The sequence below is a fragment of the Priestia sp. P5_B4 genome, assembly GCF_056400385.1.
Genome location: NZ_JBFULJ010000008.1, coordinates 1 through 42117 on the forward strand (window position 1 = coordinate 1; position 42117 = coordinate 42117).

The following is a 42117-nucleotide window of genomic DNA, read 5'->3' on the forward strand; positions in this document are numbered from 1 at the left end:
TCACAGTACAGCGCATTTAATGGCTCAAGCAATCAAACGTTTATACAAAGATACAAAAGTACAGCTAGGTGTAGGGCCGGTTATCGAAAACGGTTTTTACTATGACATCGATATGGAAGAATCAATTACTCCTGAAGATTTAGGTAAAATTGAAAAAGAAATGAAAAAAATCGTTAATTCAAATATTGAAATTGAACGAAAAGAAGTTTCTCGTGAAGAAGCCATTCAACTTTTTAAAGAAGTTGGCGATGAACTGAAGCTTGAATTGATCGATGCGATTCCAGCAGGTGAAAAGGTTACGATTTACCAACAAGGCGAATTCTTTGACCTTTGCAGAGGCGTGCACGTGCCGTCAACAGGCAAAATTAAAGAATTTAAACTATTAAGCGTGGCGGGTGCTTATTGGCGCGGAGACAGCGATAATCAAATGCTGCAGCGTATTTACGGTACAGCATTCTTTACAAAAGCAGATTTAGACGAGCATCTTCGTCTTCTTGAAGAAGCAAAAGAACGTGATCACCGTAAACTTGGTAAAGAGCTAAACTTATTTACAAATTCTCAAAAAGTAGGACAAGGTCTGCCTTTATGGCTTCCAAAAGGTGCGACGATCCGCCGTATTATCGAGCGTTATATCGTAGATAAAGAAGTAAGCCTTGGTTATCAGCACGTTTACACTCCAGTGCTCGGAAGTGTAGAACTTTACAAAACGTCTGGTCACTGGGAGCACTACCAAGATGACATGTTCCCTGCAATGGAAATGGATAACGAAGACCTGGTTCTTCGTCCGATGAACTGTCCTCATCACATGATGGTTTACAAACAAGGTATTCACAGCTATCGTGAGCTTCCAATCCGTATTGCTGAGCTTGGAACGATGCACCGCTACGAAATGTCAGGAGCATTATCAGGACTTCAGCGTGTTCGAGGCATGACGCTAAATGATGCGCATATCTTCGTACGTCCCGACCAAATCAAAGAAGAATTTATTCGTGTAGTTCGCTTAGTTGAAGCGGTTTATAAAGATTTTGGATTTGAAAATTATTCATTCCGTCTATCTTACCGTGACCCTGCAGATACAGAAAAATACTTTGATGATGATGCAATGTGGGAAAAAGCACAAAGCATGTTAAARGACGCAATGGATGAGCTTGACCTTGATTATTATGAAGCTGAAGGCGAAGCCGCATTCTACGGTCCAAAACTAGACGTTCAAGTTAAAACAGCTCTTGGTAAAGAAGAGACGCTATCTACGGTTCAATTGGATTTCTTACTTCCTGAACGATTTGATTTAACGTATGTAGGAGAAGACGGAAAACAACATCGACCGGTTGTTATTCACCGCGGCGTGGTGTCAACAATGGAACGTTTTGTAGCTTTCTTAATCGAAGAATACAAAGGAGCTTTCCCAACGTGGTTAGCACCTGTACAAGTTCAAGTGATTCCGGTATCACCTACCGTTCACCTTGAGTATGCAAAAGAAGTGCAAGAACAGCTGCAGCTGGCGGGTATTCGTGTGGAACTTGATTCTCGCGATGAGAAAATCGGTTATAAAATCCGTGAGGCTCAAATGCAAAAAATTCCTTATATGCTTGTTGTAGGGGATAAAGAAGTAGAAGATAAAGCAGTAAACGTACGTAAATACGGTGAGCAGAATTCAGAAACAGTGGACTTCCAAGCCTTTTTACAAAATGTAAAAGCAGAAGCATCTCGCTAATGAAAAAAGCAGAGAATTGAAATTCTCTGCTTTTTTATCTAACATTTATAAAAAACTGTTGCATAAATGTTTTTCCTTTGATACAATAATTTTTGTTGTGAAAAAAGAACGAAATCATTGACTTTTGTCTTTGTTGATACTATAATAGCTTAAGTAATTGAATACTTGTTTATACAGAAGAAGAAGCACCCGCTTCTCACCTGAGTGACGCATAAAGCAGTTAGCAGGTACATCGTATCTTAATTAAAACGATAGAAGTGTGGGTGCAGTATGTACTCACACTTTTTTGTGTGAGTTAATAATCGGTCTAAGCAAGCGTATTCGCTCATTAAACCTTGGAGGTGGCTACTTATTAGCAAGGACATGATGGTAAACGAGGGCATTCGAGCTCGCGAAGTTCGTCTAATTGATCAAAACGGTGAACAATTAGGAATTAAATCAAAAAATGAAGCATTAGAAATTGCTTCACGAGTAAATCTTGACTTAGTAATGGTTGCTGCAAATGCGAAACCGCCGGTATGTCGTATTATGGACTACGGTAAATTCCGCTATGAGCAACAACGTAAAGAAAGAGAAGCTCGTAAAAACCAAAAAGTTGTAAACTTAAAAGAAGTTCGTTTAAGTCCAACAATTGATGAACATGATTTTAACACTAAACTTCGTAACGCACGCAAGTTCCTTGAAAAAGGTGACAAAGTGAAAGCGTCTATTCGCTTTAAAGGTCGTGCCATTACTCATAAAGGGATTGGCCAAAAAGTACTTGAACGTTTTTCACAAGCTTGCGAAGATGTAAGTTCAGTTGAATCGGCTCCTAAAATGGAAGGCCGCAGCATGTTCTTAGTCTTGGCACCTAAAAACGAAAAGTAATAGAACGAGGAGGAACACCCCATGCCAAAAATGAAAACACATCGTGGCGCTGCAAAGCGTTTCAAAAAGACTGGAAGCGGTAAATTAAAACGTGCTCGTGCTTACACAAGCCATTTATTCGCTAACAAATCTACAAAACAAAAGCGTAAATTACGTAAAGGTTCTTTAGTAAGCAAAGGTGACTTCAAACGTATCCGTCACTTATTAGATAACATTAAGTAATTTGGGTTGAGATAGAAACAATACAGGAGGTAAACAATTATGCCACGCGTAAAAGGCGGTACAGTAACACGCAAACGTCGTAAAAAAGTTTTAAAATTAGCTAAAGGTTTCTTCGGTTCGAAGCATAGATTATATAAAGTTGCTAATCAGCAAGTTATGAAATCTCACATGTATGCTTATCGTGACCGTCGTCAGAAAAAACGTGACTTCCGTAAATTATGGATCACACGTATTAATGCAGCTGCTCGTATGAACGGTCTTTCTTACAGCCGTTTAATGCACGGTTTAAAATTAGCAGGTATTGAAGTTAACCGCAAAATGCTTGCTGACTTAGCTGTAGCTGATGAAAAAGCATTTGCTGAATTAGCAACTGCTGCTAAAAAAGGCTTAGATAAGTAATGAATATAAAGTCTCGTCATCTTTAGATGATGAGGCTTTTTTGCTATCGGAGGACATATCATGAATGAACTGCTGCTTACCTATTTTATTGTTATTAATATAGTAGGGGTAGGAATGATGTATAGAGATAAACAAAAAGCGAAAAGACATGAGTGGAGAATTGCCGAAAGCACACTGTGGACGGTAGCTGCTATCGGAGGAGCTCTTGGAGGACTAATTGGTATGTATTGCTATCGTCATAAAACGAAGCACACATCGTTTACAGTAGGTTTTCCTATTCTTGCTGCTCTTGATTTACTTTTCTTTTTTGTTATCAGCTGAGCACAAATGATGTTGTGCTCAGTGTAAAAATTCTCGAACGGGGCTTTTCCAGCGAATAGGAGCATTTGGATACATGTCGTGTACGTGGCTTTCCAGCAGCTTGAAATCTTGCTTTTGCAGTTCATGTAATCGAGATGGATCTGTTAACACCATTGTAATTGACAAAGATTCTGGTTCATTGGGATTGCTGTATTTTTCTCCTTCAAATAAAATACCTTTATACGTTAGTAGAAAATTTTTGCGGATATTCGTTTTTTCGTCAACCACAAAAAATTGCTGATGTTCCTGAGCTGCTACAAGCTTCCGCTTTGGACTGCGAAAATGCTGAACCAGCTTTAATAGTGTGTAAGCAACAAGCGCGAAAATGAACACGCGAACGATAACAATAACAAACATAACGCTCCCTCCTTTACAAGGCACAGTTTTCTTACTTTACGTTCGAGTTTCTAAAAAGTTTCATGATTTTTGATATAATTTCTTTATTGGTTGAAAAAGAAGAAGATATACATAATTACAGGAGTGATTACATTGAATTTACAACAGCTATTTACCATGCAGCGCCAGCTGGATCAGCATATAGAGGATAAGCATGAGCTTCATAAGGAAGATTTGATTCCGAGAAAGCTTTTAGCACTGCTTGTCGAAATGGGAGAGCTGGCAAACGAAACGCGCTGCTTCAAATTTTGGAGCGTCAAACCTCCGGCTGAAGACGCTGTTATTTTAGAAGAATTTGTGGACGGTGTACATTTTATCCTTTCTTTAGGGATTGAAAAAGGATACGATGATTTAACTGAGTTACCAGATGCAAAAGCAAGTGATTCAAAAACAGCACAATTTTTACAGGTATTTGCACAAGTTGCTGCTTTCGAACAGGATCAGTCGAAAGAAAACTATGTGGACATGTTTGTATCTTACATGACGCTTGGCGATATGTTTGGTTTTTCCGCTGAACATATTGAAAAGGCGTACATCTCAAAAAATGAAGTGAATTTTAAACGCCAAGAACAAGGATACTAGAAATAAAGGGATGGGAAATTTTACTTCAACCTCTTTTTAGCTATAATAGAGGTATACATATGAAAGGGGTAATCCATATGACAAAGTTAGATGAAACATTGACGATGCTTAAAGCACTAACAGATGCAAAAGGAATTCCTGGCAATGAGCGTGAACCGCGTGAGGTTATGAAGAAATATATTGCACCTTATGCAGATGAAGTAACGACGGATGGGCTAGGCAGTTTGATTGCAAAAAAAGTGGGCAACGAACAAGGGCCTAAAATTATGGTAGCCGGTCACTTAGATGAAGTAGGCTTTATGGTGACTCAAATTGATGAACGCGGCTTTATTCGTTTTCAAACGGTAGGCGGATGGTGGTCTCAAGTGATGCTTGCTCAACGCGTAACCATCGTTACATCTAAAGGAGAGGTAACGGGGATTATTGGCTCAAAGCCTCCTCATATCCTGCCTCCAGAAGTGCGTAAAAAGCCAGTTGACATTAAAGATATGTTCATCGATATTGGTGCCTCTAGCAGAGAAGAAGTAGCGGAGTGGGGAGTGAAACCTGGTGATCAGGTTGTGCCTTATTTCGAATTTACGGTTATGAACAACGAAAAGATGCTGCTAGCGAAAGCCTGGGATAACCGTATCGGCTGTGCAATCGCTATCGATGTATTAAAAGCTTTAAAAAATGAAACACATGAAAATGTTGTGTATGGTGTAGGAACGGTGCAAGAAGAAGTTGGACTTCGAGGTGCAAAAACATCCGCTAACTTTATTGAACCGGATATTGCATTTGCTGTTGATGTCGGCATCGCTGGAGATACACCTGGTGTTTCTGATAAAGAAGCATCTTCTAAAATGGGAGAGGGTCCGCAAATCATTTTATATGATGCTTCCATGGTTTCTCATAAAGGACTTCGAGATACAGTGGTAGATGTGGCAGATGAATTAAATATTCCATATCAATTTGATGCAATCGCTGGAGGCGGTACGGACTCAGGTTCTATCCATATTTCAGCTAACGGGGTGCCAGCACTTTCAATTACGATCGCAACTCGTTATATCCATTCTCATGCAGCGATGCTTCATCGTGATGATTATGAAAATGCAGTTAAATTAATTGCGGAAGTAATTAAACGCTTAGACCGAAATACGGTAAACGCAATTACGTATAATTAAAAAAAGCTCATTCTCCTAGGAGAATGAGCTTTTTGCTGTACATAGGACAAGGCTATTTATTTTAAACCGTTTTCAAGCGTTGTCAGAATTTCTTCTTTTTCTGATTCTGGAGACTTTTCCCAAAGCACCTCAAATAAAACACCAAGTCCAGGGAGCATTTTTTCCTCGCCGCTTTGAATAGCGTCAGAAATTGTAGCTTCAAGCTCTTCTTTTGAGTTTCCTGAAACGTTTGCAATAACAGCATTTCGTAAATTAAGATCCATCATTTTCACCTCAGCTATCGTAAAGTTACCAATAGTTTTTGTTTTCTTTGCGATTTCTATGTACAATAAAGTGAAACTTATCTAATGATTATTGAGCAAAATGTAATCGAACTATTTATTTTTATATAGATAAAGGAGTTATGTTTGTGAAACAAATTGATTCAGTTAAAAATCCGCAGGTAAAAGCGTGGAAAAAGCTGCATAATAAAAAAGACCGTGATAAGCAGGGCCTTTTTATGGTAGAAGGCTTTCATTTAGTCGAAGAAGCTATCAAAAATAAGGATTGCGTAAAGGAACTAATTATACGCGAATTGATCGAAGTGCCAGCACAGTGGAACATAGACGGTATTGAAATAACCGTTGTCAACGAAGCAATAATCAAATTATTATCTGACACCGAAACACCTCAAGGAATTATCGCTGTGTGTTTTCAAACGAAGCATGCAGAAATCATTCATACAGCACAGAAAGTATTGCTTTTAGATGCGGTGCAAGATCCAGGTAACCTAGGTACGATTATTCGAACCGCTGATGCTGCCGGAGTGGACGCTATTATCGTTGGAGAGGGCAGCGTGGATGTGTACAACCCAAAAGTCGTTCGTTCAACGCAAGGAGCTATTTTTCATCTTCCAATTGTAAAAGGCGATTTACTCGAAATGATTTCACTGTTAAAAGAAAGAGGAATAGCAGTTTACGGCACATCTCTACAAAATGGAAAGGTCTACTCATGCGTAAAACCTTCAAACGAATTTGCGCTGATTGTGGGAAATGAAGGAAACGGCGTAAGCGAGAAAGTGCTGGAACAAACCGATCAGAATCTGTACATTCCCATCTATGGAAAGAGCGAGTCGCTAAATGTTGCCATCGCTTCTGGAATCTTACTTTATTATTTGCGCGGAATGTAGTTGCATCGAGAACGTGTTTTCACTATAATAATACAATAGTTACATATGTAAAAAACGATGAAAGAGAGCAGTAGCTTATGTCCGTTTATGCAGGGAGAAAATGCCGCGACTGAAAGCATTTTTATAAATGTAATAAGTGAATTCACCTCTTGAGTTGACACTTAGACCATCTTACATAGATGTAAAGGTGTTCCGGAGATTCCGTTAACTTGAATGAAGTGAACTGTATACGTCTGTGTATATAGTTAACAAGGGTGGTAACGCGACTAATCCTCGTCCCTTTTTTGGGAGGAGGTTTTTTTATTTGTCATTTTTTACGTTAAAAGGAGGAATAAGTGATGAAAGAACGTTTACAAGAACTTCAACAAGAAGCAATTGCAAAAGTCGAAGCAGCAAGTGCTTTAAAAGAATTAAACGACGTACGCGTAGCTTATTTAGGAAAGAAAGGCCCTATCACAGAAGTGCTTCGCGGTATGGGAAAACTTTCAGCTGAAGAGCGTCCTGTAATGGGAGCACTTGCAAATGAAGTGCGTGAAGCTATTGCATCTAAAATTGAAGAAAAACAAACGGCGTTAGAAGCAGCGGAGGTAGAGCGTAAACTTGCTTCAGAAACAATCGACGTAACGCTGCCAGGACGCCCTGTTAAAGCAGGTACGCATCACCCGCTAACAAGCGTGGTTGAAGAAGTAGAAGATTTATTCTTAGGAATGGGCTATGAAGTAGCAGAAGGACCGGAAGTAGAGCAGGACTACTATAATTTCGAAGCGCTGAACTTGCCAAAAGGTCACCCAGCACGTGATATGCAAGATACGTTTTATATTACGGAAGAAACGCTTCTTCGCACGCATACATCAACTGTTCAAGCTCGTGTTATGAACAAGAATGAAGGCAAAGGACCTGTTAAAATTATTTGCCCGGGTAAAGTGTACCGCCGCGATGACGATGATGCTACGCATTCTCATCAATTCATGCAAATTGAAGGTCTTGTAGTAGACGAAAACATTCGTATGAGCGATTTAAAAGGCACGCTTGAAGTATTTGTGAAAAAGATGTTCGGTGCAGACCGTGAAATTCGTCTTCGTCCAAGTTTCTTCCCATTCACTGAGCCGTCTGTAGAAGTAGACGTATCGTGTGCAAAATGTGGAGGTAAAGGCTGTAATGTATGTAAACAAACAGGCTGGATTGAAATTTTAGGAGCTGGCATGGTTCATCCAAATGTCCTTGAAATGGCTGGGTACGATTCAACTAAATATCGTGGTTTTGCTTTTGGAATCGGTGTAGAGCGTATTGCTATGTTAAAACACGGCGTGGATGATATTCGTCATTTCTATACAAATGATGTTCGTTTCTTAGATCAATTTAAACAAGTATAAAGGAGGGGCTACGATGTTTGTATCTTATCGTTGGTTACAAGAGTATGTTGACTTATCAGGCGTAACGGCAGAAGAGTTAGCAGATAAAATCACAAAAAGTGGAATTGAAGTTGAAGGTGTAGAAAACTTAAATAAAGGCATCAGCGGAGTGGTAATTGGTCACGTTGTAGAACGTGAACAGCATCCGAATGCTGATAAATTAAGCCGCTGTCAAGTAGATCTTGGCGGAGGAGAAATCGTTCAAATCGTGTGCGGAGCACCAAACGTGGCACAAGGTCAAAAAGTAGCGGTTGCAAAAGTGGGAGCTGTACTTCCAGGTAACTTTAAAATCAAGCGTGCTAAGCTTCGCGGTGAAGAATCGAACGGTATGATTTGTTCTCTTCAAGAGCTTGGCATTGAAAGCAAGCTTGTGGCAAAAGATTATCAAGAAGGCATCTTCGTGTTCCCAAGCGATGCTGAAGTAGGAGCGGATGCACTAGATGCATTAAACTTAAACGATGAAGTATTAGAACTAGGGCTAACACCAAACCGTTCAGACTGCTTAAGTATGTTAGGCGTAGCACATGAAGTGGCTGCTATTTTACGTCGTGAAGTGAAGTATCCGTCAGTAAACGTGCAAACGTCTGATGAGCAAGCAGCTGATTATATTTCCGTTAAAGTAGAGGCAAAAGAAGACAATCCGCTTTACGTAGCGCGCGTTGTGAAAAACGTAAAAATTGCTCCGTCACCATTATGGATGCAAACGCGTTTAATGGCAGCTGGTATTCGACCTCATAACAACGTTGTTGATATTACTAACTATATTTTGCTTGAATACGGCCAGCCGCTGCATGCTTTTGACTATGATCGTCTTGGTTCAAAAGAAATTGTTGTACGTCACGCGTCAGAAGGCGAAAAGTTTGTAACTCTTGATGATCAAGAGCGCGTATTAAAAGGCAATCAGCTTGTCATTACAAACGGCAGTGAGCCGGTAGCTCTTGCAGGTGTAATGGGCGGAGCGAACTCCGAAGTAAAAGACGATACGGTAAATGTTCTCATTGAATCAGCTTACTTCAAAGGCTTAACGGTTCGCCAAGCTTCAAAAGACCACGGTCTTCGCAGTGAGGCAAGCGCTCGTTTTGAAAAAGGAATTGATCCTAACCGTACGCGTGTAGCTGCTGACCGCGCAGCAGAATTAATGGCTGAATACGCTTCAGGTGAAGTGGTAAGCGGTACTGTAGAAGTAGATACACTAACTGTGGAACCTGCTGTTGTAGCTGTGTCGCTTGGCCGTATTAACGATGTGCTTGGTACAGAGCTATCAATGGAAGAAGTACAAGACATTATGAACCGTCTTCAATTTGAAAACAAAGTGGAAGACGAAACCATTGTTGTAACAGTGCCAACTCGTAGAGGCGATATTACAATTGAAGAAGATATCGTCGAGGAAGTAGCACGTATGTATGGCTATGACAACCTTCCTACAACGCTTCCTGTAACAGTGGCAACTCCAGGAAAACTAACAGAGTATCAGCTTGGACGCCGTAAAGTTCGCCGTTTCTTAGAAGGTGCGGGACTAGCACAAACAACAACATATTCGCTAACGAGCGCTGAAAAAGCTACTCAGTTTGCACTAAATGCAACAAGTACGATTGGTCTAGCAATGCCGATGAGTGAAGATCGCAGTATCCTTCGTCAAAGCTTAGTGCCTCATTTGCTAGAAGCAGTGAAGCATAATAATGCTCGCCAGTCGGATTCTATTGCGCTATACGAAACAGGCTCAGTGTTCTTATCTAAAGGTGAAGGAGAATTACCGGATGAGCAGGAGCGCGTAGCTGGTGCAATCACGGGTCTATGGCATGCTCACGGCTGGCAAGGTGAAAAGAAAGTCGTTGATTTCTATGTGATTAAAGGTGTACTAGAAGGGTTATTTGCACAGCTTGGTTTGGAGAAACGAATCTCATATGCTCCTGTTAAAAAAGACGGTATGCACCCTGGACGTACAGCGGCTGTATGGTTAGATGAAAAAGAAATTGGATACGTAGGTCAAGTTCATCCTGTTGCTCAGAAACAGTATGGTCTTCGTGAAACATACGTATTTGAATTACACCTTCAAGAGCTATTAGCTGCAGATGTCGAAGAAGTTCGTTATTCAGCTATTCCAAGATTCCCATCTATTACACGTGATATTGCACTTGTGGTAGATAAAAACGTTCTTGCAGGAGAAGTTCAGCGCGTCATCTATACGGCGGGCGGAGAACTTTTAAAAGACGTGACGGTATTTGATCTATATGAAGGCGAGCGTATGGAAGAAGGCAAGAAATCTGTAGCTTTCTCTTTACGATACTTAGATCCTGAACGTACATTAACTGATGAAGAAGTAGCAAAAGCGCATGGTGCAGTGTTAGAGGCTGTAGAAAAAGAATTTGGTGCAACGCTTCGTTCATAAGAATAAGAAAAGAGATGTGGATTTCCACATCTCTTATTTTTTAGCTAATTTTAAAGCTTTTTCCGTATTAGCAAAATGAATTTTAGCTAAAGAGTTCAGCGCATTCACGCCATGTTTCTTAATGATTTTAGCAGCGGCAATATCAACTTGTGCGCCAGCTCCACGAGGAATAACCATCCCGGTCTTTTCCGTCAGCAAATCTATTTGTTTTAAAAATGCGTATCTGGCAATAATGGAAGCAGCAGCTACAGATAAATGAACGCTTTCTCCTTTTGTGCTGAAAAAGACATTTTCTTTGATAATTTCTTTTTCCTTTACCAGGTGTTTATAATAGGTGTTTTTTTCGACAAACTGGTCAATTAAAATGGCATCGGGTTTTTCAGGATCCAATTTTTTTAACACGTTGGATAAAGCTTTGTTGTGCAACAGAGCTTTCATTTTACCTTGTGACATGCCTTTTTCTTGAAATGCATTATACTTTTCGTTATGTAAAACAAGCAAACTATAGGGAATAAAAGAAACAAGCTGCTTGGCAATTTCAATAATTTTAGCATCTGTTAACTCTTTTGAATCTCGTACTCCTAATTCTTTTAACAAAGGAAGCTGCTCTTTTTGAACATAGGCAGCAACTACGGTCATAGGACCAAAATAATCTCCTGTCCCTACTTCGTCAGAACCGATGACTGATAGTGAGCTGAAGTTTGATGGGAGGTGTGAGACAGGAGCCTTTTTCGCAGCATCTAAAGAGCCTCCCCACTTAGCCGCTTCTGTTTCAGCTTCTTTTCCTTGAAAAAGTACTTTTCCAGAGCGGTACGCAGTGATAGAACAGCCGGGAGTTTTAGCCGAAAAAATACTTCCCTGCGGCAGTTTGGGCTGCAGATAGGATGTGTAATGAAGCTTCATTTTAGCTATTCTATCAGCAGATACCTTAATAACAGCATGTGACATAATGCTTCACTCCTTTCGGGGTATTTTAGTTTACTTTATAAGCACTATCCCTTATGATAGCTTAAATATAGATATGTTTCCATTGAAGTCTTCTTCGTGGTATGATAGGGATTAGGATTTTTCGTGGAACGGAGGATTTTCTCGTGTCAAGACAAGATAAAACACGTGCGACAGTTGACATCTTTGGTCAGCAGTACAGCATCGTCGGTAGCGAAAGTACAAGCCATATTCGACTTGTCGCCTCTATAGTGGATGAAAAAATGCGTGAAATCAGTACTAAAAACCCTTCTTTAGATATCAATAAATTAGCAGTATTAACAGCTGTGAATGCTGTACACGAATATATAAAACTGAAAGAAGACTATGAGAGACTTGAACAAAAACTTTATGGAAAAGAGGAATGACTGAGTCAATGCTTAATATCATTTTAATTATATTGCTTCTTCTAGGCTTTGTAACAGGTCTTAAAAGAGGATTTATTTTGCAGCTCATTCATATTGTCAGTTTTGCGGTTTCGTTTATCGTCGCTTATATGTTTAGTGGAGATTTGGCAAGCCGACTTCGCTTGCTGATTCCGTTTCCGGACAATATTCAGCAGCAAAGTGTCGCATCGTTTGTATTTGATTCTGGAACGATAGAAGACGCTTTTTATCGAATGATTGCATTTGCGATTTTATTTTTTGCTACTCACATTGTACTTCGCCTTGCAGGCTCTGTTTTAACGGCTTTAACCGAATTGCCAATTCTGCGCCAGTTAAATAAATGGGGCGGAGGTGCACTTGGATTCGTTGAAGTGTATATCATCGTTTTTATTTTGTTATACATTGGAGCCGTGATTCCTGTAAGTGAAATTCAAACGCCAATTCAACAGTCTTCAATTGCAATCAATATCGTACAAAATACTCCATACTTATCGTCTGCGATTCAAGATTTGTGGACTCAGTATGGTGTAATGTAATGAAATTACAATAGCTTGTTGAGAGGGTGTGTCGAAAGTGTCATAATACTTTTGAGATACCCTCTTTTTTTATCGCAGTCTGATCTGCGGTTTTCATGAGGATAAAAGTATGTCTAGATGAAAACTTGAGAGAGTAAATATGTCACTCATCATGTTTTTGAAAGTTTCGTTATTATGATAATAGGCTGGTGAAAAGAGATGAATAAAAAGGATATTATTAAATTGTTAGAAACAATTGCTACATATATGGAATTAAAGGGAGATAACCCTTTTAAAATTTCCGCTTTTCGAAAAGCAGCTGCAGCGCTAGAAACGGACGAAAGAACGCTGACAGAGATTGAGGATTTTACCAAGCTCCAAGGGATTGGAAAAGGAACGGCTGCAGTCATTACAGAGTATATGGAAACAAATGAGTCAAGCGTATTAGAAGAACTAAAGCAAGAAGTTCCTGAAGGACTTATTCCTTTGCTTAAGCTGCCCGGGCTTGGAGGTAAAAAAATCGCTAAATTATATAAAGAGCTAGATATTCGAGATATGGAATCACTGCATCAGGCCTGTATGGAAAATCGAGTGCAGGGACTAAGCGGTTTTGGTAAAAAGACAGAAGAAAAAATTATCGCTGCCATTGAAGAGTTTGGGAAGCGTCCTGATCGTTTGCCTCTTGCTTTTATGCTTCCAATAGCGGAAGAAATTTTAGAAGCCCTTAAACAGATGCATAGCATTGAGCGTTTTTCTCAAGCAGGGAGCATTCGCCGCATGAGGGAAACCGTAAAAGATCTTGATTTTATTATTTCAACAGCTGAGCCTCATGCTGTCCGTGAACAGCTAGTATCGCTGCCAAATGTGAAGGATATCATTGCCAATGGAGATACAAAAGTATCGGTAACGTTAGCCTATGAGTACGATGTGTCTGTGGATTTTCGTCTTGTAGAAGATAAAGCGTTTGCCACAACGCTTCACCATTTTACAGGATCAAAAGATCATAATGTGCGTATGCGTCAATTAGCAAAAGAACGCGGTGAAAAAATTAGCGAGTATGGCGTTGAAAATGCGGAGACAGGCGAAGTTATGACTTTTGAGTCTGAACAAGCATTCTATGAACATTTTGGGCTGTCTTTTATTCCGCCGGAACTTCGTGAAGATGGAACGGAAGTAGATGCATTTGTAAAGCCTCAAACGCTTGTGACCTACGGTGCCGTAAAAGGTGATTTGCATATGCACTCCACGTGGAGCGACGGGGCGTATTCGATTGAAGAAATGGCAGAAGCATGTCGCGCACGAGGCTATGAGTACATGGCGATTACAGACCATTCTCAGTATTTAAAAGTAGCTAACGKTCTAACGCCTGAACGCATTCGTAAACAGCGTGAAGAAATTAATCGTTTAAACGCACAGTTTGATGATTTTACAATACTAGCAGGAATTGAAATGGATATTTTGCCTGATGCAACACTTGATTATGATGATGAACTGCTAGCTGAGCTAGATTTTGTTATTGCGTCCATTCACTCTAGTTTTTCGCAATCACGCGAAGAAATTATGAATCGCTTAAAGCAAGCGTTAAACAATGTTCATGTAGATTTAATCGCTCATCCGACCGGTCGTTTGATTGGTCGCCGCAACGGATATGATGTAGATATTGATATGTTGATTGAATTAGCTAAAGAAACAAAAACGGCTCTTGAACTAAACGCGAATCCAAACCGTTTAGATTTAGCCGCTGAACACATAAAAAAGGCCCAAGAGGCAGGAGTTAAAATTGCTATTAATACAGATGCTCACAATCTAGACATGCTAGAGCATATGGAAATTGGAATATCTACTGGAATTAAAGGCTGGCTTAAACCAGAAACGGTATTAAATACGTATAGTCTCAAAGAATTAACCGCCTTTTTAAATCGACATAAATAAGCAACAGGAGGAATCAGTTTTGCAATCACGTATTTTTCATGTACTAGAGTTTAATAAAGTTAAGGAACAGCTTCAGAAAAAAGTAGCTTCTTCTTTAGGTCGAGAAAAAGTAGCGAATTTGATTCCCTCGACTCAGTATGAAGAAGTAGTCAAATGGCAGGAAGCAACAGATGAAGCTACAACCGTGCTGCGATTGCGTGGCAACGTACCGCTAGGGGGCATTTTTGACGTTCGACCTAGCGTGAAGCGCGCTGAAATTGGGGGAACGCTAAGCTCTAATGAACTTCTTGATGTAGCAAGCACTATTTATGCTGCAAGACAAGTCAAGCAATTTATCGAGCAAGTAGTGGAAGACGAAGATTTACAGCTTCCAATTATAACTGAACATATCGAAAAACTAATGCCTCTTCCTGAGGTAGAACAAACAATTAAAATGAGTATTGATGAGAATGGTACAGTGCTAGACGGTGCAAGCGACCAGCTAAGAGGCATTCGTCAAAAACTTCGCTCAACGGAGTCTCGTATTCGAGAAAAGCTAGAGAGCCTTATTCGCTCCTCGTCTGCTCAAAAAATGTTGTCAGATGCAATTGTTACCATTCGAAACGAACGTTTTGTTATTCCTGTTAAGCAAGAATATCGCAGTGCGTATGGAGGCATTGTGCACGATCAGTCTTCATCCGGAGCAACTTTATTTATTGAGCCTCAGGCGATTGTGACGTTAAACAATGAGCTTCAAGAAGCAAAAGTAAAAGAAAAACAAGAAATTGAGCGTATTCTCATTGCTTTAACCGTTCAGGTAGCGGAAGTGGCAAATGAACTCCGTCAAAACGTTTATCTGTTAGGTGAGCTGGACTTCATGTTTGCTAAAGGGCGCTATAGCCATGAGCTAAAAGCTTCAAAACCTAAAATGAACGATCGAGGCTATATTAAGTTAGTGAAGGCAAAACATCCTCTTATTGCACAGGAAGATGTCGTTGCCAATGATATTGAGCTAGGTGATCAATATACGTCTATCGTTATTACAGGGCCAAATACCGGCGGTAAAACCGTAACGTTAAAAACACTTGGATTATTTACGTTAATGGCTCAAGCAGGTTTGCAGATTCCGGCGCTGGATGGATCGGAAATGGCTGTGTTTAAACACGTATTTGCTGATATTGGAGATGAGCAGTCGATTGAACAAAGTTTGAGTACCTTTTCATCTCATATGGTCAACATTGTAGATATTTTACAAAAAGTAGATCACGAAAGTCTGGTCTTGTTCGATGAATTGGGAGCAGGAACGGATCCTCAAGAAGGTGCAGCGCTTGCGATTTCCATTTTAGATCAAGTATATGAAAGAGGCGCTCGCGTAGTTGCGACTACTCACTATCCTGAATTAAAAGCGTACGGCTATAACCGTGAAGGAGTGGTCAATGCTAGCGTAGAGTTCGATATTGAAACATTGAGCCCTACTTACAAGCTGCTGATTGGTGTACCGGGCCGAAGCAATGCTTTTGAGATTTCAAAACGTTTAGGTTTAAGTGCTGAAGTAATTGAACGTGCCAAAGGCTATATTGGCTCAGAAACAAATAAAGTAGAAAATATGATTGCCTCTCTTGAAGATAGCCGCCGTCAATCTGAACACGAGCTAGAAGAAGCTGAAGAGCTAAGAAAAGAGGCTCAGAAGCTTCATAAAGAATTACAGAGTCAGATTATTGAGTTTAATGAAAAACGAGATAAGCTGTACGAAAAAGCTGAAGAAAAAGCTCAAGCCACAGTTAAAGCAGCATCTGAAGAAGCAGAGAAAATCATTAGCGATTTGCGTAAAATGAGTCAAAAAAATCATGCGCTTGTAAAAGAGCATGAATTGATTGAGGCGCGTAAGCGTCTAGAAGATGCAGTTCCAACTCTTGAAAAAAGTAAAAAGAAACCGGCTGTGCCGAAAAAACAAGAGCGTATTCTTCAAGCTGGAGATGAAGTGAAAGTCTTAAGCTGGGGACAAAAAGGAACGCTTGTGGAACGAGTAAGCAATAATGAATGGCAAGTACAAATGGGAATTATGAAAATGAAGGTGAAAGAAAAAGCCCTCGAATATATCAGTTCTCCAAAACCTGTAGAAACGAAGCCGCTTGCTACGGTAAAAGGAAAAGATTATCATGTAAATCTAGAACTGGATTTAAGAGGAGAGCGCTATGAAAATGCGCTGATTCGAGTTGAAAAATATATTGATGATGCTTTATTAGCCAACTATCCGCGAGTTTCGATTATCCACGGTAAAGGAACTGGAGCTCTTCGTAAAGGTGTACAGGAATATTTGAAAAATCATCGTTCTGTCAAAAATATTCGTTTCGGAGAAGCTTCTGAAGGAGGTTCTGGCGTTACGGTTGTGGAATTTAAATAAAAGAGTGCTGAAATAAAGGTGTCAGTCGATGCGCTGAACAAGCATATATGAAGATAGAAAATCCGACATGGCTCATGGGCTATGCTGGGTTTTCTATCTCTTTTAAGAACGATACAAGTAAAGGAAAGAGACCTGTCAGTTCATTACGTGGAGCGTAATATAAATTAGGAGTGATGCAAAAATGAGGGATTTTTGGAAAGACCCGTATATTGAATCCGCCGCTTATTACAGCGTGGTTGTCTTGAGCATTGTCGTCTTTCTTGTTGTGTTTGAGCTCGTTACTAAGTATAAGAATTGGGAAGAGATTCAAAAAGGAAATATGGCTGTTGCGATGGCAACAGGTGGAAAAATATTTGGATTAGCTAATATTTTTCGCTATTCGATTGAGCATAACGACAACTTGTTAAGAATGCTAGGGTGGGGAATATATGGATTCGTTCTTTTACTAGTCAGCTATTTTATTTTCGAATTTTTGACGCCGAAATTTCGAATCGATGACGAAATTGAACAAGATAACAGAGCCGTTGGGTTTATTTCACTTGTTATTTCAATCGGTATGTCCTATGTAATAGGAGCAGGGATAGGATAGGATAGGAGAGAGTCATGGAGAAGTTAGCGAAAATTTTACTCGTTTTATGCGGAGTGTTTATGCTTATTGGTCTTATCTATTTATCTATATAGCTTTTCCTAACATCATGATGACAGCAAAAAAGCTGACCTTAAAGCAGGTCAGCTTTTTTAATGACTACTTCCATACGTCTTCAGCAATTGAAATCACGTGCTTTACTTTATCCCACTGCTGTTCTTCAGTTAGTAAATTTCCTTCTTCTGTAGAAGCAAATCCGCACTGGGGACTTAAACAAATTTGATCAGGAGAAACAAATTCTGCTGCTTCAGCAATTCGTTTTTTCACTGCTTCAGGATCTTCTAAATCTCCAAATTTTGATGTGATAAGACCAAGGACAATCTGAAGATCATCTCGCTTTACATGTCGAAGAGGTTCGAATCCTCCTGAGCGTTCATCATCAAATTCTAAAAATAGTCCATCTACGTTTAACTGACTGAAAATAGCTTTGGACGCATTTTCATATCCGCCGCTTGCTGTATAAGTGGACTGGAAATTCCCTCTGCAAATATGCATTGTAATGACCATATCATCTGGCTTATGCGCAATGGATTCATTGATCGCATCTGTAAAACGTTTCAGTAATTCTTGGGGCGTGAAACCTTTTGACGCGATTTGTTCTTGTCCTTTTTCTGAGAAAAAGACTGCCCACGCAGTATCATCTAACTGTAAATAGCGGCATCCGGCATCATAAAATGCTTGAATGGCTTTTTGATATGTTTTAACTAAATCAGCAAAAAATACATCCGTATCCGAGTAAGAAGACTCTTCAATATGACCTCTGAAAAATAGCATATTAGGACTTGGAATGGTGAACTTAGCTACGTGTTCTTTTCCAGCAGCTTGATGAAGAAATTTATAATCTTCAATCATAGGGTGGTGATTAAAATCTAGTTTTCCAGTCACTTTTATACCGTGAGCTTTTGTTTGGACTCCGTGAAACTGAATTCCCGACTCTGCTTCGTAAAGTTCTACGCCAACAAGCTCTGACAGAAAATCAAAGTGCCACCACGCGCGGCGAAACTCACCGTCTGTGACGGCTTTTAATCCAATTTGTTTTTGCTTTTCTACGAGTTTACGAATTTCTTCATCTTCAATTGCTCGAAGCTGTTTCTTTGTCATTTCCCCATTTTCCACTTGTAATCGTGCTTGTTTGATACGCTCGGGACGCAAAAAGCTTCCAACGTGATCTGCTTTGAACGGTCCTTTAGTCAATGTTGTTGTCAATTCATACAGCTCCTTAAAAAAATCTAATTTTTATTATATACAAAAAATTCGGATAATGTACAGGGGTAAATCCAATTTTTATTTATTACGCTGCAGGATGAAAGAGTGATTAGGTAGGAAAGAGAACATTCAATAACGATTGCATCTAAAAAAAGAATGAACTATAATTTTAATTAGAAAATTCTAATTTTTTATTTTTTTTGAGGGAGAGGATGCGTGTGGAATCCACCGAAAAGATATGGCTTTCTCAATATCCGGATGAAATACCTGCTAGGCTTCATTATGAACAAAAAAATTTAGCACAGCTTTTTGAAGAAGCAGTTCAAAAGGTTCCTAAAAAAAGCGCAATCTATTTTCTAGGGAAAAAAATGACGTTTTCCCAGCTGCATCAAGATTCTCTGAAGCTGTCATCTTACCTTATTGAGCTGGGATTAAAAAGAGGGGATAGAGTAGCCATTATGCTTCCAAATTGCCCTCAAGCTGTCATTTCCTTTTATGCGGTTCTGCTTGCCGGAGGAGTAGTCGTTCAAACAAACCCTTTGTATACGGAAAGAGAGTTAGAGTATCAGCTTAATGATTCAGAAGCGACCATGATTATTGCACTCGATTTGCTATATCCGCGTGTAGTAAAAATGAAAGCGTTAACAAAAATAAAGCACGTAGTCATCACCTCTATTCAAGATTATCTCCCATTTCCCAAAAACATAATGTATCCATTTATTCAGCGCAAACAGCAGAAGATAAGCGTGGATGTGAGTCATACGGAGACTACTCATTTATTTAAACGTATTATAGATGAATCCTCTCCCGCAGTATGTAACGCTGAGGGAATTTCAGACGAAGATATCGCGATTTTACAATACACCGGGGGAACAACAGGTTTTCCAAAAGGAGTCATGCTTACTCATAAAAACTTGGTAGCCAATGCAACGATGTGTTCACATTGGTTATACCGCTGCAGGCATGGAGAAGAAAAAGTGCTTGGAATTATCCCATTTTTTCATGTGTATGGTTTAACAACGGTTCTTGTTTTATCGGTTTTGCAAAACTATGAGATGGTTCTTCTGCCTAAATTTGATGCAAAAACGACGCTCAAAACCATTCATAAGCAGCAGCCTACTTTATTTCCAGGTGCGCCGACGATTTACATTGCATTATTAAACCATCCTGATTTAGCAAAATACAACTTATCTTCTATTGATTCATGTATGAGCGGTTCGGCTCCACTTCCTGTGGAAGTGCAGGAGCAGTTTGAAAAGCTCACCGGAGGTAAATTAGTGGAAGGATATGGCTTAACGGAAACCTCTCCTGTTACTCATGCTAATTTTCTTTGGAAAGAGAGGATACCAGGAAGCATTGGAGTGCCTTGGCCAGACACAGATGCCAAAATTCTCTCGTTTGAAACAGGTAAAGAAGCTGCTGTAAGCGAAGTAGGAGAAATTGCTGTTAAAGGTCCTCAGGTAATGAAAGGATATTGGAAGCAGTCTGAAGAAACGGAGGCTGTTATGCGAGACGGATGGTTGCTAACAGGTGATGTTGGCTATATGGATGATAAAGGTTATTTTTATGTAGTAGATCGGAAGAAAGATATTATTATTGCCGGGGGATATAATATCTATCCTCGAGAAGTTGAAGAAGTATTATATGAGCATGAAAAAATTCAAGAAGCTGTAGTGGTGGGTGTTCCTGACCCATATAGAGGAGAAACGGTGAAGGCTTACATTGTATTAAAAAATGGTGTAAGATGTACTGAAGAAGAGTTAAATGAGTTTTCTAGAAAGTATTTAGCTGCTTATAAAGTTCCGCGTCTTTATGAATTTCGAAATGAGCTTCCCAAAACAGCGGTCGGTAAGATTCTGCGACGAGCGCTGATTGATGAAGAAAATGAAAAGCATAAAAAGGCGACGTAATCGATCGTCGCCTTTGATTTTTTTACTGAAACATAATTGACAGATACTTGCGGTTTCTTTATTATAAAGATATGAATGAATAATCATTCATATTTTAAAGGAGCGTATAAGATTGAGAAGAAATAAGCCAAAGTATAAACAGATTATCGATGCAGCTGTAGTAGTAATAGCAGAAAACGGATACCACAATGCTCAGGTTTCTAAAATTGCTAAGCAGGCTGGAGTTGCAGACGGTACGATATATTTATATTTTAAAAACAAAGAAGATGTCTTGATTTCCTTGTTTCAAGAGAAGATGGGACAATTTGTAGAAAAAATTTATGAAGAACTGGCGGGAATTGAAACCGCGGCAGAAAAACTTCATGTGTTAATTGACAAACATTTTTCGTTTCTAGCGGAGGATCATCATTTAGCTACAGTGACCCAGCTCGAACTGCGTCAATCGAACAAAGATTTAAGATTGAAAATTAACGATGTATTAAAAGATTATCTGACTCTTATTGATTCTATTTTGCAGACAGGAATCGAAACGGGTGAGTTTTCTGAAAATATAGATATTCGTCTTGCGCGACAGATGATTTTTGGAACGATTGATGAAACTGTCACAACATGGGTAATGAACGATCATCGATATGGTCTAATAGAATCGGTAGATAAAGTCCATTCCCTGCTGTTAAACGGCTGCAGCGGCTCATAATCGTAAGTGAGCCTGCTGCTCCCCTGCGAGGGGAAAAGCGCAAGGTAATGAAAATAGAAAGAAAGGGTGGCGTAAACAAATGGAGATTATCCAGGTTGAAACTGTTGATGCAATAAGCTTCATTACGTTGAATAGACAAACTGCTAACGCTTTGTCTCAAGACTTATTAAAAGATCTTTCAAGTGTTTTAAAACATTTAGAAGATAGTAAAGAGACAAGGGTTATCGTCATTAAAGGTGAAGGGAAATTCTTTTGTGCCGGGGCTGATATAAAAGAATTCACATCACTTCAGCAGGAAAAAGAATACGAGAAGCTTGCTGTTAACGGTCAAGAGCTCTTTGAGTATATTGAAAATTACCCAAAACCAGTGATTGCAGCTATTCATGGAGCTGCTTTAGGCGGAGGGTTGGAGCTTGCTATGAGCTGCCATATCCGTTTGGTAACAGAAAATGCTAAGCTGGGCTTGCCTGAGCTTCAGTTAGGGATTATACCAGGATTTGGAGGAACTCAGCGATTACCTCGTTATGTAGGAGTTCATAAGGCTTGTGAGATGATGCTGACAAGTGATCCAATATCCGGAAGCGAGGCAGTGGAGTTAGGATTGGCAAATGCAGCTTTTGAAGAAAGTCAGCTTATCAATGAAACATTTTTACTTGCTAGAAAAATTGCCAAAAAAAGCCCAATCTCTGTTAAAGCCACCTTGCAGCTGCTTCAGCATGTAAAAACAGATGCTTATTACAGCGGCATCAAAAAAGAAGCGCAGTTTTTTGGAAGCGTATTCAAAAGCAGGGATGCTCAAGAAGGCGTAGCCGCTTTTATTGAAAAGCGCCAGCCTAAATTTTTAGGAAAATAAGCTTAGGAGGGGAATTAAATGAATATTTACGTGTTAGTAAAAAGAACATTCGATACAGAGGAGAAACTTTCATTAAAAAATGGTCAAATTGTTGAAGATGGGGCTGAATTTATTATTAATCCTTACGATGAGTATGCAGTTGAAGAAGCTATTCAGCTAAAGGAAAAGCATGGCGGGGAGATTACGGTCGTGAGTGTAGGAGGGGAAGAATCAGAAAAAGAACTCCGAACAGCTTTGGCTATGGGAGCAGATAAAGCGGTTTTAATCAATACGGAAGATGACATAGAAGATGGCGATCAGTACACGACTTCTAGGCTGCTGGCACAGTACTTAAAAGAACAATCTCCTGACTTAATTTTGGCAGGAAACGTAGCGATTGACGGAGGTTCGGGCCAAGTGGGACCGCGCGTAGCAGAACAGTTAGAAATCCCTTATATTACGACGATTACAAAATTAGATATCGAAGGTGAAAAAGTGACTGTTGTACGCGATGTGGAAGGTGATTCCGAGGTTATCGAAACGTCGCTTCCTCTTTTAGTAACAGCTCAGCAGGGACTTAACGAACCTCGCTATCCATCTCTTCCAGGGATTATGAAAGCGAAGAAGAAACCGTTGGTTGAAGTGGAATTGGATGATTTAGATTTAGATGAAGATGATGTAGAAGCAAAAACAAAGACAATTGAAATTTATTTGCCTCCGAAAAAAGACGCAGGACGCGTACTACAAGGAGATATAAAAGATCAAGTGACAGAACTGGTCAATTTACTGCATAAAGAAGCAAAAGTTATTTAATAAGTCAAAAGTTAAAACAATGGGGGTATTGCAATGGGACGCAAAGTGTTAGTTCTAGGAGAAGCACGTGATGGGGGATTACGAAACGTATCGTTTGAAGCGATTTCCGCAGCGTCTACTGTAGCTGACGGTGGGGAAATTGTTGCAGCGTTAGTAGGAAAGGACGTAAAAGCTTTAAGTGAAGAGCTTATTGCATACGGAGCGAATAAAGTTGTTGTGACGGAGCATGAAGATTTAGCTGCTTACACATCGGATGGTTATGCTCAGGCGTTATTAGCCATCATTGAAAGTGAACAACCTGAAGCTATCGTATTTGGCCATACGGCTCTTGGCAAAGACCTAGCGCCAAAATTGGCAGCTCGCTTAGACAAAGGACTTATCTCAGATGTGACGGATGTAGAAGTTGGAGGGGATCAAGTAGTCTTCACCCGCCCAATTTATTCTGGTAAAGCATTTGAAAAGAAAATCATGACCGATGCTTTTACGTTTGTCACGATTCGTCCAAATAATATTTCACCGCTTGCAAAAGATGAGGGACGTACAGGCGATGTAGAGGATTTAAATGTTGAAATCAAAAACCTGCGTACAGTTGTAAAAGAAGTTGTACGGAAAGCAACGCAAGGGGTTGATTTATCCGAAGCAAAAGTCGTGATTGCAGGTGGTCGAGGTGTAAAAAGCACGGAAGGTTTTGGACCTCTCCAAGAACTAGCGGACGTGTTAAATGGAGCTGTTGGGGCGTCTCGCGGAGCGTGCGATGCAGATTACTGCGACTATTCTCTTCAGATCGGTCAGACGGGCAAAGTAGTCACACCAGATTTATACATTGCCTGCGGAATCTCGGGAGCCATTCAGCATTTGGCCGGCATGTCAAATTCAAAAATTATTGTTGCCATTAACAAAGATCCTGAGGCGAATATTTTTAAAGTAGCTGATTACGGAATCGTTGGAGATTTATTTGAAGTGGTGCCTCTGCTAACGGAAGAATTCAAAAAGCTGAAAGTACAGTCTGCGTAAGAGGCTGAGGCAAAAGGATTTTAGACGAAGTGAAAAATGAACCATTGATCAAGATGTTTGATTAGTGGTTCGTTTTTTTGTTAGGGTAAACGCAGGTTTCATGTGTGTGGGTCTTTCTAGCAGTTGATTGGAGAGCAAGGCGAAGACTCCTGCAGAAAGCGAAATCTTACACAGAAATCATCTGCGGTGTCGCAAGCGGTTCAGCCCTTGTATACTATTCGTTCGTCTTTAGATAGGATTCATTTCGTTATGTCTCAGCCTCATGGAAAACGAAATTTTCTACGTATGTTTTTATGTGAATTGTACAAACTAGAGCGGAGAATAAACAGTATAAATGTAAGCAAAAAGTTAGCAAACCTTATTTGAAGGTGATATACTGTGAGTAGAATTTGGATATTGCATATATTTAGGAGGAATTAAAATGGCTATTGCACATGCTACAGATAAAAACTTTACAGATGAAATTAAATCAGGCCTAGTGCTTGTTGACTTTTGGGCACCATGGTGTGGCCCTTGTAAAATGATTGCTCCAGTTCTTGAAGAAATCGATGGCGAACTTAACGATAAAGTTAAAATCGTGAAAGTAGACGTTGATGAAAACCAAGAAACGGCTGGAAAATTTGGTGTTATGAGTATCCCAACTTTAGTATTATTTAAAGATGGAGAGAAAGTTGACCAAGTAGTTGGTTTCCAACCAAAAGAAGCATTAACAGAATTAATTAATAAACACGCGTAAGTCAAAACCTAGCTCAGGCTAGGTTTTTTCTTTTTCTCCACTTTTTCTCTTTTGGGAATACTTTTATTTAGCGAATATGCGTTCGTTTGTTTTATACTAGATGTAAGGAACACCGCCATAAATCCGGCTTATGTGCATGTATTGTAAAGCAGGAAAGAATGTAGGTTACGCTTCATAAGCGAATGTATAGATGGACAGAGTAAGAGAAGAGGAAGGAGAAAAATATGAACGATTATTTAAAAGAAAAGCTGGCTATTTTACCGGATCAGCCCGGCTGTTACTTGATGAAAGATAAATATGGAACGGTCATTTACGTAGGAAAAGCAAAAGTATTAAAAAATCGAGTGCGCTCCTACTTTACCGGATCTCATGACGGAAAGACGCTTCGACTTGTAAACGACATTGTCGATTTTGAATATATCGTCACATCTTCTAATTTAGAAGCACTTATTTTAGAAATGAATTTAATTAAAAAGCATGATCCAAAATACAATATCATGCTTAAAGATGATAAGGGTTATCCCTTTATTAAGATTACAGCTGAAAAGCAGCCCCGACTTGTTATTACAAGAAAAATAAAAAAAGATAAAGGGAAATACTTCGGGCCTTATCCTAACGTTCAAGCTGCAAATGAAACAAAGCGGCTTCTTGATCGCATTTATCCATTAAGAAAGTGCTCTACCATGCCAGACAGACCTTGTTTGTATTACCATATCGGGCAATGCCTAGCTCCTTGCGTAAAAGAAGTAAAAGAAGAGCAAAACAAACAAATTATTGAAAATATCACGCGGTTTTTAAATGGTGGATATGAGCATGTCAAAACAGAATTAACTGAAAAAATGTTAAAAGCTTCAGAAGAACTTGACTTTGAACGGGCTAAAGAATATCGAGATCAAATTGCTCATATCGAAGCGACAATGGAAAAGCAAAAAGTAACGTTTAATGATTTTGTTAATCGAGATGTGTTTGGCTATTCTTATGATAAAGGCTGGATGTGTGTTCAAGTTTTCTTTATTCGCCAAGGGAAATTAATTGAGCGAGAAGTTTCTATGTTTCCTTTTTATAAAGAGCCAGAAGAAGATTTCTTAACTTTTATCGGTCAGTTTTATGCCAAAAATATTAAGCCAAAAGAGGTAATGGTTCCAGCAACGATTGATGCAGAGTTGGCTGAGAAATTAGTAGAAGTAGAGGTTCAGCATCCAAAGCGAGGCAAAAAGAAAGAATTAGTAGAGCTTGCGTGTAAAAATGCAAAAATTGCGCTCGGTGAAAAATTCTATTTAATTGAACGAGATGAAGAGCGCACGGTTGGCGCAGTTGAACGGTTAGGAGAAGAGCTTGGAATTGCCGCTCCTTATCGGATTGAAGCATTTGATAATTCAAATATTCAAGGGACAGATCCCGTTTCTGCGATGATTGTTTTTGTTGATGGGAAACCGGAAAAGAAAGAATATCGCAAATATAAAATTAAGACCGTAAAGGGACCAGATGATTACAGTTCCATGAGAGAAGTCGTTCGCAGACGGTATTCTAGAGCGTTAAAAGAGGGTCTTCCGCTTCCAGATTTAATTGTTGTAGATGGAGGCAAAGGGCATTTAGCTGCAGTACAGGACGTTCTCGAAAATGAATTGGGACTTTTAGTGCCTACAGCAGGTCTTGTCAAAGATGATAAGCACAGAACCTCCAACCTGATGATTGGTGAGCCTCCTCAAATCATACCGCTTGAACGCAATAGTCAAGAATTTTATTTGCTTCAGCGAATTCAAGATGAAGTTCACCGCTTTGCGATTACCTTCCACCGTCAAGTGCGCTCTAAGTCCGCTTTTCAGTCTGTTTTGGACGATATTCCGGGAGTGGGCGAAAAGCGTAAAAAAGCTTTGTTAAAGTATTTTGGTTCGGTGAAAAAATTGAAAGAAGCAACGGTTGATGATATTCGAAATTCAGGTGTTCCTCAAAACATCGCTGAAAAAATTTATGAAACATTGCAAAAATAGTCTTGAAATAATAGAAAATATTTGATAAGCTATTAACTAATTTCATACGACACTTCATCAAATGAAGTGAAGATAGAGGTGCAAATTTAATCAGTACGTATCAGGAAGGGTATGAGCTCTTATGAATGATGCGGAAAGGGAAATTTGCCGAAGTGAACATTACCTCATAGTAATGATTGCTGGTTCTGCGTTGAATAAACGTAGGATTGTCAAGATGTAGATTCTTGGAGAGCTATCTCACGGCAGTGGACGGTTATGTTTTATAATTTTCGTTCGTTAAGCAATGAGAGCTCATCTCATTGCTTTTTTTATTGTCTGAGTAAAAAAATTTAGCTTCTCATCATCCTRCATATGCAAATTTATTGAAAAGGAATGAACAAAATTATGGCATTAATCGTTCAAAAATTTGGTGGAACATCTGTTGGTTCTGTTGAACGTATCCAACATGTAGCAAACCGTGTTATTCAAGAAGCAGAGCGCGGTAACCAAGTAGTTGTTGTTGTATCGGCAATGGGCAAAACTACAGATGCACTGGTGAAATTAGCAAGTGATATTACGGACAGTCCAAGCAAACGCGAAATGGATATGCTTCTTACAACTGGAGAACAAGTAACGATTTCCCTGTTAACAATGGCCCTTCAATATAAAGGGTATAAAGCAACTTCGCTAACAGGTTGGCAAGCTGGTATCCAGACGGAAGCAGTTCACAGCAATGCACGAATCCAGCACATTGACACGACTCGTATTCAAAGCCAATTAGATAGAGGCCGAATCGTAGTAGTAGCTGGATTCCAAGGCTGTTCAGGAGATGGTAGCATTACAACATTAGGTCGAGGCGGCTCTGACACGACGGCAGTAGCTCTTGCCGCAGCATTAAAAGCTGCAAAATGTGATATTTATACAGATGTAACAGGAGTGTTTACGACAGATCCGCGCTATGTAGAAGATGCTCGTAAGCTTCACTCTATTTCATATGACGAAATGTTAGAATTAGCTAATTTGGGAGCAGGGGTGCTGCATCCGCGCGCTGTTGAGTTTGCAAAAAATTATCAGGTACCGCTAGAAGTGCGTTCAAGCTTAGAAAACGAGAATGGAACGATTGTTGAGGAGGAAGTTTCAATGGAACAAAACTTAGTCGTAAGAGGAATTGCGTTTGAAGATAATATTTCACGAGTGACAATTGAAGGGTTAAACAACGAGTTGCAAACTCTTTCTACTATTTTTACAGCATTAGCAAAAGAACAGTTAAATGTGGACATTATTATTCAAAACGTAACGGCTAATAATCGTCTCTCTATCTCATTTTCTATTAAAACCGTAGATGTAGACGCCGCTCTTGCCGTCTTAAAAGAGTATAAATCTACTTTGGGATATACGCGTATTGAACATGAAAGCGGTTTGGCTAAAGTATCAATTGTCGGCTCTGGCATGATTTCTAATCCAGGCGTTGCAGCCGAAATGTTTGAAGTGCTGGCAGGAGAGAAAATTGAAGTGAAGATGGTCAGCACGTCTGAAATTAAAGTATCTACAGTTGTACCGCATGCTGATATGGTAAAAGCTGTTGAGACGCTTCACGTAGCATTTGAATTAGAAGAGCAGCAAGCAGTGCAAGTATAAAGAAGAGAAAAAAGACGTGGGATCTCCACGTCTTTTATATATACGTATTTCCTACTTTTTATAACGCTCCGCGCGTGTTTCGGTAGGTAAGATATCTTTTCGGTCCCACTGCACGGAAATCAGCACTTTTCCGTTCTTTTCTTTATGTGTTAAGTAGGCTTCTGTTAGGCAGTTGTTTTGACGCTGAATCTGTTCAGCCACAAATCCTGACTCAAGATGAAACGAACAAGTTTCCTGCTGAAATCTTTTGCTGACCACATCACCTGATAACTCAAGCTCTAGTGAATATTTATCTTTTTTTGCAAGCGTCAGTGTTCCCCAGGAAGCTGCTTTAAAAAAAGCGACGATTTCATCCATTGTATTTAATGGGTATTTCCGCGCAAGGTGTTTTCCTGCCCAGTATGAAATGGTATTCGTTTCGTCTCCAAGAAGCTCTGGAATTAACACGTCACGCAAAAGGCTGTATCCGAAATATGAAACGTGATCAAGAGTTCTCTCTGTTTCAGCTGTGACATTAGGTTCTGATGTTTCCATCGTCTCTTCAAGTTCTTGCTGTGATTCTGTTTGTAAATTGCTCATGCTTTCCCCTCTTTCTTTACTACTATTATATACAAATCTAAAAAACCTCTCACGCATTTTTTTAATAAAATGTAAGAGGATCTTTATTATGGTAAAAAGAGTTAGATGTAAAGATAAAAAATCCATAATATACCTTTTAAAAGGGTACTTTTACCTGTGTAAATGTTTTGTGAACTTGTTTACAATAAAAGTATAAAGTAAACGCTTACTTATTTGTGGCAAGCAATATTATAATAGAAAGAAAAAATCTGTAATATCAATACAGTAAGCGTTAACAAATATAAAATTTTATAAATTTATATTTTATAGAAGATTTAAACATCTTGCCTTGACGCTCTTAATCGATGGGAGTAAAATTAACCTGTCACATACTTTATTAGGAAATGCAAAGGTTTTCATTTCCTGTATTCACGATTAATCTATTTGTCTAGTGGGAGTAAGAAAGTTCTTCACAAACTATGTTCATTTAACTAAGGGGGGTCTACGCAGATGGCGGCAAACAGAGAGTTTCAATATCGGAGAATCCATTCATTACTTGGGGTAATACCAATCGGGATTTTCTTAACACAGCATTTAGTTGTGAATCATTTCGCGACAAAGGGAGAAGAATCATTTAATCAAGCAGCTCACTTCATGGAGAGCTTACCTTTCCGCTATGCTCTAGAAATTTTCATTATTTTCTTACCAATCGTTTTTCACGCAATATACGGTCTTTACATCGCATTCACTGCTAAAACAAACGTTAACAACTACGGTTTTTTCCGTAACTGGATGTTTATCCTTCAGCGTGTTTCAGGTGTAATCACACTTATCTTCATCACATGGCACGTATGGGAAACCAGAATACAAGCTGCGCTTGGAAAAGAAGTAGATTTTCAAATGATGGAACGAATTTTAAGCAACCCGGCAATGCTTGCATTCTACATAGTTGGTGTTGTATCTACGATCTTCCACTTTGCAAACGGTCTATGGTCATTTGGAGTTAGCTGGGGGTTAACTGTAACACCACGTTCTCAAAGAATTTCAACTTATGTGACATTAGCAATCTTCTTAGCACTTACATTTGTAGGTGTTCGTACATTATTCGCATTTGCATAAAATTAAGGTTTTGAAGGAGTGGGGTTCCGATGAGTAACGGAAAAATCATCGTAGTCGGTGGCGGTTTAGCTGGCTTGATGGCAACAATAAAAATTGCTGAGTCTGGCAAGCAAGTAGATTTATTTTCACTAGTTCCGGTAAAAAGATCTCACTCAGTTTGTGCGCAAGGTGGAATCAACGGAGCCGTAAACACGAAAGGTGAAGGGGATTCACCATGGGAACACTTTGATGACACAGTGTACGGCGGAGACTTTTTAGCCAACCAGCCACCTGTAAAAGCAATGTGTGAAGCAGCTCCTGGTATTATTCACTTACTTGACCGCATGGGTGTTATGTTTAACCGTACTCCTGAGGGTTTGTTAGACTTCAGACGATTTGGCGGGACGCAGCATCACCGTACGGCTTTTGCTGGAGCAACAACGGGTCAACAATTATTGTACGCATTAGATGAGCAGGTTCGTCGCTATGAAGTTGCCGGACTTGTGACAAAGTACGAAGGATGGGAATTTTTAGGTGCTGTTCTTGACGATGAGCGCAGCTGTCGCGGAATTTCTGCACAGAATTTAAAATCAATGGAAATTAAAACGTTCCCAGCTGACGCGGTTATTATGGCTACAGGTGGACCTGGAATTGTTTTTGGGAAATCGACGAACTCAGTTATTAATACAGGTTCAGCGGCATCTATCGTGTATCAGCAAGGTGCATACTATTCAAACGGAGAGTTTATTCAAATTCATCCARCTGCTATCCCAGGAGATGATAAGCTTCGTCTTATGAGTGAATCTGCTCGTGGAGAAGGCGGACGCGTTTGGACATATAAAGACGGTAAACCTTGGTATTTCTTAGAGGAAAAATATCCTGCATACGGTAACTTAGTACCTCGCGATATTGCAACTCGTGAAATTTTTGACGTCTGCGTAGCGCAGAAGTTAGGAATCAACGGAGAGAACATGGTTTATCTGGACCTTTCACATAAAGATCCAAAAGAGCTAGACATTAAACTTGGAGGTATCATCGAAATCTATGAAAAATTCATGGGCGATGATCCGCGCAAGGTACCAATGAAAATTTTCCCAGCCGTACACTATTCAATGGGCGGTTTATGGGTGGATTACGATCAAATGACAAATATTCCTGGCTTATTCGCAGCTGGTGAGTGTGATTATTCACAGCACGGAGCGAACCGTTTAGGAGCAAACTCATTATTATCAGCTATTTATGGTGGTATGGTTGCCGGTCCTAAAGCGGTTGAATACATCAATGGTTTAGAAAAGAGCGCAGATGCTATTTCTTCAAGCGTATATGATCGTCATGTGAAAGAAGAAGAAGAAAAATGGAACAATATCATGAATCTTCAAGGTACAGAAAATGCATACGTTCTTCATAAAGAGCTAGGGGAATGGATGACTGACAACGTGACAGTCGTACGATACAATGACAAACTGTTAAAAACAGATGAAAAGATTCAAGAATTAATTGAACGCTATGATCGTATTAACATTAATGATACAGCTAAATGGAGTAATCAAGCGGCAACATTTACTCGTCAGCTGCAAAACATGCTTCAGCTTTCACGTGTTGTAACGCTAGGAGCTTACAACCGTAACGAAAGTCGCGGTGCTCATTATAAGCCAGATTTCCCAGATCGTAACGATGAAGAATTCTTAAAAACAACAATGGCATCTTTTGTAGATAAGAAAACGGCTCCTTCTTTCCATTATGAAGAGGTAGACGTATCGTTAATTAAACCGCGTAAACGCGACTACACAAAGAAAAAAGATGAAAAACCAAAAAAACAACAAGAGGGGGTTCGTTAATCAATGAGTGAACAACAAACAGTCCAAAAGACAGTGCGCTTCATTATTACACGTCAAGATTCAGCTGAATCTGCTCCTTACAATCAGGAGTTTGAAATTCCGTATCGTCCGAATATGAACGTTATTTCAGCACTGATGGAAATCAGACGTAACCCTGTTGATGCTTCAGGTAAAGAGGTTGCTCCGATAAACTGGGAAATGAACTGTTTAGAGGAAGTATGCGGAGCCTGTTCAATGGTCATCAACGGTAAACCTCGTCAGTCATGTACAGCTCTTGTTGATAAACTAGAACAACCAATTCGCTTACAGCCAATGAAAACATTTCCTGTGGTTCGTGATTTGCAAGTAGACCGCAGCCGTATGTTTGATTCACTAAAAAAAGTAAAAGCATGGGTTCCAATCGATGGCACATACGATTTAGGTCCAGGACCGCGTATGCCTGAAAAGAAACGTCAGTGGGCGTATGAGTTATCCAAATGTATGACATGTGGCGTTTGCTTAGAAGCTTGTCCAAATGTAAACGACAAGTCAAACTTCATCGGTCCAGCACCGCTTTCTCAAGTTCGCCTGTTTAATGCCCATCCAACCGGTGCGTTAAATAAAGGAGAACGTTTAGAGACGATTATGGGTGATGGAGGACTAGCGAACTGTGGGAATTCTCAAAACTGCGTTCAATCATGCCCAAAAGGAATTCCATTGACTACTTCAATCGCAGCTTTGAACCGCGATACAACAATTCAAGCATTCAGAAGTTTCTTTGGTAGCGATCAAGTATAATCACTCAAAACCTCTCCACGCGGAGAGGTTTTATTTTGTCTATGACGAACGGAGGAAATACAGATGAATAATATTTCGTATATTGAAGACATGGATCATTGGAAAGAGTCATTTTCGTTTAAGCAGGAGATCAAGGTAAGATTTTCGGAAACAGATATGTTTGGGCATTTAAATAATACGGTTCCTTTTGTTTATTTTGAACAAATACGTACGGAATTCTTTCACCATATTGGCTTTATGCAAAAGTGGACGAGTGAGCATGAGGGAACCATACCGGTGGTGGCTGATTTGCAGTGCGATTATGTCAAACAAGTGTATTTTGGCAACATGCTATCTGTTTTTGTAAAAGCTCATAGAATTGGACGTTCGTCGGTTGATTTACACTATATGATTCAAAATGAGCAAAAAGAGGTTGTACTCACCGGGAGAGGAACAATGGTGCAAATTTCTAAAGAAACAGGAAAAAGCGTCCCGTGGAATGAAGAGATGAAAAGGTGTTTATCAAATATATGAAAATGGCTTGAAGGCTCTTTCTTCAGGCTTTTTTTCTTTTTTAAAGGTGAAAAAGAGTTTTTTGCATATTTTTTCTAAAACTAGTAACCGCGTAGGCATACCGCACATAAGATATGTTGACTAAATTTACACCCATCCGATAGTTCAACTCAGGATCAGGCAAGGAGGGTTACATTGAAAGAAAAAGAGTTTCAACCTAAACCGCTACTTACAAAGCGTGAACGAGAAGTATTCGAGCTTTTAGTACAGGACAAAACAACAAAAGAAATCGCGAGTGAACTATTCATTAGCGAAAAAACAGTTCGAAATCATATTTCTAATGCGATGCAAAAGCTTGGAGTCAAGGGGCGTTCTCAAGCAGTCGTAGAACTCCTTCGAATGGGAGAACTTGAACTATAACATGAGCTGGCTTTCTTCTTAGAAAGCCAGCTTTTTGTATATTTTTTTCAGTGTCGCATACATATCTAAAAAGAATAACGTTAAGAAAAAATTATGAAAAAGGTAAATATTTATAAAAAAAACTTATTGCTTGAAATTGAATTTCAGAGTACGTATACTTTTAAGTAAGGAGATACTAGTTCAGAAGAAAGAGAGGTGAGATGATGAAAAATATATGGATGAGCTTATTGTTATGCATGATATTCTGTTTGCCTTTTGCGAGTTTGCCAGATAAATTTATTGATAACGACTTTGAAAAAGTGAAGGTCACAAAAAGTTCGGTTCAGCATTACACGGATATCGTGCACATGTCTCCAGGAGCTAAGCACAGCGTTAAACAAATAGGATCTCTCATACAAAGTGTGATAGTAACTTTTGCTTTAGTATGGGTGAGTGCCAAACTCATCATTCCGACGCATCAAATTGCGTATTTTATCCTCAAGAAAACACTTTTTTATCCAAAAATCTTTCAATCAAGTTACCTCAATTAAATAAAAAAGGTTGAAATTTCAACAGCCTTTTCTCCAAACCTAAAATTACCAACTATTCTTAGGCTTATTTGCTATGCGGATTTTCTAGGCAAATAACGCGGCAAAATTAAAAAATTCTTTTTAAAAACTTTATAGGAGTGATCATTCAATGATGATTAAAGAAACGGAGTTACCAGGAATCGGCCGTAAATTTGAAATTGAGACAAGCGGAGGAAACCGCGTAGTCGTTATCATTCATGATGATGGAAGACGTGAAATCTATCACTTCGATCAAAAAGATTTAGAAGAAAGCATTTTTGACATTACGTTAACAGATACGGAATCAAGACAGCTAGCTGCAATTTTAGGCGGCATGATTTACAAGCCAAAAGCAATGGAAACCATTGAAGTGGCATTCAATGACTTAGTTATTGAGTGGTACAAAGTTGAAAAACAAGCGAAAGCTCACAGTAAAACAATTGGTGAAATTGACGTTCGCAGCAATTATGATGTCACTATCATCGCCGTCATTAAAAACACGCAAAAAAAATTATCAACTCCAGGACCAGATACGTTAATTGAAGAAGGAGATACGCTTGTTATCTCTGGAGAACGAGGAAATTTAAAAACGCTCATTAAAGAATTGCTTTCACAAGGAGGTAGTTCATAATTGGATCATTTAGTATTTGAAGTTGGGACAGCTTTGTTACTAGTAGCTTTAGCGGCTATACTAGCACATAAATTTAAATTTACGATTATTCCATTCCTCATTCTGCTGGGCATGGCGGTCGGTCCCCATGCTCCTGAGTTTGGCTCATTCAGTTTAAAGTTTATTGAAAGCCAAGAGATTATTGAATTCATGGGGAGAATTGGAGTTCTCTTTTTACTCTTTTATTTAGGATTAGAATTTTCAGTTGGAAAGCTAATTAAATCAGGTAGGTCCATCGCGGTGGGAGGATCTATTTATATTTTAATTAACTTCACTTTAGGATTATTGTATGGATACCTGACAGGAAATCCTCTTCTTGAAGTGCTGATTATCGCTGGAATTATTACGATTTCGTCCAGCGCCATTGTCGCAAAAGTATTGGTTGATTTAAAACGAACAGCGAATCCAGAAACGGAACTGATATTAGGGATCATCATGTTTGAAGATATTTTCTTAGCCGTTTATCTTTCTGTCGTTTCAGGGTTGGTGCTTGGAGACCACGGATCGCTTGCTGGATCTTTAACATCTATTTTAATTGCGTTTGGCTATATGATGCTGTTCTTTATCATTGCTCGAAAAGCCACGCCGCTGCTAAATAAACTTTTAAATATTTCATCAAACGAAATCTTTATAATCGTCGTTTTTGCGGTATTGTTTTTTGTGGCAGGCTTCTCAGAAACAATTCACGTGGCAGAAGCAATTGGTGCGTTATTGCTTGGACTTGTATTTTCTGAAACGGAACATCGCGATCGGATTGAACATCTTGTCGTACCGTTTCGTGATTTCTTTGGAGCTATCTTTTTCTTCAGCTTCGGGTTAAGTATTGATCCTCTTACGCTGTGGGATGCAGGATGGCTTGCGCTTGGCGCAGTTGCGCTTACGATCATTGGTAACTTTACAGCCGGTATGATTTCAGGAAGAAAAAGCGGGCTGTCACACAAGGCCTCTACCAACATTGGGTTAACGATTATGTCACGAGGCGAGTTTTCGATCATTATGGCTAACATTGGAATTGAAGGAGGATTATCCGCAATTCTTCAGCCATTCGCCGCGCTTTATGTATTGATCTTAGCTATTATTGGCCCTTTGTTAACGAAGGAGTCTAAGCATATATACGGATTTTTAAACTCAGTATTTAAATGGAAAAAGCCAAATCCTCAAGGATCAAAGTGATAAAATATATAAAACACAGTTGACAAATCGGATTAATATGATAAAATTCAAAATAATCCAATAACAAATCAGTTAAATATAGCAACGGGCTGATCGGTCAACCGAAAGCTCCTACCTTTTTCAGGTAGGAGCTTTTGTGTTTTTAGATGAACGAGCTTTTAATTTAAAAATTCAAGGAGGAGGAACTGCTGTGAGTGTTGTCATTCAATCTGTTAACCGCTCATTTCAAAAAGGAGAACAAGTAACTCAAGCATTGCGAAATGTAAATCTTACGATTAATAAAGGTGAATTTATCACCGTTATTGGTCCGAGCGGGTGCGGAAAAAGTACACTGCTTAAAATGATTGCAGGACTTGATATGGATTATGAAGGACGTATTGAAATCAACGGGAAGTACATAGCCGGACCTAGCATTAAACAAGGAATGATCTTTCAAGAACACCGCTTGTTCCCTTGGCTTAATGTAGAGCAAAATATAGCGGCTGACTTATCGCTGAAAGATTCGAACGTTCGGCGCCGCGTAGATGAGTTAATTGATATTGTCAGGCTGAAAGGATTTGAAAAAGCTTATCCTCGAGAACTATCTGGGGGGATGTCTCAACGAGTTGCTATTGCGCGTGCTCTTTTAAGAAATCCAGAGGTTTTATTGTTAGATGAACCGTTTGGTGCGTTAGATGCTTTTACGCGCACTCATTTGCAAGATGTGCTGCTAGACATATGGAAAAAAGAAAAAACAACCATGATTTTTGTTACCCATGATTTAGATGAATCCATTTACTTGGGGACTAAAATTGTGATTATGAGTGCCAGACCAGGAGAAATTAGCCGGGTCGTTCCAGTAGAAATTAGTCATCCGCGAAAAAAGACAGAGTTACCGTTTCAGCAGCTAAGGCAGCAAGTACTGAAAGAATTTGAAGAAGCAGGAGAACATTAAAGATTCAATAAGACAGAGAAGGGGACAGAACAGATGAAAAAGCTACTTTTAACTGCAGCTATTGTACTTGTTCTCGCATTGGCTGGGTGCGGGACGAAAGAAAAAGCGAGCGGAGAAGATTCAAAAAACGTTACGATTAATATTGGTATCCAACAAAGCTTAGGTCCTTTAATGCTGGCACAAAACCAAAAATGGTTTGAAAAAGAATTTAAAAAAATAGGTGTAAATGTTAAATGGACAGAGTTTCAAAGCGGACCTCCACAATTTGAAGGTTTAGCATCTGGACATTTGGATTTCGGCCAAGTTGGAAATTCACCGGTTATTTCTGGTCAAGGCGCAGACATTCCGTTTTTAGAAATTGCTAATTCCAGCGACGGGTTGAAAGGAAATGCCATTTTAGTAGGGAAAAACAGCAAGATTAAAAGCGTAAAAGATTTAAAAGGTAAAAAAATCGCGGTTGCGAAAGGAAGCAGCGGTTTTAATTTATTGTACAGAGCTCTTGACCAAAATGGGTTGAAGCCAAGTGATGTAAAGATTATTCAGCTTCAGCCAGACGAAGCTCAGCCAGCATTTGAAAATGGATCAGTGGATGCATGGTCAATCTGGGAACCGTTTATTTCACTGCAAAACTTAAAAAATGAAGCTCGCATTTTAGCAGACGGCGATTCATTAAAGGTTGCTTCACCAGGTTTTACTATTGTAAGAGAAGGCTTTGCAAAAGATCATCCAGAGTTAGTCGTTAAGTTTTTACAAGTTTATCAAAAAGCGCTTGAATGGCAAAACGAACATTTTGAAGAATCTGTGGATATTTTAGCAAAACAAAAAAATCTAGATAAAGACGTAGTAAGACAAGTGTTAAAAAATAATCCTGCCTATAATCGCCCAACCTCTAAAGAAATTATTGCAGAACAACAGCGGACAGCTGATTTTCAACAATCTTTAGGCGTTATTAAAAAGAAAATCGATACTGGAGATGTCGTTGATAATTCATTTATTGAAAAAGCATTAAAAGAAAAATGAGGTGATGAAAATGAGTAAAACATCTGTGGTTTCAGGACACGTCCAGTCTTCAGCAGCTCACTTGCAAAAAATGAAAAAAAGAAAGGAAGAAGGGAAAAATAAGCAGGGGATTTTTCTTCGTTCTCTTGTCGTGCCACTTCTGCTTATTGTCGTGTGGCAAATCATTGGTTCTGCGGGCTATGTATCCAAAACTGTTCTTCCTACACCTGTTGATATCATACTTTCTTTCAAACAGCTCATCGTATCTGGAGAACTCGGAGCTAACCTTCAAATCAGTATTTTGCGTGCTGCCATAGGTTTTGCCGTTGGAGCTGGACTAGGGTTACTATTTGGTGTAATTGTCGGTTTCTCAAAGAAAACGGAGCACTATATGGATCCATCTATTCAAATGCTTAGAACTGTTCCTCACCTTGCGTTGGCGCCTTTATTTATCTTATGGTTTGGCTTTGGTGAAATTTCAAAGATATTGCTAATTGCAAACGGCGCATTTTTCCCAATCTATGTTAATACGTATCTAGGCATTCGCGGCGTGGATTCGAAATTATTTGATGTTGCTCGTGTTCTTCAATTTAGTAAATGGAAACAAATCACAAAACTCATTTTACCAGCTGCTCTTCCTAATATTTTACTTGGTGTCCGTTTGTCTTTAGGTATTGCATGGCTCGGACTGGTAGTTGCTGAATTAATGGGAGCAAGTGAAGGTGTAGGATACATGATTATGGATGCTAGACAGTTTTCTCAAACGGACGTAGTTTTTGTCGGAATTATTATTTTTGCTGTTGTAGGCAAATTAACCGATTCATTTGTCCGAGTATTAGAAAAGCGTCTTCTTAAATGGAGAGACAGCTACGCAGGTGAAAAATAAAAGAAGGATTTATATACGCATTAATCCTTGTAAATCTATCAGTTTTATAAGTTAAAAGGAGAGATGATAATGAGCCAGGTTACAATTATTACAGGAAGCCCTTCAAAGCAATCAAGGTCAGCTGCTTTAAGCGAGTATATTGCATTATATCTACAAGATGAAAAATATGAAGTGAAAACCGTGCATGTCCGTGACTTGCCCGCTGAAGACTTAGTATATGCTAACTTTTCTAGCCCTGCGATTCAAGAAGCTCAAAAGAAAGTCGCAGATGCTGATGCCGTTATTATTGTCAGCCCAATTTATAAAGCTAGCTACACAGGAATTTTAAAAACATTTTTAGATTTAATACCTGAAAAAGGTTTACACAATAAAACCGTACTGCCGATAGCCACAGGTGGAACCATTGCTCACCTACTGGCTCTTGATTATGTATTTAAGCCGACTTTATCCGTTTTAGGAGCTACTGCTCTTATTCATGGAGTTTATATTGTTGATTCTGAAGTGGCCTATACGAAAGAAAATGAAATTGAGTTTATTGCGGAAGAAGCAGAAGTGAGAATTAAACGTTCATTAAAAGAGCTGGGATATCGTCTAGAACAAACGAAAAGGAGTGTTGAATCATGAAAATGTTATGGTTTATTCCTTCCCATGGAGATGGAAGATATTTAGGGACAAATCGAGGAGGGCGTTCAGCAGACTATTCATATTTTCGGCAAGTTGCTCAAGCAGCTGACCGGTTAGGGTTTGAAGGAGTTTTGATTCCAACGGGGAAATCATGCGAAGACCCGTGGCTATTGGCTGCTTCACTTATACCTGAAACAGAGCGTTTGAAATTTTTAGTAGCGGTACGTCCCGGCATTATGGCTCCTTCTGTGGCAGCACGCATGACCTCGACTCTTGATCGAATTTCAAACGGTCGTTTACTAGTTAACGTAGTAGCAGGAGGAGATCCAGCAGAATTAGCCGGAGACGGCCTTTTCTTATCACATGATGAACGTTATGAAGCTGCGGATGAATTTTTAGATGTGTGGAAAGGGTTATTGGCTGGAGATACGGTCAATTATGAAGGAAAATATATTCATGTAGAGAACAGCGAGCTGTTGTATCCACCTGTTCAAAAACCTTCTCCACCTATTTATTTTGGCGGATCTTCACCCGCAGGACAAAAAGTTGCAGCAAAACATTCTGACGTGTATTTAACGTGGGGCGAACCTCCTGAACAAGTAAGAGAAAAAATAACGGCTGTGAGAAAGAAAGCAGAAGCAGAAGGCAGAACCGTTAAGTTTGGGATTCGTTTGCATATTATTGTACGCGAAACGGAAGAAGAAGCTTGGCAAGCAGCCGATCGATTAATTCAGCATTTGGACGACGACACGATTCAAGCTGCACAGCGTACTTTTGCTAGGTATGACTCAGTCGGGCAGYAGCGAATGGCGAGCCTTCACAGAGGAACCCGAGAGGAACTTACGATTAGCCCTAACTTATGGGCAGGTGTAGGGCTCGTCCGGGGAGGTGCAGGAACTGCACTAGTAGGCAGTGCTGAAAATGTAGCGAAACGAATAAAAGAATATGAAGCTTTAGGAATTGAATCTTTTATTTTATCAGGCTATCCGCATTTAGAAGAGGCTTATCACGTAGGAGAGTTATTGTTCCCGCTTTTAAATATTGATGACGGTGAAGGAAAGAGTGAAAGCATCGGTGAGATTATTGCAAACGATAGGTTTCCAAAAGCTTCAACGTCGTAAAAGAAGAACCGGTGAAAAATTCACCGGTTCTTCTTTTACATTCATCTCAGCCGAGAGACGAGTTCGTTAAATTGTTGGTTTAGGTTTTTCAGGTGCAGCTTGTTTATCTTTTCGACTTTCTTGAATATATACTTTAAAGAGAAAAATATTTAAACAGCCCAGTGTGAGGAATAACGGTGCAAAATAATATTCTTGAGACATAAGTAGGACGAAAACGCTCCCAAAACAGAACAGAGAACTAAACATAAAGTAAAACTGTAAGAATCTTCTCATTTTAGTCGCCTCCTATTCTTTTTCTTCTTACAATTATTATATCAAATACTTTCCAAAAAAGACACAAAATATTCACAAAATGTTCAATTTTTTTCTTATTTACCTATTGATTTTTTTGTCGATATGTAAATTTAGTGGGTTGTAATACCAATTAATTCCTGATCTTAACTTTCCGATGGAAAGTTTATGTAAAATTTTATATGATAGAGAAATGGTATTGAAAAAAGGGGGAAAATCATCATGAGACGAATTGGGTGGCTATTTTTTACTATGGCAATTCTCTTATTAATAACTGCCGGTTGCTCAAATGATCAACAGAAAGCACAGGATCGATTTGATAAATATGTAGCTATGTGGAATAAAGAAGATTTTAAAGGCATGTATGGATACTTGTCTAAAGATGCTAAAAAGACGATTTCAGAAAAAGATTTTGTAAATCGATATAAAAATATCTATGATGCAATTGAAGCGGACAAGCTTAAAGTGAAGGCAAGTAAAATAGAAGACTTAGAAATAAAAGACCATAAAGCTGTTTTACCTTTTGAAGTAAACATGAACTCTGTAGCCGGTGAAATCTCATTTAAAGAAAATGCTGCTGTGGTTCAAGAAAAACAAGGGGATACAGAGAATTGGTATATTAATTGGAAGCCTAATATGATTTTTAAAGGACTTAAGCAAGGAGAGCAAGTAAGAGTAGCTACTCAGTCAGCTGTGCGTGGAGAAATTATGGATCGTTCAGGGAAATATTTAGCTCAAAACGGAGAAGCGATTCAAGTTGGAGTTGTTCCCCAGCAGTTTTCTAAAGGCGGCGAGCAAGCGATACAACAATTAAGCAAGACTCTTGCTCTTTCAGAAAAAAGTATTAATCAAGCACTGAGCGCTTCTTGGGTGAAAGAGAATCAATTTGTTCCTATTAAAACAGTTAGTCAAAAAGACGCCTCTAATTTAGAGAATTCTTTGAAAAAAGTAGAAGGCATTCAACAAAAAAAGGTAAATGCGCGCGTATATCCTTGTGAAGAAGCGTGTGCCCATTTAGTTGGATACATTGCGCCTGTCACAGCGGAATATTTAAAAGAGCATAAAGATGAAGGCTATAATGCTCAGTCTAAAACTGGAATGATTGGCTTAGAGTCTTTATATGAAGATAAGCTTCGTGCTCGAGACGGCGTCACAATTTATACTGTAGATAAAGATGGTAATAAAAAGAATGAAATTGCAAAAATGAATCCAAAAGACGGGGAAAGCATTCAAGTTACGGTAGACACGAATGTTCAAAAATCCCTTTATGAACAGTTAAAAGCTGAAAAAGGAGTAGCTACTGCTCTTCAACCTAAAACGGGAGAAATATTAGGTCTTGTAAGCACGCCAGCTT

General features: G+C 39.2%; 42 protein-coding genes, 1 riboswitch and 2 other annotated features. Of the genes, 37 read left to right on the forward strand and 5 right to left on the reverse strand.

Translation table 11 applies throughout. The annotated features are described in order from the left end of the window. From thrS to AC1DRF_RS02160, 5 genes are all read left to right on the forward strand, one after another. Positions 1-1714, forward strand: a 1714-nt coding sequence (thrS, locus tag AC1DRF_RS02140) for a threonine--tRNA ligase (protein WP_477740288.1), incomplete at its 5' end; no start/stop codon positions are given. Between the two features lie 171 nt (positions 1715-1885). Further along, positions 1886-2008, forward strand: a sequence feature (ribosomal protein L20 leader region). Positions 2009-2077: 69 nt separating this feature from the next. Continuing rightward, positions 2078-2581, forward strand: a complete 504-nt coding sequence (infC, locus tag AC1DRF_RS02145) for a translation initiation factor IF-3 (protein WP_013059427.1) — start codon at positions 2078-2080, stop codon at positions 2579-2581. A gap of 21 nt (positions 2582-2602) precedes the next feature. Further along, on the forward strand, positions 2603-2803 hold the full coding sequence (gene rpmI, locus AC1DRF_RS02150) for a 50S ribosomal protein L35 (protein WP_013059426.1): 201 nt from the start codon (positions 2603-2605) through the stop codon (positions 2801-2803). Positions 2804-2842: 39 nt separating this feature from the next. After that, a complete protein-coding gene (gene rplT / locus AC1DRF_RS02155; protein ID WP_013059425.1) occupies positions 2843-3202 on the forward strand; it encodes a 50S ribosomal protein L20 in 360 nt (119 codons plus the stop codon). 60 nt (positions 3203-3262) lie between these two features. After that, positions 3263-3523, forward strand: coding sequence for a DUF1294 domain-containing protein (locus AC1DRF_RS02160; RefSeq protein WP_013059424.1), 261 nt, complete (start codon positions 3263-3265; stop codon positions 3521-3523). 18 nt (positions 3524-3541) lie between these two features. Here AC1DRF_RS02160 and AC1DRF_RS02165 read toward each other — a convergent pair whose 3' ends face one another. Next, positions 3542-3919 carry a hypothetical protein gene (locus AC1DRF_RS02165; RefSeq protein WP_016765696.1) on the reverse strand — a complete coding sequence of 126 codons (378 nt, stop codon included), beginning with the start codon at positions 3917-3919 and terminating at the stop codon, positions 3542-3544. Positions 3920-4051: 132 nt separating this feature from the next. On the opposite strand from AC1DRF_RS02165, the gene AC1DRF_RS02170 reads away from it, so the two are divergent. Next, a complete protein-coding gene (locus AC1DRF_RS02170; protein WP_016765695.1) occupies positions 4052-4540 on the forward strand; it encodes a dUTP diphosphatase in 489 nt (162 codons plus the stop codon). Positions 4541-4617: 77 nt separating this feature from the next. Further along, positions 4618-5703 (forward strand): M42 family metallopeptidase, encoded by a 1086-nt coding sequence (locus AC1DRF_RS02175; protein WP_016765694.1) that lies wholly within the window; start codon positions 4618-4620, stop codon positions 5701-5703. Positions 5704-5759: 56 nt separating this feature from the next. Here AC1DRF_RS02175 and sspI read toward each other — a convergent pair whose 3' ends face one another. Further along, on the reverse strand, positions 5760-5966 hold the full coding sequence (gene sspI / locus AC1DRF_RS02180) for a small acid-soluble spore protein SspI (RefSeq protein WP_013059420.1): 207 nt from the start codon (positions 5964-5966) through the stop codon (positions 5760-5762). A gap of 140 nt (positions 5967-6106) precedes the next feature. Between sspI and AC1DRF_RS02185 the strand changes: the two genes are divergently transcribed. From AC1DRF_RS02185 to pheT, 3 genes are all read left to right on the forward strand, one after another. Continuing rightward, on the forward strand, positions 6107-6871 hold the full coding sequence (locus AC1DRF_RS02185; protein WP_427075347.1) for a TrmH family RNA methyltransferase: 765 nt from the start codon (positions 6107-6109) through the stop codon (positions 6869-6871). 48 nt (positions 6872-6919) lie between these two features. Next, positions 6920-7155: a binding site (T-box leader), on the forward strand. A 54-nt stretch (positions 7156-7209) separates the two neighbouring features. Further along, positions 7210-8244: a phenylalanine--tRNA ligase subunit alpha gene (gene pheS, locus AC1DRF_RS02190; RefSeq protein ID WP_014458064.1), complete on the forward strand. Its 1035-nt coding sequence runs from the start codon at positions 7210-7212 to the stop codon at positions 8242-8244. 13 nt (positions 8245-8257) lie between these two features. Continuing rightward, positions 8258-10672, forward strand: coding sequence for a phenylalanine--tRNA ligase subunit beta (gene pheT, locus AC1DRF_RS02195; protein ID WP_427075346.1), 2415 nt, complete (start codon positions 8258-8260; stop codon positions 10670-10672). A 33-nt stretch (positions 10673-10705) separates the two neighbouring features. Here pheT and rnhC read toward each other — a convergent pair whose 3' ends face one another. Continuing rightward, positions 10706-11620, reverse strand: coding sequence for a ribonuclease HIII (gene rnhC, locus AC1DRF_RS02200; RefSeq protein WP_427075345.1), 915 nt, complete (start codon positions 11618-11620; stop codon positions 10706-10708). A gap of 143 nt (positions 11621-11763) precedes the next feature. On the opposite strand from rnhC, the gene zapA reads away from it, so the two are divergent. From zapA to AC1DRF_RS02225, 5 genes are all read left to right on the forward strand, one after another. Beyond that, on the forward strand, positions 11764-12024 hold the full coding sequence (zapA, locus tag AC1DRF_RS02205) for a cell division protein ZapA (RefSeq protein ID WP_013059415.1): 261 nt from the start codon (positions 11764-11766) through the stop codon (positions 12022-12024). After that, the gene (locus tag AC1DRF_RS02210; protein ID WP_014458067.1) at positions 12021-12578 is read left to right on the forward strand and encodes a CvpA family protein; all 558 of its coding nucleotides are present in this window, start codon (positions 12021-12023) and stop codon (positions 12576-12578) included. The genes zapA and AC1DRF_RS02210 overlap by 4 nt, the downstream gene beginning before the upstream one ends. A gap of 198 nt (positions 12579-12776) precedes the next feature. Continuing rightward, a complete protein-coding gene (gene polX / locus AC1DRF_RS02215) occupies positions 12777-14489 on the forward strand; it encodes a DNA polymerase/3'-5' exonuclease PolX (protein ID WP_477740289.1) in 1713 nt (570 codons plus the stop codon). Positions 14490-14508: 19 nt separating this feature from the next. Then, on the forward strand, positions 14509-16872 hold the full coding sequence (locus AC1DRF_RS02220; RefSeq protein WP_427075344.1) for an endonuclease MutS2: 2364 nt from the start codon (positions 14509-14511) through the stop codon (positions 16870-16872). 181 nt (positions 16873-17053) lie between these two features. After that, the gene (locus AC1DRF_RS02225; RefSeq protein ID WP_013059411.1) at positions 17054-17461 is read left to right on the forward strand and encodes a DUF350 domain-containing protein; all 408 of its coding nucleotides are present in this window, start codon (positions 17054-17056) and stop codon (positions 17459-17461) included. A gap of 156 nt (positions 17462-17617) precedes the next feature. On the opposite strand, the gene AC1DRF_RS02230 is transcribed toward AC1DRF_RS02225, so the two are convergent. Further along, the gene (locus tag AC1DRF_RS02230) at positions 17618-18724 is read right to left on the reverse strand and encodes a 5-methyltetrahydropteroyltriglutamate--homocysteine S-methyltransferase (protein ID WP_427075343.1); all 1107 of its coding nucleotides are present in this window, start codon (positions 18722-18724) and stop codon (positions 17618-17620) included. 212 nt (positions 18725-18936) lie between these two features. On the opposite strand from AC1DRF_RS02230, the gene AC1DRF_RS02235 reads away from it, so the two are divergent. The 8 genes from AC1DRF_RS02235 to AC1DRF_RS02270 all read left to right on the forward strand — a co-directional run bounded on the left by AC1DRF_RS02235 (position 18937) and on the right by AC1DRF_RS02270 (position 28334). After that, positions 18937-20634, forward strand: coding sequence for an AMP-binding protein (locus AC1DRF_RS02235; RefSeq protein WP_427075342.1), 1698 nt, complete (start codon positions 18937-18939; stop codon positions 20632-20634). A gap of 112 nt (positions 20635-20746) precedes the next feature. Continuing rightward, the gene (locus tag AC1DRF_RS02240) at positions 20747-21331 is read left to right on the forward strand and encodes a TetR/AcrR family transcriptional regulator (RefSeq protein WP_013059408.1); all 585 of its coding nucleotides are present in this window, start codon (positions 20747-20749) and stop codon (positions 21329-21331) included. Between the two features lie 79 nt (positions 21332-21410). Continuing rightward, positions 21411-22184, forward strand: a complete 774-nt coding sequence (locus AC1DRF_RS02245) for an enoyl-CoA hydratase (protein WP_477740290.1) — start codon at positions 21411-21413, stop codon at positions 22182-22184. Positions 22185-22202: 18 nt separating this feature from the next. Next, positions 22203-22976, forward strand: a complete 774-nt coding sequence (locus AC1DRF_RS02250) for an electron transfer flavoprotein subunit beta/FixA family protein (protein WP_016765685.1) — start codon at positions 22203-22205, stop codon at positions 22974-22976. Between the two features lie 33 nt (positions 22977-23009). Beyond that, positions 23010-23990: an electron transfer flavoprotein subunit alpha/FixB family protein gene (locus AC1DRF_RS02255; RefSeq protein WP_013085165.1), complete on the forward strand. Its 981-nt coding sequence runs from the start codon at positions 23010-23012 to the stop codon at positions 23988-23990. A 421-nt stretch (positions 23991-24411) separates the two neighbouring features. Beyond that, the gene (gene trxA, locus AC1DRF_RS02260) at positions 24412-24726 is read left to right on the forward strand and encodes a thioredoxin (RefSeq protein WP_013059404.1); all 315 of its coding nucleotides are present in this window, start codon (positions 24412-24414) and stop codon (positions 24724-24726) included. A gap of 224 nt (positions 24727-24950) precedes the next feature. Next, positions 24951-26717, forward strand: a complete 1767-nt coding sequence (gene uvrC, locus AC1DRF_RS02265) for an excinuclease ABC subunit UvrC (RefSeq protein WP_013085164.1) — start codon at positions 24951-24953, stop codon at positions 26715-26717. 65 nt (positions 26718-26782) lie between these two features. Next, a riboswitch (Lysine riboswitch) is annotated at positions 26783-26960 on the forward strand. A gap of 141 nt (positions 26961-27101) precedes the next feature. After that, the gene (locus tag AC1DRF_RS02270; protein ID WP_477740291.1) at positions 27102-28334 is read left to right on the forward strand and encodes an aspartate kinase; all 1233 of its coding nucleotides are present in this window, start codon (positions 27102-27104) and stop codon (positions 28332-28334) included. Between the two features lie 51 nt (positions 28335-28385). On the opposite strand, the gene AC1DRF_RS02275 is transcribed toward AC1DRF_RS02270, so the two are convergent. Continuing rightward, entirely contained in the window at positions 28386-28913 is a 528-nt protein-coding gene (locus AC1DRF_RS02275) for a YslB family protein (protein ID WP_013059401.1), read from the reverse strand. A 489-nt stretch (positions 28914-29402) separates the two neighbouring features. Between AC1DRF_RS02275 and AC1DRF_RS02280 the strand changes: the two genes are divergently transcribed. From AC1DRF_RS02280 to AC1DRF_RS02345, 14 genes are all read left to right on the forward strand, one after another. Further along, a complete protein-coding gene (locus AC1DRF_RS02280) occupies positions 29403-30011 on the forward strand; it encodes a succinate dehydrogenase cytochrome b558 subunit (RefSeq protein WP_013059400.1) in 609 nt (202 codons plus the stop codon). Positions 30012-30040: 29 nt separating this feature from the next. Further along, the gene (gene sdhA / locus AC1DRF_RS02285) at positions 30041-31828 is read left to right on the forward strand and encodes a succinate dehydrogenase flavoprotein subunit (protein ID WP_477740292.1); all 1788 of its coding nucleotides are present in this window, start codon (positions 30041-30043) and stop codon (positions 31826-31828) included. 3 nt (positions 31829-31831) lie between these two features. Next, positions 31832-32605 (forward strand): succinate dehydrogenase iron-sulfur subunit, encoded by a 774-nt coding sequence (gene sdhB / locus AC1DRF_RS02290; RefSeq protein ID WP_013059398.1) that lies wholly within the window; start codon positions 31832-31834, stop codon positions 32603-32605. Positions 32606-32668: 63 nt separating this feature from the next. Then, positions 32669-33118 (forward strand): acyl-CoA thioesterase, encoded by a 450-nt coding sequence (locus tag AC1DRF_RS02295; RefSeq protein WP_043976044.1) that lies wholly within the window; start codon positions 32669-32671, stop codon positions 33116-33118. Positions 33119-33292: 174 nt separating this feature from the next. Continuing rightward, the gene (gene gerE, locus AC1DRF_RS02300) at positions 33293-33517 is read left to right on the forward strand and encodes a spore germination transcription factor GerE (RefSeq protein WP_013059396.1); all 225 of its coding nucleotides are present in this window, start codon (positions 33293-33295) and stop codon (positions 33515-33517) included. 203 nt (positions 33518-33720) lie between these two features. Beyond that, positions 33721-34047 (forward strand): hypothetical protein, encoded by a 327-nt coding sequence (locus AC1DRF_RS02305; RefSeq protein ID WP_026106709.1) that lies wholly within the window; start codon positions 33721-33723, stop codon positions 34045-34047. Positions 34048-34195: 148 nt separating this feature from the next. Next, a complete protein-coding gene (locus AC1DRF_RS02310; protein ID WP_013085158.1) occupies positions 34196-34696 on the forward strand; it encodes a cation:proton antiporter regulatory subunit in 501 nt (166 codons plus the stop codon). Then, positions 34697-35908 carry a cation:proton antiporter gene (locus AC1DRF_RS02315; protein ID WP_427075338.1) on the forward strand — a complete coding sequence of 404 codons (1212 nt, stop codon included), beginning with the start codon at positions 34697-34699 and terminating at the stop codon, positions 35906-35908. A gap of 190 nt (positions 35909-36098) precedes the next feature. Beyond that, positions 36099-36842 carry an ABC transporter ATP-binding protein gene (locus AC1DRF_RS02320; protein ID WP_026106708.1) on the forward strand — a complete coding sequence of 248 codons (744 nt, stop codon included), beginning with the start codon at positions 36099-36101 and terminating at the stop codon, positions 36840-36842. Between the two features lie 33 nt (positions 36843-36875). Continuing rightward, positions 36876-37862 carry an aliphatic sulfonate ABC transporter substrate-binding protein gene (locus tag AC1DRF_RS02325; protein WP_028411749.1) on the forward strand — a complete coding sequence of 329 codons (987 nt, stop codon included), beginning with the start codon at positions 36876-36878 and terminating at the stop codon, positions 37860-37862. Positions 37863-37872: 10 nt separating this feature from the next. Beyond that, positions 37873-38727 carry an ABC transporter permease gene (locus AC1DRF_RS02330; RefSeq protein WP_377572835.1) on the forward strand — a complete coding sequence of 285 codons (855 nt, stop codon included), beginning with the start codon at positions 37873-37875 and terminating at the stop codon, positions 38725-38727. Positions 38728-38796: 69 nt separating this feature from the next. After that, the gene (gene ssuE / locus AC1DRF_RS02335) at positions 38797-39351 is read left to right on the forward strand and encodes an NADPH-dependent FMN reductase (protein ID WP_427075337.1); all 555 of its coding nucleotides are present in this window, start codon (positions 38797-38799) and stop codon (positions 39349-39351) included. Then, entirely contained in the window at positions 39348-40472 is a 1125-nt protein-coding gene (gene ssuD / locus AC1DRF_RS02340; RefSeq protein ID WP_477740293.1) for an FMNH2-dependent alkanesulfonate monooxygenase, read from the forward strand. The genes ssuE and ssuD overlap by 4 nt, the downstream gene beginning before the upstream one ends. Positions 40473-40985: 513 nt before the next feature. After that, positions 40986-42117 (forward strand): NTF2-like N-terminal transpeptidase domain-containing protein (locus AC1DRF_RS02345; protein WP_477740294.1); only part of this gene is annotated, 1132 nt, incomplete at its 3' end.

What these genes read in the sequence shown, in the direction of transcription:
- infC (WP_013059427.1), top strand. Translation starts at nt 2,078, where the DNA reads ATGATGGTAAACGAGGGCATTCGAGCTCGCGAAGTTCGTCTAATTGAT.
- rpmI (WP_013059426.1), top strand. Translation starts at nt 2,603, where the DNA reads ATGCCAAAAATGAAAACACATCGTGGCGCTGCAAAGCGTTTCAAAAAG.
- rplT (WP_013059425.1), top strand. Translation starts at nt 2,843, where the DNA reads ATGCCACGCGTAAAAGGCGGTACAGTAACACGCAAACGTCGTAAAAAA.
- AC1DRF_RS02160 (WP_013059424.1), top strand. Translation starts at nt 3,263, where the DNA reads ATGAATGAACTGCTGCTTACCTATTTTATTGTTATTAATATAGTAGGG.
- AC1DRF_RS02165 (WP_016765696.1), bottom strand. Translation starts at nt 3,919, where the DNA reads ATGTTTGTTATTGTTATCGTTCGCGTGTTCATTTTCGCGCTTGTTGCT.
- AC1DRF_RS02175 (WP_016765694.1), top strand. Translation starts at nt 4,618, where the DNA reads ATGACAAAGTTAGATGAAACATTGACGATGCTTAAAGCACTAACAGAT.
- sspI (WP_013059420.1), bottom strand. Translation starts at nt 5,966, where the DNA reads ATGGATCTTAATTTACGAAATGCTGTTATTGCAAACGTTTCAGGAAAC.
- AC1DRF_RS02185 (WP_427075347.1), top strand. Translation starts at nt 6,107, where the DNA reads ATGTTTGTGAAACAAATTGATTCAGTTAAAAATCCGCAGGTAAAAGCG.
- pheS (WP_014458064.1), top strand. Translation starts at nt 7,210, where the DNA reads ATGAAAGAACGTTTACAAGAACTTCAACAAGAAGCAATTGCAAAAGTC.
- pheT (WP_427075346.1), top strand. Translation starts at nt 8,258, where the DNA reads ATGTTTGTATCTTATCGTTGGTTACAAGAGTATGTTGACTTATCAGGC.
- rnhC (WP_427075345.1), bottom strand. Translation starts at nt 11,620, where the DNA reads ATGTCACATGCTGTTATTAAGGTATCTGCTGATAGAATAGCTAAAATG.
- AC1DRF_RS02210 (WP_014458067.1), top strand. Translation starts at nt 12,021, where the DNA reads ATGACTGAGTCAATGCTTAATATCATTTTAATTATATTGCTTCTTCTA.
- AC1DRF_RS02225 (WP_013059411.1), top strand. Translation starts at nt 17,054, where the DNA reads ATGAGGGATTTTTGGAAAGACCCGTATATTGAATCCGCCGCTTATTAC.
- AC1DRF_RS02235 (WP_427075342.1), top strand. Translation starts at nt 18,937, where the DNA reads ATGCGTGTGGAATCCACCGAAAAGATATGGCTTTCTCAATATCCGGAT.
- AC1DRF_RS02245 (WP_477740290.1), top strand. Translation starts at nt 21,411, where the DNA reads ATGGAGATTATCCAGGTTGAAACTGTTGATGCAATAAGCTTCATTACG.
- AC1DRF_RS02250 (WP_016765685.1), top strand. Translation starts at nt 22,203, where the DNA reads ATGAATATTTACGTGTTAGTAAAAAGAACATTCGATACAGAGGAGAAA.
- AC1DRF_RS02255 (WP_013085165.1), top strand. Translation starts at nt 23,010, where the DNA reads ATGGGACGCAAAGTGTTAGTTCTAGGAGAAGCACGTGATGGGGGATTA.
- trxA (WP_013059404.1), top strand. Translation starts at nt 24,412, where the DNA reads ATGGCTATTGCACATGCTACAGATAAAAACTTTACAGATGAAATTAAA.
- uvrC (WP_013085164.1), top strand. Translation starts at nt 24,951, where the DNA reads ATGAACGATTATTTAAAAGAAAAGCTGGCTATTTTACCGGATCAGCCC.
- AC1DRF_RS02270 (WP_477740291.1), top strand. Translation starts at nt 27,102, where the DNA reads ATGGCATTAATCGTTCAAAAATTTGGTGGAACATCTGTTGGTTCTGTT.
- AC1DRF_RS02275 (WP_013059401.1), bottom strand. Translation starts at nt 28,913, where the DNA reads ATGAGCAATTTACAAACAGAATCACAGCAAGAACTTGAAGAGACGATG.
- AC1DRF_RS02280 (WP_013059400.1), top strand. Translation starts at nt 29,403, where the DNA reads ATGGCGGCAAACAGAGAGTTTCAATATCGGAGAATCCATTCATTACTT.
- sdhB (WP_013059398.1), top strand. Translation starts at nt 31,832, where the DNA reads ATGAGTGAACAACAAACAGTCCAAAAGACAGTGCGCTTCATTATTACA.
- AC1DRF_RS02295 (WP_043976044.1), top strand. Translation starts at nt 32,669, where the DNA reads ATGAATAATATTTCGTATATTGAAGACATGGATCATTGGAAAGAGTCA.
- AC1DRF_RS02305 (WP_026106709.1), top strand. Translation starts at nt 33,721, where the DNA reads ATGAAAAATATATGGATGAGCTTATTGTTATGCATGATATTCTGTTTG.
- AC1DRF_RS02310 (WP_013085158.1), top strand. Translation starts at nt 34,196, where the DNA reads ATGATGATTAAAGAAACGGAGTTACCAGGAATCGGCCGTAAATTTGAA.
- AC1DRF_RS02325 (WP_028411749.1), top strand. Translation starts at nt 36,876, where the DNA reads ATGAAAAAGCTACTTTTAACTGCAGCTATTGTACTTGTTCTCGCATTG.
- AC1DRF_RS02330 (WP_377572835.1), top strand. Translation starts at nt 37,873, where the DNA reads ATGAGTAAAACATCTGTGGTTTCAGGACACGTCCAGTCTTCAGCAGCT.
- ssuE (WP_427075337.1), top strand. Translation starts at nt 38,797, where the DNA reads ATGAGCCAGGTTACAATTATTACAGGAAGCCCTTCAAAGCAATCAAGG.